Below are 57,671 nucleotides of genomic sequence, written 5' to 3'. Positions count from 1 at the left end.
GAAATTCGCAATTACATGCAAGAGCGTTACGGCGACTTTATCAGTTATAAGCCACCAGTACGTCCCTCTACTTGGATATTATGGTTTTTCCCACCGTTATTACTGATCTTGCTAATCGCTGGCTGGTTTTGGCAAACCAAACGCCGTCAGCTTACCGCACGTGGTCAGAGTGGGCCATCGGTAGATCATACTACTACACCATTAAATGCTACTGAAAAGGCTGAATTGGAGCGTTTATTATCACGTTCTGACAGCGCTAATGGCTTTGATCGTGACATTACTAGCACCGAGGACAAAAAATGACCCAATTCTCTACACTCGGCTTATTTATTGCTCTAAGCTTATTGATTACTTTAGTACTGTCGATCATCGTGGTAATGCCTTGGCTGCGTGCTAAGCGCGCACAAAACAAACCGGTAGATAATCAGTTATTAGATATCAATATCGCAGTATTCCGTGAGCGTTTGGCTGAGCTTAAGACTGATAAGGATACGGGCACTATCGATGATAGTCACTATCAAAATCAAAAGCTTGAGCTTGAAAGACAGCTATTAGATGCGCAGCGCCAAATAGAACCTATGATTGTTCCAGGCGTAAAGAGCCGTTTATTACTTATCATTTGGGTGCCAGCATTAACGGCATTGGCTTATCTATTAATCGGTGACCGCACGCCAGTATTTAACTTCTGGTCGGCTGAAGATAAAGTCGGTCAAGTCGCTGATGATCTATTAACTGGTAAGCTTGACCAGCCACCAGCGTGGGCGATCGAAGATGATGGTCGTCAGCTTATCACCGCTATGCAGAGCAATGTCCATCGCCATGCTGATGATCCTGATCGTTGGATGCGTTTGTCAGAATTGTTCTTATCACTTGAGTCTACTGACTCAGCCATAGAGTCACTATCACGGGCTTATCGCTTATCTCCTGATAATGAAGAAATCGCTACTACTTACGCCCAGATTAGCTTTTTTGCCAATCAAGGCCAGCTCGATACTAATACTCGCCGAGTATTGCAGGACGTACTAGCCAAAAATCCACAGCACGAAGGCGCGCAAATGCTAATGGCTATGGGTGAGGCTCGTGGTAGTAACTATCAGCAAGCTCAAGGTTGGATTAAGCGCTTACGCGATAATATCGCCGCTAAGCCGGGTGATCATAGCAAAGCTTTGGCAAGTTTGGACGAGCTGAGTGCTAATGTCTCTACGCAGGAAAAACAAGCGGCGCTAGGTATCGATGTGACCGTAACTATTAACGCCAGCTTATTGCCTTTGATAAAGGCTGATGATGTGTTGTTTGTGGCTATTCGTGATGTGAAAGGAGGGCCACCGTTTGCGGCTAAACGCCTACCTATTAGCATTATCAAGCAAGGCCAAGCCACTATCAGTTTGAGTGACCTCGACGCTATGATGCCTGAGCGTACTATTCAAATGGCACGTAGCGAAAAAACTAAATTGGTAGTCGTTGCTCGAGTCAGTCACACAGGTAATGCTATTGCTGAGTCTGGTGATCTATCGGGTAATCCAATAGTAATAGGCGCTGAACAAAACCAAGTCAAGGTTGAGATTAATCAACAAGTACCTTAAGTACTATCGCTTATAGTAGTGATAAATCTGCTCATAAATCTAGCACGTTTTAGCTGACGACTGTAGCGTGCAATCAATTTATATGAACAGTCAAGTCATAGCGAGCTATCACTCTTAGGTTAAAAATACTTGAGGTTTACAAAGCTGCAAGGTAAGGTAAGCCTTGCAATTTAACAATACCTAAATTTTATCTATAAATCCCACTCATTAAGGAGAGTCGTACAATGATGCGCATTATTTTGCTAGGACCGCCAGGCGCCGGTAAGGGCACCCAAGCTCAGTTTATCTCAAAAGAGTATGATATCCCGCAAATCTCAACTGGTGATATGCTCCGTGCTGCTATCAAAGAAGGCAGCGAGCTTGGCCAACAAGCTCAAGGCATTATGAATGCTGGCGGCTTAGTCTCTGACGATCTAATTATCAATTTAGTGAAAGAGCGCATTACCAAGCCTGACTGTGCTAATGGCTGTATTTTTGATGGCTTCCCACGTACTATCCCACAAGCGCAAGCCCTTGCAGAAGCAGATGTTGCGATCAATCATGTGATTGAAATCAGCGTTCCTGATGATGAGATCGTCAAGCGTTTATCAGGTCGTCGTCAACATGCTGGCTCAGGTCGTGTTTATCACATTGATCATAATCCTCCTAAGCAAGAAGGCATCGATGATGTCACTGGCGAAGCGTTGATTCAACGTGAAGATGACAAAGAATCTACTATCCGTGAGCGTTTAGCCACTTATCATCAGCAAACTTCTACTTTAGTAGGCTTTTACCAAGATCAAGCCAAGCAAGGTGCTAATGCTAACAGTGCTCCTGATTATGATAAGTTTGATGGTACCCAAGCTATTGATACTGTTAAACAGCAGATTTTGACGGCATTAAAAGGGTAAGGTTTACTGAGCTAATTTCGCTAAAATGATGTCGCTAAAATGATTTGGCTTCATTAGCTTTACTGAACTAGCTTCACTAAACTAACTTCACTAAACTAATAGTTAGCCAAAAAAACCTCAATGGTTCAAGTTGAGGTTTTTTTATGCTGGTAATCAGCAGCTAAAAAGCCGTCACCTTAGCTAAGATGACGGCTTTTTTAGCATAAAGCAGAGCTTAAAAACTTACGCTTTGCCTTCAGCATCTATTTGAGCATTAGCTGAATCGCCAGCTTGCTCTTGGCTTTGAGCATAAGCCTGATCGAAGTTAACAGGAGCTAATAGTAACTGCGGGAAACTACCACGGGTAACGATGTCGCTGATCACTTCACGAGCATAAGGGAACAAAACGTTAGGGCAATAAGCACCTAGGATTTGGCCTATTTGATCTTCAGGAATATTCTTCAATAAGAAGATACCTGCTTGATGAACTTCAGCGATAAAAGCCGGTTGCTCAGCATTCTTAGCAGTAACGCTCACGGTCAAGATAACTTGATAATGGTCGTCATCAAGCTTTTCGGCATTGCTAGAAAGATTAATGTCTAGCTCAGGGTTCCACTCTTTAGTAAAGACCTCTGCGCCTGGCACTTCTAATGACATATCTTTAACATAAATGCGTTCTAGGGCCAGTTGTGGTTGTGCTTGTTCGTCAGCCATGATGTTTCCTCAAAAATTAAAATTTTATGGTTATTTTAGGATTAGCTCACTTGAATAGTGAATTATTAGCCTGCTAATAATTCGTCAAGCTTGCCTTGTTGATTGAACTGATTAAGCTCATCAAAGCCACCAACAAAAGTATCGCCAATGAATATCTGGGGTACTGTGCGATAATTATTAGTTTTTTTCATCAGCTCGCGACGTTCTTCGCTGCTAATATCATGCATGCCAATTTCTTCATACTCAACCCCTTTGTTCTTTAATAATTGTTTGGCGTTTGAGCAGTATGGGCAGATAGGAGTAGTATATACTTTTACAGATACGGTCATGATAAATCCTTGATAGGTTTGTTGATTATATAGGGATAAGACAGTACCAAGCCAATAATATAATGATTACAGCCAATACTAAATTAATAGTTAGTAGGTATTTGTCTATCTTCAGTTATAAAGTGGGGCTGTGAGTCATTAATTCAAGCGCAACTAGCTATAATTGAGCAAATAGTCATAACTGAACTACAAATGAGACATAAAAAAGACACCATAAGATTATGATGTCTTTTTTGTTTTTCACTGCCATTGCCACTGCAACCAGCAGTAACGAAAGTTATTTATACAAGCTTGGCTTGGTTTTGCCTTTAGCCTTTGGCTGAGTGTCTTTTAAGCCCACTAGAGGCATACCGCCTGCTTGCCAGCCACCGATACCACCGTCTAAACGATAGACATTTTCTTTACCGATCATTTGTATCGCAGCGCCAGCAGTGGCCCCCATATCACAAATAATAACTATTGGGTCTTCGATAGCACGTACTTCTGCTAGTCGCTCTTTTAGCTCAGTGAAGGGAATGTTACGACTGCCTTGAATGTAGCCAGTAGTGAATTTCTTATTGGCGCGAATATCAATTAATTGCGCGTTTTGAGAATTCACCATCATACCAAGCGTATTGGGCGACACTTTTTTACCGCTGCGTTTGCTTTCAATGGCAAAAAACAATACGGCAAGTACTGCTAAAATACCAAATAAAAACGGGTGGTTACCCACAAATTCAAGCGCACGATCCAAAACATACCTCCAAAAAATAAGTGTTCTTTTAAGTTGTGGATACAACTTAACCTAGTGAACAAGGCGCTATTATACCGATTTGGTCAATCATAGTAAACGCAGGATAGCAAAGCGTTTGCTAATCTAAGCTTTGCCAACTAATTAATAGCTTATATCGACAAAGCAAAGCGCTAATAAGGCTTAGTGTCTGCTTCTTCCATTAAGGTCACTAAGTTTTCGACACGGCGTTGTAGCACCTGGCCATCAGCCACCGCTTGCCAAAGTGCGCAGCCTTTACTGTTATAAGTATGACGACAGTCGCGGAACTGACAATTACCTGCTAGAGGCGCTAGCTCAACGAAGCCGGAGATAATATCATTAGGGGTCAAATGCCAAATACCATATTCGCGGATACCTGGAGTATCGACGATGCCGCCTTCAGTCAAGTCATCAGGATTAAAAGGCAATAGACGACTAGTAGTAGTAGTGTGCTGGCCAAGTTTTGAGTTATCAGAGATGATGTTGACGCTTTGTGCTGAATCAGGCAGTAGCGCATTGATTAAGCTACTCTTACCAACCCCTGATTGACCAGCAAAAATCACTAATTTGTTATTAATATAACGTTGTAATTCACTCAGTCCTTGTTGATCGTTGCTAGCGGCGACATTTTCCGGGCAATCCACTGAGGTTAATACACTCTCATAACCTAACGCAGCATATTGGATCAGTAACTCATTAGTATTGGCATCATCATTGTCAGCCAGTAGATCGGCTTTGTTTAGCACTAATAGAGGCTTAACACCGGCATGGTGACAGACGACTAAATAACGATCTATCAAAGTCGGCGCAGCAGCAGGTAGCGGTGCAAACACGATCGCTAGAATATCAATATTAGCGGCGACTGGCTTGAGCTTATGGTAGCGATCAGGCCTTGAGACCATAGAAGTACGCGGCTTTACTGACTCGATACGGCCAAAGCCAGTATTAGAGTCTGCTCCCCAGCGCACTTGATCACCAGCAGCTAACATAGGCAGGTTAGTACGAACGTGACAGCGCCAAATATCGCCTAAGGCCAGTGCTTGCCAAAAAGGTTCAGGGTCATCAGGAGCTATCTCCGGCTGTACAGGGATGACGAGCGGTAAGCTGGTCACTTGCACTTCTAACTGCTTACCGTAATGCGCCATAACTACGCCATCCATTAAGCTCTCATCAATACTGTCTTGACTCTGCAGCTGTTGCTTATCAATACGACGAATCTGCTGTTTAGTTAGTTTGCGCTGCCGGATTAATGCCATGAGTAAGACCTATTATAAAAATATTGTTAAGTGTAACGTGAAAATTTGCTAACATACAGCCTAAAGTAATCGTCATAGACAGAGGTTTTGTAATGTTTTTTACAGACCTGATGATGAGTCAGCAACAGCTCATTTATTAAAACCCAATTTGCCCAAATTTAACTCATGAATGATTATGGCTTAAATGACTGATTTTAATGAAGCATCACTTACTAAAAGTTGCTGCAGAATTTATTGAACCTAGGATAACTTATGAGCACCACAGACCATCCCAACAAGATTAAAATTAAAAACCAAGGTAAAAAAGGGCTGGTATGGATAGATTTGGAAATGACCGGACTTGATACTTTAAACGATGAGATTATTGAGATTGCTACAGTAGTTACTGATCAAGATTTAAATGTTTTAGCTGAAGGTCCAGTATTTGCCATTAAAGTCTCTGATCAGATTCTAAACCGGATGGACGACTGGAATACTAAGCAACATGGTCAGTCAGGACTAGTTGATCGTATTCGTCGTAGCACTGTAACTTTGGCAGAAGCAGAAGCGGAAACCATTAAGTTTTTGAATAAGTGGGTCGATAGTGGCAAGTCACCAATGTGTGGCAACTCTATTTGTCAAGATCGTCGCTTTATGGCGCGCCAAATGCCAGAGCTTGAGCGGTTTTTCCACTATCGTAACTTGGATGTATCGTCAATCAAAGAGCTTTGCTTCCGCTGGCGTCCTGATATTCTCAGAAACTTTGAGAAAGGCGGCAGTCATCTAGCCTTGGATGATATTCGTGACTCTATTCGTGAACTAAAACATTACCGTCAGCATTTCTTTAACTTAATTGCTGAAGATTAAAGCATTGCCGCTTTAACTTAAGGCTTAAACAGAGCTTTGACTAGAATTTTAAGAAAAAATCTCATAAAAAGGGTCTATCGCTTATGCCATAGATCCTTTTTTATTGGCCAAGTTTTATAAATGGCTAGCTTATTGATTATCCTGCTTCCTCTACCTCACAAACCTTATGCGCTAAAGCAATAAATGCCTCAGTAGCGGCACTGCGATAAGCGCCTTTGCGTTGTAGCAATACGGCAGTACGCTTTAGTAAAGTCGGTGCCAGTTCAATAGCGATCAGCTCGTCGCGAACATGGGCAATATTGGAGGGTAGTAAAGTACTCAATTGAGTATGACGGACTATTTCGATAACCGCACTTAAAGAGTTAGCCTCCATCATTACTTTTGGTTGAATGTCATGCTGCCGACAGTAGCGCTCAATCTGTTCACGGGTGGCAAAGCTACTACTCAAAAGCACCATCGACTGTTTATTCAAGGTTTGCAAATCAATAGTAAGGTGCTGGGAGAGTGGGTGATTGTTATTGACTACTAATGCCAAGGTCTCGATAAGCAAGGTCTGCACTTCTATATCAGCAGAGTGCACCTCTGCAAAAGCAATACCGACATCGAATTCATCATCGAGTAACTGCTTTTCCATCTGCTCTTGTGACATCTCTTGCACGCTTAAGGTGATATTAGGATAACGAGTATGAAAGGCCTTGATCAATGGCCCTATCAAATAAGTAGTAAAAGTCGGGGTAATAGCAATTCGCAAAGAACCACGACTTAAAGTCTGTACATCGTGCAGCGCTCGGCGTCCTTCCTCCAAATCCTGCAAGGCTTTACGCGCATAGCGGGCATAGACTTCACCAGCATCAGTCAGCTTGACACTGCGACCTGAACGATCAAATAAACAGGCCCCTAAGGTTTGCTCTAATTGCTTGATCTGCTGCGACAAAGCAGGCTGCGAGACATATAAAGACTCTGCTGCCCGTGTGAAGCTTTGGTGCTTGGCCACTGCCAAAAAATAATTAATGTGTCTAAGTATCATAGTGTTTTTTTGATCTATCTATAAGTATTTATTATCGACATCATAACATACTAGTCTTTTACCTTATCACATTAACAGCGTAGAATTCATTTTATCGAAACAACACAGAGCGCCGAGATGAAAGATATTATTGAAGGATTTTTAAAATTCCATAGCGAGGCTTATCCTGAACGTGCTGACTTATTTAAAGGTTTGGCTACTCAGCAGAACCCACGCACCTTATTTATCTCTTGCTCAGATAGCCGTTTAGTTCCTGAGTTAGTCACTCAACATGAACCCGGTGGCCTGTTTGTGATTCGTAACGCTGGCAACATTGTACCTTCTTATGGCCCTGAGCCAGGCGGAGTATCAGCCTCAGTAGAGTATGCGGTAACCGCATTACAAGTTACCGATGTAGTCATTTGTGGTCACTCAGACTGCGGCGCTATGACGGCTATCGCCAATTGTACTTGCATGGATCACATGCCAGCGGTCGGTAGCTGGCTAAAATACGCTGATTCAGCACGAGTAGTTAATGAATCTATCGAGCATTTAAGCGATGGCGACCGTATCGAATCTATGGTACGAGAAAACGTCATTGCCCAGATTGAAAATATTAAAACCCACCCTTCAGTACGTTTGGCTATAAGAGAAGGCCGTTTGTCATTACATGGCTGGGTGTACGATATCGAAACCGGTAGTATTGATGCTTTAGATGGCGCTACTAACGACTTTGTTTCGCTAGCAGAGCATACCGAGGTTCGCGCTTATCCTATACAGCAGCTTCCTGTCGCCGTTTAAGCTTACTGTTTTTTAAAACAATACTAATTTTCACAACTAGTTTTTCATAACTGATTTTTACAGCTGATTATTATCAACCTAACTATCACTAACCATAAAAGGTATTACCATGATTCAGTCTCAAATTAGCAACAGCGCTCGTCAAGCCTTAACCGATACTATTATTGCTGCCAAAGCTGCAAAAAACTTATCATTCGAGCAAATAGCCGCCAATACTGGTTTAAGCGATGTCTATGTGACAGCAGCTCTACTAGGTCAGCATCCATTACCAAGCGCAGTGGCACAACAAGTTGGTGAGACTTTAGGTCTTGATGACGACGCTATCACCTTATTGCAAGCTATTCCACTACGTGGCAGTGTCGGCAGCGAAATGCCTACTGATCCAACTATCTACAGATTCTATGAGATGATGCAAGTCTATGGTACGACCCTTAAAGCTCTAGTTCATGAGCAGTTTGGCGACGGTATCATCAGTGCTATCAACTTCAAAATGGATATCAAAAAAGTTGCAGATCCAGAAGGTGGCGATCGCGCTGTTATTACTCTAGATGGTAAATTCCTACCTTTTAAACCTTTTTAAGCCTTAGTAAAAACTTCTAAGCTTATCAAAAAGGCTATCACGCCATAATTATTACTGAAATTATTACTGAAATTACTACTAAAATAGTTACCTAAAAATATAACCCACTAAAAGTCGGCGTTCAGCGTCGGCTTTTTATGGCTAAGCTTTTGGTAACAAGGGGCCTCTGTTTGCTGATGAACACTAAACGCATTTCTATCAATACTAAGCAGTCAGTAATCAGCTCATTATGGCCTATGGTGGTCATTGCTGGATTTGCACTGACTCTACGACCAACGATAACCTCCACGGGACCCTTGTTAGCCGAGATTCGCTTAAGCACGGGCATGGGCCTACAAGCGGCTTCATTACTAGTAGTATTGCCAATGCTATGTATGGGTGTCTTTCCTTTATTGCTGCCTTGGATCGGTCGCCGACTGAGCGAAAGTGCTTGGATAACTAGCGGCTTATTGGCTATTGCTTTAGCAGGCTTATGGCGTTTTTCCTTGCAATCAGGTTGGGCGTTAATAGCCAGCGCTTTAATAGGCGGTACGGGTATCGCTATTGTGCAAGCAATGGCACCTGGGGTGGTCAAACGCTGGTATCCCAAACGTGTACCGTTAGCGATGGGGTTTTATTCTGCCGCATTAATGGCTGGTGGTGGCATCGCCGCTATGCTAAGTCCGTTGGTGGCTCAACATTATGGCCGTTGGCAATCGGGGCTTGGGATTTGGCTAGTCATGCCAGTAATCGCTCTACTACTTTGGTGGCTAAGGCCTACTAAAGGCATGGCAACCATCACAAAAAGCGTGCCTATTAACTTCTTTAGCAATCGCCGTGCTTGGTTGTTGGCCAGCTATTTTGGCTTAGCTAATGCCGGTTACGCTTGTATGATTGCTTGGCTACCTACTTATGCACGCAGCTTAGGCTGGAGCGCCCAAAGTAGTGGTGAGCTGATCGGCATCATGACTATTTTTCAGGTGCTAGGGGCAATAGCTATTCCTGCACTAGCCTCTAATCGTCTAGATCGACGCCCTTGGTTATTGTTTGCCGTCAGCATTCAGATTCTTGGCTTTGCAGGGTTGATGATAATGCCAGCCTCTATGTTGATCGTTTGGGTATCGATGATCGGTTGTGGTCTTGGTGCCTGCTTTGCACTGACGCTGACCGTAGCGCTTGATCATTTATCTAATCATAGTATGGCGGGGGCCTTGACGGCCTTTGTACAAGGCATCGGCTTTGTCATCACAGCCATTATGCCTTATATAGCAGGGGTAATGCGGGAGTGGTCAGGTAGTTTTCAGATCGTCTGGCTGCTGCTTATTTGCACCCTTGTGGGTATGCTATTAGTCACTATAAGGCTTGCTCCTAAACAGTATGCTAAGGCTATGAATCTGGCTACTAGTTGATGATCATTACCTAAGCAAAAATTCAAACTCTACTAAATCGAACTCTGCACTGTCGTTATTGAAGTCTGAGTCTGTATCATTATTAACATCCGTACTATCTATATCAGTACTATCTATATCAGTACTATCGGCAACATCAGCAGTGATAACGCCAATCACCGCACTAACTTTAGGCTGGCGTGTGTCCACATCGAATAGTCGCCAATCGCCGAGCACATAGCGGCTGCGGCCTTCATTGCTATGATAAGTCTCTGGACGATGAGTATGCCCATGTAATAGAGCATCAAATTTAAAAAGTGCTTTGTCCACTGAGGCTTGGTTAACATCCATAATATAAGCCGCTTTCTTAGTATTATTGTGCTTACTTTTTTGCCGGATATTATCTGCGATGGCTAGTCTTTTTTCTAGTGACTTATTAAGTAAATACCATTTAGTAAATCTATGACGCATCACTTTACGAAACAACTGATATTTCATATCATCGGTACATAACGCATCGCCATGCTCTAAGCGGAATTTTTGCTCACCAACTTTTATCGCATAAGGCTCATAAATCAGCTGACCGTCGAATAGATCGCAGAATGTCTGAGCTAATAAAAAATCGCGATTACCATGCATCACCAAAATATCACAGCCAGCTAATCGCAACTGTTTAAGCTTAGTGATCATAGGCGTTAGCCAGTGGGTTTGCTGCTGCGATGGCGATAAGCTTAGATAAACATCATCGCCAAGCCAGACCTCAAACCAATCCCCTAAAATAAATAGACGCTTGAGGGCTGGCAGCACTAAGCAATCATCAAGTAAAGCCAAAAAAGCCTGCACTAAGGCAGGCTCTTCAGGTGATAAATGCAAATCGCTAATCAATACTTGCCGTAGCTGATGCGGGCGGGTCGTTATTAGATGATTAAATGTCTGCATTTATCTTAACCTTTGTGGCTTATTAAGTTTTTGCACAGCTGCCAAGGATTATTTATAAGCCTTGGTTGGCAAACTATTCAGAAATAATTTTTGCAGAGGTGATAGTAACTGGTGTTTTTGGCACATCAGCATGCATACCGAAACGACCGGTAGGTACGCCGCGCATTTTTTCGATAACGTCCATACCGCTAGTGACTTTACCAAAAACGGTGTAACCCCAGCCTTGAGCGTTCTTGCCAGTATGATTCAAGAAATCGTTATCTTTTACGTTAACGAAGAATTGGCTAGTCGCTGAATGTGGATCTTGAGTACGAGCCATAGCAATCGTGCCAGCGTTGTTTTTTAGGCCGTTATCGGCTTCATTTTCAACAGGCTTGTTAGTTGGCTTTTCATTCATTTCAGCGTCCATACCGCCGCCTTGAATCATAAAACCATCGATAATGCGATGAAAGATAGTACCTTCATACTGACCTGATTTTACATAGTTCAGAAAGTTGGCAACCGTTTTTGGTGCTTTTTCTTCGTTAAGTTCGATAACGATAGCGCCCATACTAGTGTCAAGTTGTACTACTGGTGGCATATCTACCATGTGATAATCCTTTTTATTAGCAGCACCTAAAGTGGCGCTGTGTTGAGTTGATAGTAAATTCATGGTTAGTCTAACGGCTTTTTTGTCGTCTGTCATGTATCTGGCTGTTAATGAGTTTGTAAAAGCTGATAGAATAACGCAACTTTATATCTTTGTTATAATTTTTCTAAAACCTTTTTTATTTACAAATTTTTATGAGGCGTGATGATGCGTCGCATAAATTGATAAATTGCCTAGGAGCAATGATTGATGAGTAAGCCCTCCAACAACACTGAGCCAAAAAAAGAGCCAAAAAACGATTTTATTCGTAATATCATTCGTGAGGATATCAAAGCGCAGAAGTATGCGCAGATTGTTACTCGTTTTCCGCCAGAGCCAAATGGTTACTTACATTTGGGTCATGTAAAGTCTATTTGCTTAAACTTTGGTATCGCCGAAGAGTTCGGTGGTATTTGTCATTTGCGTTATGACGATACTAACCCGACCGCTGAAAAACAAGATTATATCGATAATATTAAGACTGATGTGCAGTGGCTAGGTTTTGAGTGGGCAGGTGAAGCGTTACATGCCTCTAGCTACTTTGACCAGCTCTATAGTTGGGCGGTAAAACTGATCGAGCAAGGTGATGCTTATGTTGATCTACAGACACTCGAGCAAATCAGAGATAACCGTGGCTCGTTTAAAGAAGCTGGCACAGACTCACCGCAACGTGATACTAGCGTAGCAGACAACTTGCAGTTATTTGCAGATATGAAAGAGGGCAAATATGCTGATGGTAAAGCGGTGCTGCGGGCCAAAATTGATATGGCTGATGCCAATATGAACATGCGTGACCCTATTATCTATCGAGTGATGCATCAACAGCATCATCAGACTGGTGATAAATGGTGTATCTATCCGATGTATGATTTTGCCCATCCATTATCAGATGCTCATGAAGGTATTACTCATTCTATATGTACTTTAGAGTTTGAAGATCATCGTCCGTTTTATGATTGGGTGGTTGAGAAAGTAGGCTTTGAGCAGCCGCCACATCAGTATGAGTTTTCGCGCTTGAATGTCGATCATACTTTGACTAGTAAGCGTAAGCTCAAGCAATTGGTTGATGAAGGTATCGTTGATGGATGGGATGACCCCCGGATGCCAACGATTGCCGGTATGCGTCGCCGTGGTTACACTCCTGAAGGCCTACGTGATTTCTGTGATCGTGTTGGGGTTGCCAAAGCTGATGGCGTAGTCGATATGCGTCTACTAGAGTTTAGCATTCGTCAGTCGTTAGACGACACTACCGCTCGTGGTATGGCGGTACTAAACCCTCTAAAAGTGACTATTACTAACTTTGATGAGGCGATCAAAGAATGGGAGTCGTTAAAAGCGCAAGGCGTTACTGCGCGCTTTGATGATAATACGCAAACGCTTTGGTTAACTCAGCCTAAGCATCCTAACGTTGAAGATATGGGTGAGCGTGAGATTCCATTTACTAAAGATTTATACATAGATGCAGGCGATTACGAGCTTGAGCCACCGGCAGGTTATAAGCGCCTGTCGCCTGAGAAGCCTGAAATTCGTCTGCGCAATACTTACGTACTAGCGGTGACTGAGCATGTGCTTGATGAGAATGGCAAAGTAATTGAACTAAAAGCCACGATTGATCCAACAACTTTAGGCCAAAATCCTGAAGGTCGCAAAGTCAAAGGCGTTATCCATTGGGTATCAGCCAGCCAAGGTATTCCAGCTACGGTACGTCTGTACGAGCCGTTGTTTAGCGTTGAAGATCCGAGTAGTGTTAGTGACGTACACGCAGCATTGAATCCTAACTCTTTAACCCAGCTCAATGCGGTAGTCGAGCCATCATTAGTCAATGCTGACGCTGGCACACGTTTCCAGTTTGAACGTGAAGGCTACTTTATCTCTGATGCTATCGAGCATAACCATGAGCGACCAGTATTTAACCAAATCGTAAGCTTGCGTGATAGTTACAAGCCAGCTTAGATGGTTAGAAACTAGTTCAGTTCAAGCTGGTTTTTGTGAGCTAAATTAAACAATAGTAGTTTGCAACATCGCCTATTTCTAGTACGCTAGAGATAGGCTTTTTTGTGGGCAATGATAATGATGTTTTTCGCTAGTTATGATTATAAATAGTTAACACTTAACGGGAATTACTCTGATGCTCAATTTAATAACGGGTCAAAAAGCGAAATTTACTGACGCTGCCATTGCCCAGCAGTTCACTTTAGTAGTAGAGCTGACCACTAGCATGGTTACTGATGTGGCTTGCTTTGGCCTAAACACTGAGCAGCAGCTAGCAAATGATGATTATATGACCTTTTATAACCAGCCCAAAACCCCTTGTGGTGCTGTGAGCTGGCAAGCAGATAATCAGCAGCAGCGTTTCAATATCGACCTGACTAAACTGCCTAGCTCGATAGACTATTTAGTGCTAACAGCCACTATTGACGGTCAGGCCACTATGCGTGAACTTGGGGCAAGCACAGTCAAACTTGAGCAAGCAGGGCAAGTATTAGCCAGTTATACGTTCGATGGTAGCGGCTTTGATAATCAGCGTGCTGTTATGCTATTACAAGTTTATCGCAAGAGTGACACTTGGCGTATTAACGCTATTGGTCAAGGGTTCAACGGTGGTTTAAGCGCGTTAGTGACGCATTTCGGTGGTGAGGTAGCTGAGGATGATGGGCAAGCTAGCACTGTTATCGACAGCAATATCAATGCCGGTAATAACTCTCTAAGCAGTACAACCCCTACCAGCACTACAAACCTTGCTAGTTCAACGAGCAACGTTATCAGTAACTCGCCAGCGCTTAATCTAAAAAAAGTAACCCTCGACAAACCCGGTAGCGAGCATCGAATTACTCTTACTAAAGGGGATAATGAGCATTTAGTGGTAGAAGCGATCTGGATGGATAATGGTGATGCTAGTGCAGATAATGATGACTTAGATTTACGCGTTGGGATATTGGCTCACCACAGCAAAGACATGAGTTATATCCATGCTCCTGCGCAAATTGGTAGCTTAACGACTATGCCTTTTATCCAGCATCAAGGCGATATAAAAGTTGCTAGCATTAATGAGCCTGGCAAGGAGATAGTGTTAGTCAATCCAGCTATCGCTAAATACTATGGCGGCAAACTGGCCTTAGTATTCTCAGTCTACTCAGCGGTGTCAAACGGCATGGTCTCTATCGCCTCATTACAGCCAAAAATGCGCATGCAATATAAAGATCAAGTTGTCGAATGTGTATTTAATATAAAAGCTTCCCCAAAAGCCAAAAGTAATTTGGTTTACACTTATGTCATTGGTATAGCCATCATTGATGAGCAAGGCATTACTTTGCAGCACTCAGGTGAGGTTAGTAAGCGTATGAGTGAGGCGACGCCAAGATTGATGTGGAAAAAAGATAAAGTTGAGTTAAAAATTGACGGTGCACCGATGTTTAAGGCCAACTAGTATTCAATGGTTAACCAATAGTTAATCACCAGTTATTTTGCAATCGCTGGTTTTATGATGCTTTTTTAACACAACCTGCCTTATGATAGCTGACTAGTGAATGCATTAGTCATCGCTAAGCAGCAAAAGCGGGTAGATGAGTTGCTTATCCATAACTGGAATAAGCGCATTACAATCGGTCACAAGACATTCATAACCAATTTGTTAAGCTAGAGGAGGTTTTTGACTGAGGTGTTGCTAATAATGATTAGCCAGCTGCATGTCATTCTTCCTAATACAGTATCCCTATAAGTTTGAATATTAACGCTCATCTTTTAATAAACCAAATTTAATAAATCAATTTTAATAAATGAACCTCAATAAATAAGGAATTAGCAATGGCACATTTACGATTGGGCGATAGCGCTCCAAATTTTGATGCAAGTACTACTGATGGCGATATTAATTTTTATGATTGGGCCGGTGATAAATGGGTGGTGTTCTTCTCACATCCAGCCGATTTTACCCCAGTATGTACTACTGAGCTTGGCCGAGCTGCTGCCTTGAATGGCGAGTTTCAAAAGCGTAACGTTAAGCCAATTTGTATCTCAGTAGATGGCTTAGACGATCATCATGAGTGGGCAAAAGATATCGGTGAGACTCAAGGTACGGCATTGAACTTCCCAATCATCGCTGATCCTAATAAGGATGTAGCGAATTTATATGATATGTTGCACCCTAATGCCAGTACTACTGCTACTGTTAGAAGTGTGTTTATTATCGACCCAAATAAAAAGGTTCGCCTAATTTTGACTTACCCTGCTAGCTGTGGCCGTAACTTTGATGAGATTATCCGAGTTATCGATGCCCTGCAACTATCTGATAAATATAATGTCGCTACCCCAGTAGACTGGAAAGATGGCGATGACGTTATTATTCCGCCAAGCGTTAAAAATGAAGATATCGCTGCTAATTATCCAAAAGGCTATACTGAAATTAAGCCTTATTTACGTACTACGCCTGCGCCTAACAAATAAGCTGTTTATTAGTCTTAATAGTTAAACGCGAACTACAGTTAACCGTATTTTATCCATGTTAATCAGTATGATAAATACTATACAGAAGCCCCATAGCCTTAGGTTGTGGGGCTTTTGTGATTTTTCCCCAAGTGTCAGTAGGGTTTTGCTATGATAAGAGCAGTAGGGTTACTATTAATTTAATTTAATTTTAAAGACTACTACTTAATGTTTATCAGCAAAAACTATAATCACAGGCTGTCGCTCTCTGACATTACTTACTAGGAATATATCATGAAAAAATTATACGTTTCTCGCACTGCACCTAATCCACGTAAAGCCCTAATTTTATTAGCTTCCAAAGGTATCGATGTCGATGACATGGATGACTTAGATGTGGTAGATATTGATATTACTGCTAATGAGCATATGACTGAAGCTTTCACGACCATGAATCCTATGCAGACTGTACCAGTGATGACTTTGGATGATGGTACAGTGCTTAATGATTCACAGGCTATTTGTGAGTACTTAGATCGGGTCTATGGTGAACGTTCAGTGATGGGTAATGATGTAGTACAGCGTGCTCAGGTCTGTGCTATGCGCCGTATTGCCGAATTTGAAGTGTTATATAATTTTATGCTAGCCTTTCAGCACCGCCATCCATCCAAAGCAGCACGTGTTGATCAAGTGCCTGAGTTTGCAGAGAAGTCTATTGCTCGAGCAGTTGCCGCCCTACCTTATTTTGAGAATGTGCTCGAAGGGCGTGATTATCTTATTACCGATCACCTAACTTTTGCTGATATTGTCTTGTATATAGGTCTTGATTTTGGTAAAGCCCTCAAAGTAAATCCAACCAAACAAGGCGATAACTTGGCGCATTTTTATCACATGATGCATCAGCGTTTTAGTATTCAAAACATGGCAAAAGCTAAAGTTAGCACTGACGACCAATAAATAAGCAATACAATAGGTACCATTATGAAACCAATAACCAAATCAGAAAAATTAGTCTGGTTGCCAAGTCTACTAGCCGCAAGCTTAGCATTAAGCGCCTGTAACGACATCTCTCAAACTAATGATTCTGAGGTTGCAGCTACTAATACTATTAGTGATGTCGTGACTGGTAGCGCTGTGACGGCATCTGATACTACCAACGCTGTTTCTGCAACTGCTGAGCAAACCATGATCGATAATCTCCCTCGCTACCGTTGGACCTTAGCTACGGCTATGGATAATAATAACCAGCCTCTGAGCACACTTATGGCGATCAAAGATCAAGTGACTTTAAATTTTAATCAGCATCAAGGCCAGAACAGTATTAGCTATAGCGTTGGCTGTAATACTATGGGTGCGGCTTATCAGCTAGAAGATCAGAAGCTTAGCATCGATGAGAGCATGAGCACCAAAATGTCCTGTGGCGACTTAGATATAGTTGAAAACCGTTTGAATGAGCTGATGCAAGGCGACAGTGAGCTAAGCTTAGTGGTAGGAGAGGGTACAGAATTAACTCAAGTGACTAGCGATGGTGTTACTTTGGTATGGACTGGGAAAATGACCCCACAAGCTAAATATAAAGGTAAAGCTACGACTGTATTTTGGGCAGTAAGTGCCAATACTAAGCCTTGTGTAGATAATAACGGGCAGATGTGTTTGCAAGTAAAACCGGTCACTTATGATGAGCAAGGAAGAAAAGTCGACGAGGGAGAAGTAGTAGAGTTTGCGGGCACTATCGATGGTTATGAGCATGATAATACTCAGGATCAAGTATTACGTTTACAGCGTTTCAAAACTGAAGCTGATACAGTGCTGGTAGATAATATAGACTCAGAATATGCGTATGTTCTAGATACCGTTATAGAAACAAGCGCTATCAAATAGCTTTTTATCAGTCATTAAAGTAGCTATATAGGTAAGTAGCTAATAGGTAAGTAGCTATTTAAGTTAAAAGCTTGAGCTAAAAAACGCGTTCTGATAAACAGTGACGCGTTTTTTGTTTTTCCGTTAACAGCCTTATTACTGAACTTCTATGAGTAGCTAAGTGATGGGACTTGCTGACATAGGTTAGTAGTTATCTAAGGTTACCTAAATCCTCTTCCGTAAGGCGCCAACGACCCTTCTTCTTAGAAGCACCACGTCCGCGTAAGCCACTATTTAGTAATAGCTTATTCATAGAGTGACTTGAATGAGCATGACAGATGGCACAAGCTAAACCGTCTGCTGCATCTTGTTGCGGCACCACATCTAACAATAAGATACGACAAACCATCTCTTGAACTTGCTCTTTAGCGGCAGCGCCATAGCCACAGACGGCTTGTTTTATTTGACGAGCAGTATATTCTGATACTTCTAAGTCCAAAGCCACCATAGCCGCAATAGCTGCGCCACGCGCTTGTCCCAGCTTAAGTGCTGAGTCTGGATTCTCTGCCATAAATACTTGTTCAATAGCAGTATGAATAGGCTCGTTGGCATACTTGATATGGTGTTGAGTGATGCGTGTTAGACCGTTAAAGATACGTTTGAGACGTTCGGGCATCTCTTTAGTGTCGGTGCGTATAGTCCCTGCATCGATATAAGTTAGTTTGTCGCCCGTTTGTTGGATGATACCATAACCGGTCATACGTGAGCCGGGATCAATCCCAATGATAATTGCCATAGTTTTCCAGTTCAGGATTCCAATTAAGTAGTCTATACTGCTTAGGTTTTATTGTACGGCTTATTATTTATTCACTTAAAAATAAGCCATAAGTTTGATAGTATAACAAGCCATCCCCATATACATCATAAGTTAAGCCATTTAATTTGCTTAGTAGTTAATGTATTTGATGGTTAATATAGTTATTTATGCATTTTTAATTTTATAGGACGGTAGTTTATGGGTCAGATAGTGGGTATTGCCATCGTTTGGTTTATTATTGAGATGTTGATCTGGTATTTACTGGCTCAATTCATTAGTGGCTGGCTAGTATTTGGTTGGTTTATTATTGCCGCGGTTATCGGTATCTCTTTTATTCGTAAAGGTATGGCTTCCCTCAATCCTATGGCGCAGCAGATGAAAGCTGGTGGTATGATGAATGCTTCAATGCGCCCTGAAGAGTCGACTATGCTTAAGAGTGTAGCGATGGCGGTTGCCGGTATTCTGTTATTGATACCTGGGGTCATTAGTGATCTGTTGGCTCTGTTGGTAGTATTACCACCAGTACAAAAGCGCCTTAAAGATATGGCTAATAAGTACGTAATGAACAATCAGCAAAAAATGATGGCAATGATGGCTAAGCAAATGGGCGGCGCTGGGGGTATGGGTGGTCAAAATCCGTTTGGTGGTATGGGCGGTGGCCAAAATCCTTTCGGTGGCATGGGGGGTCAAAACCCGTTCGGCGATGCTGGTGGCCAAAATCCGTTTGATAAGCAACAGCAAAATTCATTTGGTAATGTGTTTAAGCAGCATACTACTATTGATGGTACTGCCAAGAATATCCCTAAAGATGTCAAAAAGATCACTCAGTCTGCCAATGACGAATAGCAGTATCTTTGATAAGTATATAGCTAACCGTGATGCTTATGAGGCGTTAGAGCGCTTTTCATAAGCAAACTGTTTGATAGGGATAAAAGTCTAAAACAGCATTAGCTTGTGGATTAGGCAAAAAAAGCCCCTGACGTTAATAACGTTAGGGGCTTTTTAGTGAGGGTCATCATTAGCTATTAAAGCAATAATCACCCTCGAATTGAACAACCGAAATGCCGCTGTGGGATGGTGACCCATGAACCGTGAAGTTCAGGGCGGATGCGTCATTGCCTCGGCAGGTTTCCTGATACACTGCAAGCAGTGCAGGCATACACAATGAAGCAATAGGTAGCGCACCCAGGTAAAGCATTATCGGCTCAGGGAAATAGCATCCACTCGCCAACACTTCAGAATAACCTAATATTACCCAATGAGATAAGAAATTGCAAGTTTGTTTTATAGCTATCGGTACAACCAGTATGAGGTATATAGGCGCTTATTTAATAAAATAAGGCAAAGACTAGCGCTGTTAACCCTTAGTAGATAAGGCTTCTAGTTTGATGGCTATTATTAAACGGTCGTTAGCATTCATAACCATAAGTCATAGATGTTAGTACTATGCCTGTTTTTATTTATACCGTTTGACAGCATCTTTTGTAAGCTGAGTTATAATATATTATTTCAATTTTGAGTTAAAAAAGGTTGAGTTTTCGGCTATTTTAAGATTTGTGTTAAGATAGACAGCTTTACATCTTGATCCTATTAATTTATGACCGACGTTCATCCACTTGAGGAGCGGTAATCTATGACTAATAAGCAACAATCAGAGTCTAATGACCAGAGTAGCGACCAGCAACATAAAAAAGTACCTCGTGTATTAATGATACTAGATGGTTTTGGCCATCGTGAGGACGAGAAAGACAACGCTATTGCTGCTGCTCGTACTCCTAATCTTGATAGAATTTATCAGCAGTATCCACATGGACTCATATCAGGCTCAGGTGAGGATGTAGGATTACCAGCTGGACAGTTTGGTAATTCAGAAGTTGGTCATATGAATCTGGGTGCGGGCCGAGTTCTTTATCAGGATTCAACCCGTATTTCAAGCGAGCTTGCTAGCCGCGAATTCTATAAAAACGAAGCGCTAGTTGGCGCGGTAAACGCTGCTAATGAATTAGGCGGTAATGTCCATATTATGGGCTTACTCTCTGATGGAGGCGTGCATGCCCATCAAGACCATATTGAAGGCATGTGCCATTCAGCTTTAGTCCATGGCGCCAAAAACGTCTTTGTACATTGTTTTTTAGATGGTCGAGATACGCCGCCTAAATCAGCTGATAAGTATATTAATCGCCTACGTGAATATATTAATAAGCTCAATGCTCATTATGAAGGGCGAGTACAGATTGCCAGTATTATTGGTCGTTACTATGCCATGGATCGAGACAATCGTTGGGATCGAGTACAAAAAGCTTATGAGCTGTTAACAGAAGGCAAAGCAGATCGCCTGTCAACTCGTGCTGATGGTGCTGTACAAGCCGCTTATAAAGCCCGCGAGACCGATGAGTTTGTCAGTCCGACTACTGTTATTGAACATGGTGAAACTCCTTTCACTGTTGAGGATAACGATGCGCTGATATTTATGAATTTCCGTGCAGACCGAGCGCGTGAATTGGCCCAAGCTTTTGTATTGCCGGATCATGAGTTTTCAGGGTTTGCACGTCATAAGCGTCCTAAACTTGCCGCTTTTGTAATGCTAACTAAGTACTCAGATATTCTAGCGGATAACAGTAAGACTAGTATCGCTTATTATCCCACCTCATTAAACAATACGTTAGGTGAATACTTACAAGATCAAGGCAAAACGCAGTTGCGTATCGCTGAGACCGAAAAGTATGCGCATGTGACTTTCTTCTTTAGTGGCGGTCAAGAGGCCGAGTTTACTGGTGAAGATCGCATATTGATACCATCGCCTGATGTGGCGACTTATGACTTACAACCGGAGATGAATGCCGCAGAAGTCACCGATAAGCTGATAGCGGCGATCGACTCTGGTAAGTACGATGTCCTGATTGTGAATTATGCCAATGGTGATATGGTCGGGCATACCGGTATTTTTGCTGCGACAGTACAAGCAGTAGAAGCGTTAGATGTCTGCGTAGGACGCGTTGAAAAAGCCATTCGTGCTGCCAATGGTGAGATGCTAATCACGGCCGATCATGGCAATTGTGAGCAGATGCAGGACTACGATAGTGGTCAAGTGCACACTCAGCACACTACTGAACATGTGCCTCTTATCTATATTGGTGCACAAAAATTGCAGGTACGTAACGGGGGTAGATTAAGTGATGTAGCACCTACTATCCTAGGCCTAATGGATTTAGCCCAACCTGCTGAGATGACTGGTGAGAACCTATTAGTTCCAGTACTTTAATATTGATGAACCGTTACTAGATTTTAGGGCCTTGTTAACACTGATAGCCCTTCTAGCTTCAACAGTTTTAATTACTTTTACAGCTACTAGGTTTTAGTTAGTGTTAACGGACAATAGCTATTAGGACGTATCAGTACGTCATGGATAAAAACAAAAAGCGGGGATAAGCATTATCTTCGCTTTTTGCTTTGCGTTTTTCTATCTTTGCTAGTGATAATCATTATGCTTGCAATAATGATATAGAGTAGGGGTTAAAGTTAATGTTATCTTATCTTTGTTTGACTAGTGTTTATTTTGTAGCATTCAGTAGTTGTTGATTATTGCGCTGGTAATTATTTTATGGGTTTTTATTATTTTAGATGAGTCAATTTATGGGTTTATATGCTTGTGAACAGTCAAAAATAGATACTGGCTCTAAGGCGGTACTACTAAGCTACTTATTTAGTGCCTGTTGTGCCTTGAGTTTAGTACAAACTGCAACAGCAGCACCATTAACTACGGTTAGAACTACTAACCCTACCGCCAGCTTGCAGCTTATAAACTTGCAAGGCGATGAAAACGAGGTGTCAGCAGATAATGGGATGGACACTTTAGAAGATGATGACAGTGAAGCAAATACTAGCTATAAAACTGCTGATTGGCTAGAAGGCGAACGCGCAGACAGTAACCCTCTAGTGGACAGTAGTGACTACAATGAATCGATAAATACGGATATCCCAGCTGAGGTCGATCAGGTTTCTTTGAATGCAATCTCACCTCAAACGCTGAAAACTTTTGTGGCTCTAGTGGATTTAATACGTCGTGACTATGTGGATCCAGTGAACGATGAAGAGCTGTTTGAGAATGCGATGAGCGGTATGTTGACTAAGCTCGATAGTCATGCTGAGTTTTTGGATGCTGAAGCTTATGAGAATCTACGAGCTTTTACCGAAGGTGATGTCGGTGATGTTGGGCTAAAGGTCAGTTATAAAGTGGAAGAAGGGTATTGGGTAGTCGTTGAGGTGGCTGATGATTCACCAGCAGATAAAAAAGGCGTTACAGTAGGCGATTACATTCATCAGATCGATGAGTTTAAGTTAGATGAAGACAAGCAAACTAACGATATCGTGCAGCTACTATCAGGTGTTGCGGGGACTCAAGTTGACATAGTAATATCAAAAGCAGGTCGTCGCAAACGCACTATCACCTTACAGCGTAATAACAATCATCCACAAACTATAGAGACGCGCTTAGTCGATGGTATTGCTATTATAAAGCTACCTACCTTCCAAAATAATAGTCGTGAAAAAGTCTTACAAAGCTTGACCCGTTTGGATGCACCAGTATCAGGTATCCTATTAGATCTACGCGACAATCCCGGTGGGGTTCTGACTTCAGCGGTGCAGATTGCCAGCCTATTTATGGATAACAGCGATATCGTGCAAATAAAAAGCCGCGAAAGCGCATTACGTACTTTATCTACTCGCGGTAGTGCTTTGTTTAAGCCTTTACCGGTAGTAGTGCTACAAAATCGTTATTCAGCTTCAGCAGCTGAAGTATTGGCCAGCAGTCTACAAAGCCAAAGGCGCGCTATGATCGTCGGCGAAGTTAGCTACGGTAAGGGTTCAGTACAGTCGGTAATACCGCTTAACAATGAACAAGCAGTAAAATTAACCGTCGCTCATTATTTGACAGCGACTGGTGAAAAAATAGATGGAATCGGCGTACAGCCTGAGGTTGCTTTATCGGGTAGTGAGAGCAGCTGGGAGCAACAAGCGCTGGATTTATTACGCCAACAAGTGAAGACTCCAGGTATTCGCTTTGTGCAGAAAAGCCCAGTTGATGACAGTGAGCTTAAGCCAAGTGTTGCAGAGTAAATTATCCTAATATCAACGGTTTAAAACCCGTTAAGATTAATAATGAATAATGCTTTACTAGTCATCATCAATCTCTAGTTTTTTCATCCGGTAACGTAAGGAGCGAAAGCTAGTGCCTAATAATTCAGCAGCTTGGGTTTTATTACCCTCGGTTTGTTTGAGGGCAGCGATGATTAGACGCTTTTCCTGCTCCTGCAGATAGGTTTCTAAGCCACTTGCAGGCAACTGTACAGTACCGCTAGCACTCTGTATTGACTGCATGGGCTGCGGGCTAGTTGCTGTACTGGATGATTGCCCAGAGCTTGCAAGCGCTTTAGTATTGTTAATAGCATCATCATTTTGCATAGCCGTGGCGTTGCTGACAAGAGTAGTAGTAGTACTTGACGAGCTAATAGCAGTAGGATAAGAGTGACTACTAACCCGATAAGGATGTAGATTAACGGTAGTAGGCCGAGCACTGTTATTTTTTACTGTATTTGCATTATTTGCATTATTTGCATTATTTGCATTAGGTTCTGAACCGTAGCTATCGTCAGTAAATTGAGTAACTGGCAGCGATTCAGTAGGGTCTATTAGTCCTAAGTGCGGAACATCGATAACATCAGTCTCTGATAAAGTAATCGCTCTTTCGAGGACATTACGCAGCTCACGTACGTTACCAACAAACGCATGCTGTTGTAGACGCTGATAAGCATTAGCGCTCAATTGTGGTGTGGATGACAGTTGCCATTCTTTAGCAATCAAATCCAAAAAATACTGAGCTAAAGCTGGTATATCATCACGACGCTCATTGAGTGTAGGTAGCGTTAGTTCAATCACATTGATACGATAGTATAAGTCTTGACGAAAATCGCTGTCCTCTACTAGTTGGCTCAAGTCTTTATGGGTGGCTGAGAGAATGCGGATATCTACTGGCACCTCCTTAATATCACCGATAGCTCGTACGGCCTTTTCTTGAATAGCACGTAATAGCTTGACTTGCATAGGTAGAGGTAAGTCAGCTACCTCATCTAAAAATAAAGTCCCACCATTGGCTTGTTGAAACAAACCTAACTTATCGGCTACCGCCCCAGTAAAGCTGCCTTTTTTATGGCCAAAAAACTCTGATTCCATGAGCTCCGAAGGTATTGCGCCACAGTTTACAGGGACAAAACTGCCATCACGGCGTGGGCTCAAGTCATGGATTAGCCTAGCTACTACTTCTTTCCCTGTGCCTGAGGCCCCTGATAAAAACACTGGGGCTTGTGAACGCGCTAGTTTTAGGATGGTTTTTTTGAGGGTTTGCATCACTACTGCATTACCAATCAATCGGCTGTCTAATAGTTGCTGTTCAGGACTTTGAGTGGTGGATGTTTGATCATCAGTGTCTTGACGTACTACTTTGAGAGCGTTTTCAACTAATTGACGCAGACGAGGGAGCTCGAGCGGCTTATTAACAAAATCGAAAGCTCCAAGCTTGAGTGCTTCGATGGCTAAATCCATACTACCAAAGGCAGTAATCACCGCTACTGGTGTAGTGGAGCTATTACTAATTTGTCTGACTAACTCTAGTCCTGAGCCATCGGGAAGTGTAAGATCGGTCAAGCAAAAGTCATACTGGTTTTTTCCCCAAAAGAGCTGAGCCTGCGCTAAAGTATAAGCAACATCGCATTCAATACCCATTTTAGTCAAAGTGATTTGCATCAATCGGCATAGGTCCACTTCATCGTCAACGACTAACGCATTTGCTGTCATATATAACCTCGTTTATTTATTCATAAGTACTAAAGACTGTTATAAGGATATTGATTTTTAATAGTTATGCTAGTCAGCAGTCAGCAGTCAGCAGTTTTCATTTAGCACTGGCCAGCAATATAGTTATTTTTTAGGGGGTGATGATTCCCATCAATAGTGCTTAAATGTTTAGGCTTTAAAGTTTTTAATAGGCTCGATAGAGGAAGCCACAGCAGGGATTACTAAGCGAAAGCAGGTTTTTGCGTGTTCCGGCACGTAGGAAAGCTGAGCGTGATTGGCCTCACTAAACGCTTGTGATAAATATAGCCCTAAACCAGTGCCTGTTTTATCAGTAGTAAAAAAGGGCTCGAATAAGTGCTCCAAATTCTCACTAGCAACCCCATCACCAGCATCTAAAATGTCAATTATAACATCGTTCTGTAGGCCGTAGATTTCCACTTCTACGTAAGCGTGAGAATGAGCGTAGCTGCTGTAACGCAAACCATTGTTAATCAAGTTAATCAATACTTGCTCCAACTGATGAGTATCAAACTGGATAATAAGCTGCGTGTGGATACGCAAAAAGACATCGTGACTGTAGAAATGGTTGTTTACAAATAGGGGCATCCAATTAGCAATTTCTATCAGTTGCTGATGAGGTTGTTGCTGGCGCGACAGTTTTAATACATCTTCAATAATACGATTAACCCGTTTAGTTTGCGCAAATATCATCTTATATAATTCATGATTGCCTTCTAGGTCAACAGCTGAGTGCGATGCTAACCACCGGTTATTGCTGTCGTTATCGATGTCGTTATTGATATCATCGTTAGTCATAGCCTGCTCATTAATTTCTTCCATTAGTAGCTGGCTGGCTTGAGAAATAGCCGCTAAAGGATTACGTATCTCATGAGCGATACTGGCGGTCAATTGACCTAGTGAGGCCAGCTTTAACTGTTGAGCACTAGTCTGCTCACGACGTAAATCTTCGAGTAGTACTAGCTGGCTGGCATCTTTTAGAGGAATAATTTGGATACGCAATTTGTTAATAGTCGAGCTTCCCACTATCTTAGGCAGTTCGTATATAAAAGTACGTGATTGATTAGTAGCTAAAGTCAGATAGCTTTCAATCAAAGAGCTATGCTGCTCAACTAGCTGTTTTTGAAAGGTAATCAATGGGTTAGGGAGGTTTTTATCACCACTTTTATTTAAGATCTCACTATTCTTTACGCTCTTTTGGCTGCGAGTAGCTTTATTTGTAGGGTCAGGATTAATAGAAGAGACTATTTCAGGTTCTATACCCAGTAGTTGATAAGCGGCGGAATTGGCCAAAACCACGTAGCGCTTATCTACTACTATCATACCGTTTATCATTTGACTGATAACTTCTTGATTAATAGTGTTAAGTCGCGCCACTTCGTGCGTTTGTCGTAATGCCATTCCTTCGACATGTACCAAGCGTTGAGAGACTGACCAACTCAAGAATCCTACGGCTAAAAAGCTGGCAGATATCAGTAAGGCATCGCCTAAATTGACTAAGCTCATACTGTTAGCTATGGCATAAAAAAACTGCTGGTAGATAACAAAAATAACAGCCAATAAGGTAACGATCAAGGCTTGGGTGCTATTAAGTAGCAAAAAGCTAGCAGCTACCACAACCATATATAGCATAGTTAATTGTAGATCTGCTGCGCCATTGGCATACAATAATAAGCTTAAAATAATGATGTCTAATATTAAGCCGAACAAAAGCTGTTGACGTGGCTGATGAGTCACTACTAAAAATAACCCAAATAAAATAAGGCTGAGCAGCACGTAAAAACTAAGGGCAGTTTGCTGTAATAGGCTAGGAAGCATTAGGCCATTATTTACTTTACTAGTAATATGAACCATCAGCATCAAAAATACACTAACAGCAAGTCGATAACTATTATAGATAATACCTAAGCGCCGCAGCGGTGCAGACGGTAGAGTCTCAGCTTGTTGAAAATAAGCATTAATGGCGGTCATGATGCTAGAGGAAAGTTTCATAAGAGTGCCAAAGTATTAGGGTCTATTGATCATTCACAAGTAAATACTGCTGTGGTCGACTATTTAAAAGACCCAAAAACAAGATTTAAAAAAATAGCACTTAAACCGTCTTATCTACCTATCTATTTATAGGCCTGCTTATAGGCTTTTGAGTTGTCGACTTCCTAGACCTTAATATAACTCATTAACCACTAACCATGAGCTGTGGCTCAATAAGCCGACGCAATAACCACATTGCACAACCGTCTATTGCCTGCTCTATGGTTTGATCAGCCCATGACGAATAGCCATATGAGTCAATTTAACATCGCTATCAACGCCTACTTTTTCGTAAATACGATAACGGTAAGTGTTAATAGTTTTAACGCTTACAAATAATTGATCGGCGATCTGCTGTGGGCTTTGACAGTTGACTACCATCATGGCTACTTGCTTCTCACGATCACTTAGTAAGTCAAACGGTGAAGCGGCATTATCTGATAACAACACTTCTGCCAACTGTTCTGCTACATCATGACTGAAGTAACGCCCCCCTTGATAGAGCTTTTTGATAGCACGTATCATCTCATCCAGTGGAGTGCCTTTGGTGATATAACCATTGACCCCAGCTTTGAGTAACATCGAAGGATAAGGCTGGGTGGCCATACTGCTCACTGCTAATATCTTAATACCCATATTTAACTGTACTAAGCGTTTGGTAGCTTCAACGCCGCCAATATTAGGCATATTGACATCCAGTAGCACTACATCAGGGCTGAGTTGTTTGGCCATTTTTATCGCCATGTCACCGCTGTCAGCTTCGCCGATTACCTCGATATCTATACTGTCAGATAGCATACGACTGATGCCCATACGTACTAAATCGTGGTCATCTACTACTAATACTCGAATCATAGTTATACTCTTTACTGTCTAAGAAAATGCACGGTTAGCAAATAAGCTTAGAGCTTGTTGAAAATAGCAAAAAATGTAAATCATTGACTATATTGAAATTTTTGCAACTAAAATAACTAATTATTGCTGAAATGTTAATAAATATTGCTGTTATCTAAAGAAAATGTAGTAGATTCTAACAAAATCCATAAAAAATCCATCAAGTTGCTTCATAGGATTAAACTTAAATGTAAAGCATGATACACTAAAAGTACAAAAGCTCTATATCAGCATACTCTATATCATTGTGAGTAACTATAAATGGATTTACCGTCTTTATCTATAGGTACGGACAATAGATAATAAGGTCTTTATAGTGACTACGCATCCTAATTACGCTGTGGTTTTATGACTAGAGTGTTACCCATACCCGGAGGAAGAATGACAAATTTACCATTAACCAAACAGCAGCTATTAGTTGCTATGATAACGTTGAGTTTGGGCAGTGCTGCACAAGCGGCATTAACCATTAATGGTTCTGAGTCTAGTGCACGTGTAAGTTGGGGTGGGGCTGATAGCTTGTCAGAAGCACGCAATATCATGTCTAACTCAAACAACAGTTCTGCCATCAAAAAAGTCGATAACGGCTATGGCACTACTAATCTAACTAACGCCAATAATAGCAATAGTACCTACAGTAGTAGCAGCAATAGTAATACTTATAACACCACTTATCGTGGCAGTTTTGGTAGTAGTGATATGTTGCCGATCAGTACTGATTCACGCAGCGTAGCAGTAATCGATGCCGAAACTGGTGAGTCTATTTATGAAAAAAATGCTAATACGGCTCATCCTATGGCCAGTATTACTAAAGTCATGACCGCTATGGTAGTGTTAGATGCCGGCCTAGATATGCGTGAGGAACTTACCCTTGACCCCGAAGATTTTATTGGGCCTAAGCGTGCCAGTTCTAACCTCAAATCAGGTGACCGTCTAAACCGTGCTGAAATGCTACTGATGGCCTTGATGAAATCAGAGAACCCAGCAGCTAAAAGCCTATCGCGTAATTATCCCGGTGGCTATAATGCTTTTATTCGGGCAATGAACCGTAAAGCACAAGACTTAGGCATGAATACAGCCTACTTTGGTGATCCAACCGGCCTAGATAAGCGTAATGTTGCCTCGTCAAACGACTTAGTAAAAATGGTTCGTGCTGCTGGTAATTATGATGTTATTCGCCGCTTTTCCACTACGAAAAGCTATGATTTCTACGTCTCAAATAATGGAAGTGGTAATCGTACTTATTCAGCCAATAATACTAGTAGTCTAGTACGCTCAGGTGATTATCCAATTGGCATCTCTAAAACAGGTTTTATCAATGAAGCAGGTCGCTGTGTAGTAATGGAGACCCGAGTGAATAACCGTCCGGCTATCATTGTGATCTTGGGCGCTAATAGCTCAGCTACACGCTGGGGCGATGCGAAAAACATTCTAAACAGCTTAGCCTCTCGCCGCACCGTATAACTGACAAATTACAACTGATGTGGTTTAAAAAGTAACGCTTTAAAATATACTATTTAAACAAGTACCTGTATTATCTAAAAAGGCGGTTATACTCTATAACGGCCTTTTTTTTGTTTTGAATTTGTCCGAACTTAGCACAATAACATGATTAGGATAGAAACATAGTGATGACCGTAATAAGCGATACAGCGTTAAAAAGTTCCCTAAAAACTACCCATAAAATAATACCCCCTCGATTATATCTACTGACCAATGATGATGCGATTGAGGTGCTGTTAACTAAGCTGGAAGCCGCTTTTGCGACAGGCTTGATCGGACTGATACAGATAAGACGCAAGCAAGTACTAGCCCAAGTAAATGGCAATGAGCAGCTGCATGATGAGGCATTACGAATTATTGCTTTGGCGCAGGCCTATAAAGTACCTGTAGTTATCAATGATGATTTAGACTTAGCGGTTAAGCTTGGAGTTGGCGTGCACTTAGGCCAAGGCGATGGTGATGTCCGTATAGCAAAACAACAATTAGCGCTCAATCAAATCATCGGTCGAACTTGTCATTACGACGGTGAGCTTATCAAAGAAGCGCAGCGTGATGGTGCAAGCTATGCGGCAATGGGAGCAATATTTGCTTCTAGTACCAAGCCCAAGGCCAATACTATAAGTCGTCAGCAGCTTGTGGCAGGCTGTCAGATAGGCGTAGATAAAGACATTGATATTTGTGTGATTGGTGGTTTAACAGCAGAAAATATTAAGCAGCTATTGGGTTTACCGATTACTTATATTGCGGTAGTAGGCGATATCATGGATTTGCCAGTAGAGCGAATTGCCGAGCGTTGTCAGCAGTGGCAGCAGGCACTTAACGATTGGCAAGCACCTACTTAATTTGAGCGAGTAATTATAGTCTTATTCAGCGTGATCCATACACAAAGTAGCATAAGGTACAGCAGCTAAGCGCTGGGGCTGGATCTCTTCACCACAAACATCGCATTCACCATAAGTACCATTATCTATATGACTTAAAGCGTCCTGAACATAAATAAGGTTTTGACGAGCTTCTGCTGCTAGCAGCTGGCGAGTATCGTTTTGACGAATAGCAATAGCTTGATCTTCCCAGTCTTTATTAAGATCGTCTTTGGGGTTTTGGATATCATCTTCTATTTTACTAATTCTTGTTATATATTCTTCTTTAAGCGCTAACAGCGTTTGTTTGGCAGTATCAAAGTTTTTGCTCATTTAAATCTCCTAAACAGGGTGGTTGTTATTATTGTCTACTGTTCTATCATAAGGCTGACTGTTGAGGAGTACCACCACTAAATGTTACTGCAAGTAGAATGGTTGAAACTATTGTAAAATCTAGTAAAAAATAATGCTGGATGTTACTTTCTAGCCACTACTAAAGTATAAGCGTGCTAGTTAAAACAAAATCTAGTCATGGGATTAAGGTTTTTGCTAGTAGAAGTTGACCTTGTAGGACACTCAGGCTTAAAATACAGCGCATTGTGGTAACCTCAAGCCACTATAAATAATCTAAGTTAGCTTAGAGCCATTATAAAAATGGCTATTTTTAACCTAGCCGTTTTTAACCTAGCTATTATGAAACCGTCTATTACAGAACTACCTAGTATAGTATGATCCATTACAAAACTAATTATTATTAAATTACTTCCTATAAAACTTAATGAACAGGAGCGGCAATGAGTTTTTTGCGCATGAGTGAGCTGAATCTTACTGACAAAGTAGTATTAATTCGTGAAGATTTGAATGTCCCTATTAAAGACGGTAAAGTTGCCAGTGCTGCTCGCTTGCAGGCGAGTTTACCTACTATAAGAATGGCTTTAGATAAAGGTGCAGCAGTTATTGTTTGTTCTCATTTAGGTCGTCCGATAGAAGGTAAGTTTGAGGCTGTTTATTCATTAGCCCCGGTTGCTGATTACTTAACAGAGCAATTGGGCAAACAAGTGACTCAACCAGTCACAGTTAATAGTGATTACTTAAAGCAAAAAGTAGCCGTTAAAGTTGGTGAAGTAGTGCTTTTAGAGAACGTACGCTTTAATGAAGGCGAGAAGAAAAATGATCCAGCACTGTCTCAGCTTTATGCTGGTCTTGCGGATGTATTTGTGATGGACGCTTTTGGTACAGCGCACCGTGCTCAAGCCTCAACAGAAGGCGTCACCCAAGCTATGCGTCAAGCAGGTAAGACGGTTTGCGCCGGTCCATTGCTAGCCGCCGAACTTGATGCTTTGAGCCAAGCTTTACAGACTCCGGATCAGCCAATGCTAGCTATAGTTGGGGGCTCGAAAGTCTCTACTAAGCTTGAAGTGCTGCACAGTTTGGCGACTCTATGTAGCCAAATTATCGTTGGCGGAGGTATTGCTAATACCTTTTTAGCAGCGCAAGGTCATAGCGTTGGCGCTTCTTTGTATGAGCCTGACTTACTAGATACAGCACGTGAAATCATGACGAAGACTGATATTTTATTACCTGAATATGTGGTAGTCGCCAATAAAAATGAGATCGATTTTGCCGACTTTATCGGCTCTCTACAAAAAGCCACTGCAACTATCAAAGCGGTCGATGCAGTGGATAGCGACGATATGATCTTAGATATTGCCCCACAGAGCGCTGAGAAGCTGGCGCATGCTATTAGTCAAGCTAAGACTATTTTATGGAATGGTCCTGTTGGGGTCTTTGAAGTAGATGCTTTTGGTGCTGGTACGCAGATATTAGCGCAAGCAGTAAAAGATAGTGCAGGATTTTCAATCGCTGGTGGCGGCGATACTTTAGCGGCGATAGATAAGTATCAAGTAGCCGACGGAGTAAGCTATATGTCGACAGGCGGCGGTGCTTTCTTAGAATTTGTAGAAGGCAAAGTATTACCAGCAGTGGCTGCATTGCAGCTTCAATCTTAGCATTGATTTGAATGCTGACAACCCCTCGCAGAGTTTGCTACTATGCATGCTCATGTTTTGCGATTTATGATTTAGCTTCTATTATTTAGGTGATCAAATTATGGCCAAGAATGCCTTGCAGGCGCAACTTTTAAAAGCGGGATTGGTTGATAGCAAAAAAGCCAAGCAAATAAGCAAGCAGTCTCAACATGCTAAGCGTACTGGCGACTCATCGAACCTAGAAGCTAAAAAGGCATTGGCAACTGCGCAAGCGGAGAAGATGGCCAAGGATCAAAAGCTCAATCAAGAAAAACAACAAGTCTTAGAGCAAAAAATGCTAAAAGCTAATATTGTACAAATGATTAAGCAGCATCAGATTGCCGACACTCGAGGTGAGGTTGCTTATCAATTTAGCGATCAGTCAAAAGTAAAAAAAATATATATCACTCAAAAGCTCTATGATCAAATAGTGGCAGGCCATGTGGTTATTGCAAGTTTAGAAGAAAACTATGCTTTGCTGCCTCGTCCTTTAGCCGATCGAATTAATATGAAAATGGAAGGTTTTATTGTAGTAGCTAATGACAGCTCACAGGTTGAACTAGAGACTGATGATCCTTATGCTGCTTATGTGATACCAGATGACTTGATGTGGTAATAATAATTTTGCCGCTATAAAAATAGTTTTAAAATTATTTATAGTGACTATTATTAAGCAGGTCTTATTTGTTCTTATATTGTTATTGACTTTGAGATTTTTATTGCAAGTGCTATTTGCTAGATATAGAATAGCGCAATTATAGATGCTGAAATGCATTATTTACTAGAGGTCTATTATGTTAAAACGTCATTTGTTACTTGCTAGCTTACTTGCTGGTACTTTTGCAGTTACCGCTTGTAGCCAACAAACTGAAGATCAAGCGGCAGTTACTGCTGATCAAGCTGCAGATACTGCTGCGTCTGCTGGTGATGATATTGCTGCTAATACTGAAGCTGCTACTGCTGAAGCTGAAGTTGCTGCTCAAAATACTGGTGCGAAAATTAATGATAGTGCAGAGAATGCTGGCGTCGCTGTTTCTAATGCGGCCGATAATGCAGGCGAGGCTATCACTGACGGTACTAATAAAGCCGTTGCCTCTACAGCAGCAGTAGTTGCTGATGGTGCAAGTTCAGTTGCTGAAGGCGCGTCTAATGTTGCTGCTGATGCAGAAGCTAAAGCACCTACTGATCAACAGTACTAATCTTTATAGACGCCCCTTAACAGCTAGTCGATTATGATCGGCTATTAGGGAGTCATAAAGATAAGCTGTAAATCATAAACACAAAAAAGCCTTAGTGAATTCTAAGGCTTTTTTGTGTTTATGATTCATGTTTTATCAACAAAAATTTATGAGCAGTAAGTGGTCATTATCGGTTAGTGCTTTAGAACCTAGCAGACTATAAAATAGCGCCATATCCACTACGAGTAGCGGTTAAATTTTGCTATAATCAACAGCGTTAACAGCTGCACTACTTATTATCGAAAGATAGTAGAAAACAGCAAGCAAAGATATTTACTAAAATTGCTTGTTAAAACAGTCGCTAAAATCCAATCAGAGAGTGTTCCATGGCCTTAATTTCCCTACGTCAACTTTTAGATCATGCCGCTGAGCACAGTTATGGTGTTCCTGCTTTTAATGTCAATAATCTAGAGCAAATGCGCGCTATTATGATGGCAGCAGACAGCTGCGACTCGCCTGTTATTGTACAAGCTAGTGCTGGAGCACGAGGCTATGCAGGTTCAGCGTTTTTACGCCATCTAATTACTGCCGCTATCGAAGAGTGGCCACATATTCCAGTAGTGATGCATCAAGATCACGGCATGTCGCCAGCAGTATGCCAGCGTTCAATTCAGCTCGGGTTTTCATCAGTGATGATGGATGGCTCACTCGGTGAAGACGGCAAAACACCAATGGATTATGACTACAATGCTAGCGTAACTCGTGAAGTGGTTAAATTAGCGCATGCTTGTGGCGTTTCAGTAGAAGGCGAAATCGGCTGTCTAGGAAGTCTAGAGACCGGCATGGCTGGTGAAGAAGACGGCTCTGGCGCTGAAGGTGTTTTGGATCAGGAGCAGTTGTTGACTAGTGCTGACGAAGCAGAACAGTTTGTCAAAGATACCAACGTCGATGCGTTAGCCATCGCTATTGGTACTAGTCATGGCGCTTATAAGTTCACTCGTCCACCGACTGGCGATATCTTATCGATCGAGCGAGTGAAAGAGATTCATGCGCGTATTCCTAATACTCATTTAGTGATGCATGGTTCGTCATCTGTACCGCAAGAGTGGCTAAAAGTTATCAATGAATACGGCGGTGACATTGGCGAGACTTATGGCGTCCCTGTTGAGCAAATCGTTGAAGCGATTAAACATGGGGTACGTAAGGTCAATATCGATACAGATTTGCGTCTAGCATCGACAGGGGCCATTCGTAAGTATCTAGCCCAAAATCCAAGCGATTTTGATCCTCGCAAATACTTTAAAGCCTCAATGGTAGCGATGTCTGATATCTGTACTAATCGCTTTGAAGCTTTTGGTTCAGCGGGACAAGCTCATAAAATCCGTGCGATAAGCCTAGAAGGTATGGTAGGTTTTTACCAATAGATAACTATTGCCATTTGGTTTAACTGCAGCTCATTGCATCACGTATAGCAGGTAGCAACTTATGATAGGACTGATCACTGGCCAAGTACAATATTTGCTAGCACCGACCGCTTGTGTAATGACAGCGTCTGGTGTTGGTTATGATATCGAACTGCCACTACCGTCATTTTGCCAGTTACAGTTGAATCAGCAAGCTAGTATCTGGACGCATTTTCATGTACGTGAAGATGCGCAGCTGCTGTATGGCTTTATCGATCGCAAAGAGCGTGATGTATTCCGTCAGTTGATCAAGATCAATGGGGTTGGGGCAAAAATGGCGCTAGCTATGCTCTCTGCTATGTCGGCAGCCGAGCTCAAGATGCATGTCGAACAAGATTCAGAAGTGGCTTTGACTCGTATTCCGGGTATTGGCAAAAAGACAGCGCAGCGTTTACTTATCGAGCTCAAAGACAAGCTGAAAAATATTGAGGTCGATAGTAGCTCGCTAGAATTTTCTATGCAGCCTGCTGCGGTGTCACATGAAGGCAGTATTATTGCCGAAGTGGAAGGTGCCTTGATAAGTCTAGGTTATAAAGAAAAAGAAGCTCAGCAAGCCATCAAAGCCGCTAAAAGTAACGGCGAGACTTTTGCCGATACTCAAGGGTTGTTAAAAGCAACGCTTAAGCAGCTGTCTGGATTCTAAGCCAGAGTGGATTCTAAGGCAGAGCGGTTTTAGCTTTTACAGCTGCTAGCAGCGTGTTATAGGCTAAAGCGGCGCGGCAACAGTATATTTAAGCGACACTAGTTGTCGCTTATTTTTTTGCTAACTATTAATGTATGAGGTTTTGCATGACTTCTTGATGGAGTTTGGTTATGCTATTTACTCTCCCTATATTCTCTAAACAATGATAAAACCTATGATGCAAGACCGTTTGATCAATCCACTAGAAGGAGCTGGCGACGCTCCGGATTCTAATATTCGCCCTGCATTATTGGCTGAGTATATCGGCCAGCCGGTAGTGCGTGAACAGATGGAAGTGTTCATTAGTGCGGCGCGTGCGCGTGATGAGGCCTTAGATCATACGCTTATTTTTGGTCCTCCAGGCTTAGGTAAGACCACCCTTGCTAATATTATCGCTCGTGAAATGGGGGGTAATTTACGTGCCACCTCAGGACCAGTGCTTGAGCGTGCTGGTGATTTAGCGGCGATGTTGACTAACTTAGAAGCTGGTGATGTATTGTTTATCGATGAGATCCATCGCCTTAGTCCCGTGATTGAAGAGATACTATATCCGGCCATGGAAGATTTTCAGCTGGATATTATGATTGGTGAGGGACCAGCTGCTCGGTCTATTAAGCTCGAATTACCTCCTTTTACCTTAGTTGCTGCCACCACCCGAGCAGGATTATTGACTTCGCCTCTACGAGATCGTTTCGGCATTGTACAACGCTTAGAGTTCTATAATATTGAGGATTTGACTACTATTGTCAGTCGTGCTGCTCGTCTTATGCGAGTTCCTATGAGCCCAGATGGTGCAGTAGAAATTGCTCGTCGTGCCCGTGGTACTCCTAGGATTGCTAACCGCTTGCTGCGCCGAGTACGTGATTATGCGGAGGTAAGAGGGGATGGCAGTATCAATGGCGCTATTGCTGGTAGCGCACTAGACATGCTAGCTGTGGATCGACGGGGTCTCGATCATTTGGATCGACGCTATATTGAGATCTTGCATGAGCGCTTTGATGGTGGTCCTGCTGGTGTTGAGGCTATAGCCGCAGCAATGGCTGAGGATAGGGGAACGCTTGAGGATGTGATTGAGCCGTACCTAATTCAACAAGGTTATGTATTACGTACCGCTCGTGGTCGAGTACTGACCCAAATGGCTATTGATCAGATGTTGTAGCTTAGATTAATAATAGTCTAGATTGAAGGCTTTGTCCCTAAAAAGCATTGCCCCTTAAAAGCATGGCCCTTTAGAAGTACTATAAGCGAAAAGCGCTTACTTTAAATCAATAAAGTAAGCGCTTTTTTAGGTTCACGGCCTTTCTCTCAAGTTCTCAACAGCTTTCCCTTATAAGTTTCGCCTAGATTAGCTTTATGACTATGCTATTACCTGACTATGCCATTATCTGACTATGCTACTACTTCTAGAGGCTGCGGCCATATCTTACCTGGGTTTAGAATGTTCTTAGGATCGAGTGCGGTTTTAATGGCTTGCATCATAGCGATAGCTTCACCGTGCTCTTGAGCCATATACTTCTGCTTACCTTGGCCAATCCCATGCTCACCAGTACAAGTACCCTCCATCTCAATAGCGCGAATAGCTAAACGACTGATAATGCCATCAGCGGTCTCGATTTCTAAAGGGTCATCAGTATTGACTAGTAGTAAAACATGGAAGTTTCCATCGCCAACATGGCCAACGATAGGACCAATCATGCCAGACGCTGCAATGTCTTTTGCAGTAGCGCTAACACATTCTGCTAGACGTGAAATAGGGACACAAGCATCAGTGGACAGCGCACTAGCTTCAGGCCGCAGCGCAGAACTGGCATAATAAGCATTGTGGCGAGCTTGCCACAGACGTTTGCGCTCAGCTTCATCCGTATCCCAAACAAAATCACTACCACCAAATTCTTCAATGATCTCGGTAAAGGTTTGCGCTTGTTCATGGACACTAGCTTCACTGCCATGGAACTCAACGAACAGCGTAGGAGTCTCAAGCAAATCCAGCTGGTCATACAGATTGCAGGCTTTTACTTGCAAGGCATCTAACAGTTCGATACGGGCAATAGGTAGACACATCTGAATAGTAAGCATCACCGCCTGACAAGCATCTTCGACAGTCTGAAAGTGACAAATACCACTGCCTATACATTCGCTTAATCCAAACAGCTTGAGAGTGACTTCGGTGACGATACCTAAGGTACCTTCAGAACCTATCATCAGCCGAGTTAAGTCATAACCTGCAGCCGACTTTTTAGCACGTGTCCCAGTGCGAATGATAGCACCAGTCGCTGTTACCACCTCAAGCGCTAGTACCACATCCTTCATAGTGCCATAACGTACCGCATTGGTACCTGAAGCACGAGTAGCGACCATACCACCGATGCTCGCATTAGCACCGGGATCTATCGGAAAAAACAAACCAGTATCACGCAAATAGTGATTAAGCTGCTCACGAGTGACGCCCGGCTGCACAGTAACCGTTAAGTCTTCACTATCAACTCGTAAGATAGCGTCCATAGCATGCATATCGATGCACAGTCCACCAAAAGGCGCATTCAGCTGACCTTCCAAGGAGGAGCCAATGCCAAAGGCAATGACTGGCATCTGATATTCACTACAAATCGCCACAGCAGTCGCTACATCTTGCTTATCATAAGCGGTGAGTACCGCATCCGGTGGCTGATTGGCAAGCCAAGTCATCGTATGACCATGTTGCTCACGTATAGTTTGATTAACGCTTAGCTGTCTACCAAATTGTGCCTGTAAAGCCGCAATAGCTGCGCTGTGATCTGTATGCGTAGTTTGACTATCAGGGTTAGTAATGACATCGACCATGGATCAAATACCTTATTAAAAAACATCTCAAAAATTCTATCAGTGCTTTTTTAAGCCACTATTAATACTCTAAGCAAGAGTCTAACAACAGCTTTATTTCGCAATGCTATACAGAGTCAACTGCTAAGATAAGATACGCCAAACCACAATTAGTAGCGCAAAAATATAAAAAATGGGCGCAAACCAACCGACTTGGGTAGCCGCGGCAATAGTTATACCAAAACCTGCCAATGCTAGCCAATCACGGCGGCGGTCATTGAGCATATCAGCACGTAGCTGTTGTATCTCACGCAGCTGACTGTCTTGTCTTGAGCCTTGTGAGGCTAAGCTCTGTAGACCTTGATCAAGTAACTTGGGAATGTCAGTAGCAGATAATAAAATCTCTGGCAGTTGCCCCCGTAGCTGTTGTAAGTTACGCAGCGGATCAAGCTGTTCTTTAATCCAGCTGCTCAGAATCGGCTTAGCCAATGACCAGATATCCAAATCAGGATACAAGTCGCGGCCGAGACCCTCAACATGGACCAAAGTCTTAAGTAGCAGCATAAGCTGTGGCGGAATACTCATATGATGACGGCGAGCGATATCTAATATCTGCATCAATACTCCAGCGAAATCTATCTCATTAATAGACTTGTTGAGCATAGGGCCGACAGTACGGCTCATATCGCGTATCAACGCATGCTTATCGGCACTAGGTGGTATCCAGCCAGCACGACTAACGATATCGACCATAGCGCTAAAGTTATTATTCATTACTGCTAATAACATCCGCGCTACTATCAACTGATCATCTTTAGATAGCGTACCCATAATGGCGCAATCAAGCCCGATATAGCGTGGGGCATGACCTAGATCAACGTTTGCCATATCCGCAGTGAGCATTTGCACTGGTGGGGTTTCTACGAATACGTTACCCGGATGCATATCAGCATGAAAAAAGTTATCACGAAAAACTTGGGTAAAAAAGATAGTTAAACCCATCTCTGCTAATGCGGCACGATCGTAACCTAGCTGATCAAAGACTTCAACTTGCGAAATAGGTACCCCTTGAATACGCTCCATGACCATAACGTTCTTGGCAGCATCATAGACTTCTGGCACATACATCAACGCCGAATCTAAGAAGTTATTGCGCATCTTAGTAGTATTGTCGGCCTCTAAGGTTAAGTCGAGCTCATTGAGCATCACTTGCCGATAGTCTTCTACTAAGTCAATAACATGCAACGCCCGTGCTGCTTCTATACGGGCAGATACCCAGCTGGCCAGCTCACGCAACAGCTCAAAATCAGTGATGATAGTCGTACGAATGTCAGGACGAACGACTTTTACTACTACTTCACGACCGTCATGTAAGGCCGCCGTATGTACTTGGGCGATAGAGGCAGCTGCCAAAGGCTTTATATCGAAGCGTGCAAATAGCGTGTCGATAGACTGACCTAGACCTTGCTTAGGATCTTGAATTTGAGCAATAGCGATTTCAGGAGCAAAGGATTTGACCTTATCTTGCAGCTGGATTAATTGGTCAATGATATTAGGAGGTACTAAGTCACGACGAGTAGAGAGCAGCTGACCTAACTTAAGAAACAGGGTGCCCATATCTTCGAGCGCATACTTAATACCATTAGGCTGATGCTTTTTGCCCCAAGCAGCAGGATGCAAGCGAATCAACCGTGCTAGTGGTTGTAGCGGCGCTGCGTCTTCAACAGGGAAGTGGGTATCAATGCGGTAGCTTGCGGCAATTCGCCACAATTCGAGTAAACGTTTTCTATGAGATAAAAGCATGGGACATTGTTACTCTAAGTAGATAGCGAAAGTCATTATAAAACCAGATAAGCAATAATATCATGGTCAAGATGCTTTAAGAAAGGCTGGCAGGTATAAAGTAGCAGCTAAGCTACCTATTGATTAGCTATCATAAGTTAGTTTTTAGTTTTTAGATATTGAGATTATAAGGATTTTTAGCAAGAATCTAGGCAGTGGGTATTCAATAGCGAATAGTCAGCAAACGGCTAAGCTCAAAAAAGGCTTTGGGGCAGTCCTACTAAAATATAAATAGGGTTATATTAAAAAAGCTGATGAAGGGGTTACCGCCTTTAGGGAGGGCCATGCCGATGATTTTCAGGACGGCTTGGCTACTGTGACTGCCGCTAAGCAACAATTTATTAGTAATAAAATAGGCAACCTAATACAGAAAGCTATAGATTAGGTTGCCAGTGCTTTAAAGGTCGATGTCGATAATTATGGAGTATTTCTAAGCCGTGCTTGCTCAGCTCTAATAGCCATAAGTTTGGCTTCTTCACGTTCAACGTCAGCGCGTAATCTAAGCAATTGCTGCTTTAAATCATTGGCTTCAGCCTTTTCAGTAGGGTCAGGCTCATTAGTGCCCGCTACCTCATTGGCCCAATCGCTAACATCATCAAAGGCACGCTTAGCGGTATAGCGCAGTCCGAATTTGAGCTGCGATATTAGCAACTGTAGCTGGCTAGCTAATGGTTTGCCAATGATAGGCTCAAGCTGCCCGGCGACATCAGGATCGAAACCTGCTATGAGCTGTTTTAGTTGCATCAGTACCGTGTAGTCGCCGGCGATAGGTAGATTACCCTCAGCACCACGGATCAGATTCAATAGCTGTGCAGGGTTATCAACAGTGATAGTACAGTCAGGACGGCTATGACCAATGCTTGCCATAGCCGCATCAGCCCGTGCCCGTTCATCGATAGAGTGCTGATTAGTACTATAATCAGTACTGTAAGAAGAACCACCGCGTGGCTCAAAGACGCTATCAGTAGTCACTGGCTCAAAACGCAAGCGCTCATGATTGAAGAGTATATCCAGATGAATCTCAGGTAAGGCCATCTCTAAGCGCAGTACTTTGCCAGCTAAAGGAGCTAGTCCTGCTTTGGTAATCTCATCACTTGCGATAGCGAGGTTAATGAGCTTTTCGGCACCGGCCAGTAGTAATACCGTAATCATAAGATTCCCACCTGTTGAATTAAATTTATCTGAACGACAATACTATCCTACCAGCCGCTGCATTTTTGAGCAGCGATTAAGCCTTAAAACCGCGATGCACGGCTACAATGCCCGCCGTTAAATTATGATAGTCACAGTTTTCGAAGCCTGCTTGTTGCATCATTTGCTTCAGCGTTTGCTGATCCGGATGCATACGAATCGATTCAGCTAAGTACTTGTAGCTCTCTGAATCATTGGCAACTATCTTACCCATGATAGGCAGAGCAGTGAATGAATATAAATCATACGCTTTAGATAATGGCTCAAAGATAGGCTTAGAGAACTCTAAGATCAACAGGCGACCGCCCGGCTTCAGTACACGGTACATCGAACGTAGAGCGGCATCTTTATCAGTCACATTACGCAGACCAAAGCTGATAGTGAGCAAATCAAAACTATTATCTTCAAACGGAGCAAGAGTCTCGGCATTAGCTAAGACAAAATCTACGTTATTGCAGCCAGCATTGATCAAGCGCTCACGACCAACTTCTAACATTGCCGCATTAATATCCGACAGTACCACATGACCATTACGGCCCACTTCGCGGCTAAAGACTTTAGCCAAGTCACCAGTACCACCGGCGATGTCTAGTACATGCTGACCTGCACGAACCCCAGACAAGCTAATGGCATAACGCTTCCACAGACGATGAATACCAAACGACATCAAGTCATTCATAATGTCGTACTTTTTGGCTACTGAAGTAAAAACATCAGCTACGCGTGCTTGTTTTTCAGCTTTATTAACGGTTTGGTAACCAAAATGGGTTTCTTCAGCACCATCCGTATCTGCAGTGTGAGGGTTGTTAATATCATCACGCTGATTAAAAGCGCCTTGCTTTTCTGTAGGTAGAGAGTAAGGCTGCACTGGTACGTTGTTAGCGCTATTATTATTGTTTGGCATAGTAGTCTGTTGACCTTGTGGCGTGCCTACTGGTAAGTCGGCTACTTGAGTAAATTCAGCAGCGTTAGGCACAGGGCTTTGACGAGCTTGTGCTAGTGCGCTGATATTCTGCTTATGAGCGATACTCTCTTTGATCAGTTTATCTTGAATATGGCTATGACTACTTGCCTGCATGCTTGGATCTGCAGAATGGTTTGGCTTACTAGGGGTATGGTCTGTCATAATATTCTCTCACTGCTTATTTTATGGCTATAACTATAGCTGTTTAGTTAGCATTGTCAGCTGACTTTAGAGTCATTAAATTATTAGCTTATGATACCTCAAATACTGAGGTGTCATCGCCATTATCCGCTTGGTGAACTCGGTCAATAATGGTCAGCTCAAGTTCACAGAAGGGGTCAATAAAACCACTAACACTTTTTAAGGGTTTCATAGCAGCAAAACCGGCATCAATGAAGTCATATAGCGGCTGATAGCCATGACGATAAGCGGTACCTTTGGCTAAGCCGAAGGCCTTGCGTAATACAAATGAATTCAAGTATTTATCCGTACGATAACAGACCTCCTTGAGATTGCTAATTTGGATACGACGCTCAGCAGCTTCATCAACCTCACGATAGGCTGCCAACATGTTATTTTCATTGACGGTTAACTCATTAGCAATTAACCATTGTGCTAAGTGCATGTCTAACTCAATAGCTAAGATAGCGGCTTGAATTGCCATACTACCAGTCTCTAAAGCGGACTCTTTGGCAAGGCGTTCAAGCTTTTTAGCTTTCGGTAGAATGCGCTCCAATTGTTTGGCTAAAAGCTTGAACTCATCACCACCGTAAAGCTGAGTAAGGAAGTAATCAGCCATTGGTTTATTCTTTGGCTGCTCGAATAAAGCGCTATGAGTGCGTTGGATACGCGCACGTTGCCAAGCTTGTACTTCATTAAGCTTAGTATTAAGCTCAGCGTCTTGGTGATAGGGCAGTGCCCAATAGTTGGTCAAATGGCGTTGCAGTTCTGATAGAGCAGACATAGTCTATAATCCTATTATAATCATTAAGTTTTACTAATTAATTTTGCTAAATATGGCGAGCCTATGATACAGAAAACCCAGTGTGCTTGTCGTCTTTATTATCGTGTATTTGGTCTATAATCATCAACTCACGTTGACAAAATGGATCAATAAAACTCTTAACACTATCAAGCGGCTTCATGGCTTCAAAACCAGCTGCCACGAAATCATATAACAGTTGATAGTTGAGATGATAAACTGTACTTTTAGCTAACTGAAAGGCTTTTTGTAATAAGAAGGAGTTTAGGTATTTGTCAGTGCGATAGCAGACTTCCTTTAAACCCTCTATTTGATTACGACGCTCGACAGATTCGTCGATAACACTATAAGCGATCATGATGTTTTTTTCAGTGACTGGCAAATCGCGAGCAACCAACCACTGCGCCAGATGTAAGTCCAATTCAATGGCCAAAACAGCCGCTCCGATGGACATGCTTCCTGTTTGCAACGCTGACTCTTTGATTAAGCTTTCGATCTTTTGGGCTTTGGGTAAAATACGGGCCAATTGTACTGCCAACATTTTAAACTCTTGACCACCGTAGAGTTGAGTGAGGAAGTATTTTGCCATTAGCTGGTTATTGGGCTGTTGGAACAGCTCATTATGAGTATGTTGAATACGAATACGCTGCCAAGCTTGTACTTGATTTAATACCGTATTAAGCTGAGGGTCATCATGATAAGGAAGTGCCCAATAGCGCGTCAAATGTTGTTGTAACTCTAAGAAAGCAGACATGACAGCTAATCCTGTGTAATTTTAAATCATTGTCTTGTTACCATTTTAAAATCAGCACCTAAAAATAGTCTCTGCCAAAAATGTATAAGTGTGGTGTTTGACGGTTCAACCTGCCCCAGTAGTATCTAAAGATAGTATAACGGCTACAGATAAAAGTTATTATTGCTGGTGTATATCACCATAAAATAAAACCGCCATTAATACAAATGTCAAACTGTTACTTAGCTCAGTTATCTTAGCGCCAAATGAGTACTGTGATTAACAGAATTTGCGCAAATCACTACCGCTAAATTACTACCACTATAGTGAGGCCAATTATGTCTAAAAATAGCAAGAGCGATAAGCAGAATGATTCTAAGAGGGTAGCGCGAGCAGCTAGCGATCACCTCGCTGCCCAAGTGGTAAGTGAGCGTTTGACTCCTAATCCACTGAGTGAGTTTTCATTGAATAAAGATGAATTGAGGCTAGCACTAGTCACTGCCCAATTTGCCCTGCGAGCGACGCGCCAGCAGACCCCCTCACCGACCAATAAGCCTACCGGTTTATTAGTGCTAGTGAACGGCATGGAACAAGCCGGTAAGGGCACCGCTGTTAAGCAATTACGGCAGTGGGTAGACCCGCGACTATTAAAAGTGGAGGCGACTATTGGTTATCCACCATTAGCCTATCAGCCTATATGGCAAGCACATACTAAAGCTATGCCGCGTCACGGTGATGTGATGGTGTATTTCGGTAACTGGTACGCCGACTTACTCTACAATGTCATGCGTATGGTAGGATTGGATGATCTTAGCGACACTGAAGCCACTAACAATAATAAAGGCAAAGAGAATAAAGATAAAGACAACTCATCTACTAGTGCCACTTCTAATGATACCACTTCCGATAAGCTACAAGCGCTACCGATTATTGAATGGCAACTCTATCTGCAACAACAACTAAAAGAGCTTGCCGCTTTTGAGCGTGACTTGGCAGACAATCATACTAAAGTATTAAAGTGCTGGTTCCATATAGACGTCGACACCCTAAAAGAGCGCCTAAATGATGATGAAGCTGATCCGCAGTTTTTGTATCAAGTTGACTGGAGTGCTGCTGAAATAGTTGCGCAGTTCAATCTGGTTGCTAGCGCTGTGTTGCGAGAGCAAGGGGATTGGGTAATTATCAATGGTAGTGACAAGTCGCAGGCAGCGATGAGCTTCTGTCACGAAGTACTACAAGCGATGCAAGGTGCATTAGTGAGTAGTCAAATGCCTGCCACAGATATCTCTACAAGTTTCGCGCAGCAATCCTGTCAAGCTGTGCCGTTTGCTGCTGTTGATATTCCTAAGCAACTGACTACCGTTAAAAAATCTGAGTTAGATAAATCAGATTATAGTGAGCAGTTGGCTGTCAAACAAGCCAAGCTTGCCAAGCTAATACGAGCCCGTAACGGCCGACATGTAGTTTTTGCTTTTGAGGGTATGGATGCTGCTGGTAAGGGCGGCTCTATCAAAAGAATGGTAGCACCATTCGATCCACGCGAGTACCAGATTTATAATATTGGCGCACCGATGCTATATGAGTTGCAGCATCCTTATTTATGGCGGTTTTGGACGCGATTACCTAATGAGCAAACGGATCGTATCAGCCGTATTGCTATCTTTGATCGTACTTGGTATGGCAGAGTATTAGTAGAGCGCGTTGAGGCATTATCAGATCCTACTGATTGGCAGCGTGCTTATGACGAAATCAACCGTTTTGAGGCTGATTTAGTAAATGCTGGGACGCTAGTGATCAAATACTGGTTAGCTATTGACCAAGAGGAACAGCTCGAGCGCTTTGAGGATAGACGTGATACTCCGCATAAACAGTTCAAACTGACTGATGATGATTGGCGCAACCGCGATAAATGGAAAGACTATGTACAAGCCGCTGCTGACATGCTGGCACGTACCGATACAGCAGCAGCACCTTGGTGCGTGGTAGCTACTAATGATAAACGCCAAGCGCGTTTGCAAGTATTAGATCATGCGATCGAGCAGCTTGAGGCACGACTACAGCTGTAAACTCTAAAACAGCCACTTAGTGCTCATTTAATGTCTAAATGAGAATATTACATACTAATATTGAGTACTAGCCTGCAATCAAGACTAAGAATTGGCTGTTCAGGGGGTACTAATAGTATACATAATTACTTTGACAATGGTTGCTGAATGCTCATAATGTAGCCAATGAGCACTTAGGCTGTTCAGTTATGAAGCTGACCTAATAGGTAAATAAGCAATAATTAGATAGCAAAAAGTGCTTTTAATTAAAAAAACACTATCAATAAGCTATAAATTAAACATTATTATTGTCATAAGCACTATAATGATGCCCGCAGTTTTGAATACAACCTATTTAAGTTCTTTTGAACTATAGGCTGATCTTATCAAAGATTTGTCTATAATTTACATCATCACTTTACGCTGCTATTTATGATATGAGATCAATAACTGATAACTTATAGTAAGTAACAGGGTGGCGTTATCAATCGCAAGCCTCTTTATTAAGTTTACGCAAGGCGTATTAACCTATGGGTATTAGTAGTAGTCCTACAGAGTCCAACAAACAAATTGGCTCTATGAAAGTTAATCTATTTTTTGGCATTCTACTGATTGCTATGACCAGCTACTTTTTGTGGTGGGGTCTAGATTACACTATGCATCAGCAGACGACGTTATTTATCGTCGCTACTGCTTTTGGTATCTTTATGGCATTCAACATTGGCGGCAATGATGTTGCCAATTCATTTGGTACTTCAGTAGGTGCAGGTACGCTAACTATCCCACAAGCACTTGGGGTGGCCGCTATATTTGAGGTGTCCGGTGCCGTATTGGCAGGTGGAGCAGTTACCGATACTATTCGTAAAGGTATCGTCGACTTAGATGGTATGACGGTCTCGCCCAACCAGTTCATCTATGTGATGCTGTCAGCTTTAATCGCAGCGGCGTTTTGGCTATTATTTGCCACTCGTAAAGGCTTACCAGTATCGACTACTCATGCCATCATTGGTGGGGTAATCGGTAGCTCTATCGTACTCGGTTATGATTTGGGTGGTACTGACACCGCTTTATCTACAGTAGATTGGAACACCATAGGCACGATAGCTATCTCTTGGGTAATCTCTCCGCTATTAGGTGGGGTAATTGCTTATCTACTTTATGGGCAAATCAAGAAAAATATCATTGATTATAATGATAGAACAGAAGCGCATATTGCGGTTCTTAAAGAAAGTAAAAAAGAACTAAAGAACCAGCATAAAGTCTTTTTGGATAATATGTCTGAGTCAGAGCAGCTAGCGTATACCTCTGCGATGCTTCGTGATCAAGAGATATATCGAGACGATGATTGTACTATTGATGATATAGAAACTGATTATTATAAAGATCTTTATAAAATTGAGCATGAGCGCAATGATCTTGATACGCTCAAAGCTCTAAAAAAATGGGTACCTATTATTGCCGCTGCAGGCGGGGCAGTCATGTCCTCGTTAGTAGTCTTCAAAGGTCTTAAAAACGTCAATAGTAATATGACTACCCTGCAAGGGTTTTTGATCATGGGTATGATAGCCGCCTTAGTTTGGTTGGCAACTTATATTTATACCAAAAGTATCCGTGGCAAGCATAAAGAGGACTTGACCAAAGCCACCTTCATTATGTTCAGCTGGATGCAAGTATTCACAGCTTCCGCCTTTGCCTTCAGTCATGGTTCCAACGATATCGCTAACGCAGTTGGACCTTTTGCCGCAATTATGGACGTTATTCGTACTAATAGCATAGCCTCGCAAGCGGTTGTGCCACCAGCAGTGATGCTAACCTTTGGTGTGGCGCTTATTGTGGGTCTTTGGTTCATTGGTAAAGAAGTGATTCAAACAGTTGGTACTAATTTGGCCAAAATGCACCCAGCTTCAGGTTTTTCAGCAGAGTTAGCCGCTGCCGCTGTGGTAATGGGCGCGTCAACTATGGGGCTACCAGTATCGAGTACTCATACTTTAGTGGGTGCAGTATTGGGTATCGGCATCGTCAACAGAGATACTAACTGGGCGTTGATGAAGCCTATTGGTTTGGCTTGGATTATTACCTTACCTGCCGCTGCTATTATGTCAGCGATAAGCTTTATTATACTTAAGCAGATTTTCTAGGGTTCTGCTCTGTTGCGTGAGCAGTAGATAGTCAGCTTTGAGACTTGCTGAAAGCTATTAGCCCATAAACAGGGTAAACAATAAAAAAACGCTTAGCGATTCAATATCGCTAAGCGTTTTTTTATTGCTTAAGGGTCTAACTATTTAATAGACTTAAATCGTTATTACCTTACAGCTTTTAGGCATTTAAAGTTTCAGGTTTTGCAGCTTTAGTGCTTTTATGGTCTTCGGCTTTAACTTCTACAGCGCGAGGATTTTGGGCTTGATCAGTACCATACTGCTTACGTTTCTTAGCGAAGAAGCGATCTAAGCGGTCCATAGCGTTCTCAAGCTCATCTAAGTTCGGCAAGAACACCACACGGAAGTGATCAGGTGCGTCCCAGTTAAAGCCAGTACCTTGAACCATTAGTACTTTTTCTTCAATCAACAAGTCCATCATGAATTCCATGTCATTTTCGACAGGGTAAATAGCAGGATCCATTTTAGGGAAGCAGTAAAAGGCACCTTGAGGCATAGTACAAGAAATGCCTGGAATCGCATTAAGACGAGAAATAGTTAGTTCGCGTTGCTTAAACAGACGTCCTTTAGTAGAGGTTAGCTCTTTCATGCTCTGATAGCCGCCCATAGCTGTTTGAATAGCATATTGGCCTGGTACGTTAGAGCACAAGCGCATAGAAGCTAGCATGTCTAGACCTTCGATGAAGTCAGTAGCATGTTGCTTTTTGCCAGAAACCATCATCCAACCAGCACGGAAACCAGCAATACGATGTGATTTTGATAAGCCACTATACGACAAAATTAATACTTGATCGGTCAAAGTGCTCATTGGGGTATGAACCATGTCGTCATAAAGCACTCGGTCATAGATTTCATCAGCCATAATTACTAAATCATGTTCTATAGCTACTTCAATGATCTGCTCTAATAGCTCATTAGTATATAGTGCACCCGTTGGGTTGTTCGGGTTAATGATAACGATACCTTTAGTTTTGCTGGTAATTTTAGACTTGATATCTTCGATATCAGGATGCCAGTTATCTTCTTCATTACAACGATAATGCACAGCAGTACCACCAGCAAGGTTAGCTGCTGCGGTCCATAATGGGTAATCAGGCATAGGAATCAGCACCTCATCGCCATCACTCATCAGTGCTTGCATAGTCATAACAATTAGCTCAGAGACGCCGTTACCTAGATAGACATCACGTACATCTACTGCTGACAGCAAACCTTTGGCTTGATAGTAGTGCAATACCGCTTTGCGTGCAGAAAATATACCTTGCGAGTCTGAATAACCGATAGCATCAGGCAGATTCATGGCTACGTCACGCAGGATTTCAGGTGGGGCATCAAAACCGAAAGGCGCTGGATTGCCTACGTTTAATTTAAGAATACGTTGACCTTCTGACTCCATTTTATTAGCCGCTTTTAGTAACGGGCCACGGATATCATAACAAACGTTTTGTAACTTATCGGATTTTTTTAATGGGCTCATAGTTTTACTATCCTTAGCTGGTTTATCTTGCAAATTTCTATATTTAACAGGAGCCGCTGAAGAGTCGCTTTCAGATTTCGCTGAGTCAGTAGTACTGGTAGAGCGAAGCTGATTATCGATAGGAACGGCTAGAGTTACGTTTTGGGTTGAAATACTTTTCTGACTAACCATGACGGGTGTTGCTTGTTGTTTTAATTTGGAACTACTGTGCTTACTACTCTCGCTTATACTTATCTCGGTTTGGATGTCGCCACGTAATAAGTAACCTTCGCTACAGCCTAGTATGCTTGCTAGAGTAGGGAGCTTAGAGGAGACAATACCGTTAGTACCGCGCTCCCAGTTAGAAATAGCGCCACGGCTAACTTTTGCGCCAGCTTCGGTCATAGCCTGTGCTAACTGAGCGGCAGTTAGTCCTTTGTTGCGACGTAATGCTACTAAACGTTGAGCTTGGGCTAACTTATCTTGATTATCATTCATTATCATCTGTCCCTTTTTTATAGAGAGTACTAAAGACTTATGGGGTAAGCCATATGAATTACTCTATAGTTGACGGTTTGCAATTACTGTTAATCAGAATAACGACGATAAAGGTCAACTACTAAAAGTCATTGATAATAAGTCATCAGGATACTGATTAGGTTACATAGAATTATAAACGGATCTTATAAGGGTATTTAAGTATTACAGTGGGTGCTTAGCGCTTAACTTCTTAGAATAAGCAGACTTTGTTCAGTGCTTAATGCAAGATATTATTGCATTTGCTTTAAGGTTGCAAGCACTTTATAACATTATTAATGCAAGATATGCTTGCATTAATAAGCTTTCTAAAACGTTTGGAGTTAACCGCTGATAGATATTAAGCTGCACCCTGCATCATAGGAGCGCTAGGCACTATGCTGCATGATTTCCCGCTATAATTTGTAGTTACAAAAACTTGTTAAAGCTTAGCTTAGTAGACAGTTAAGGGTAATAGACGGCTACAGATTAGGAGTTACCTTATCGAGTGTAAGTTTAGTAAAAACCACCTATCAACCCTTGCAACAGCCAGTAAAACACCCATATATTAGGCAGCTAGCAATTATTGAATTTTGCAGTCAGTTTGTTGGTTACCGTTAACTAAAAACAGTAAGGAATACGTTATGCAAGACAATCAACTTAGCAAAGAAGAAATCACCCAATTGACAGAAGCTGATTGGAAAGAGCGCTTGAGTGCTGAAGAGTATCATGTGATGCGTGAGAAGGGTACAGAGCGTCCATTTACTGGCGTTTATAACGATACTGAGGACGAAGGTGTCTATCGCTGTAAGGGTTGTGGCGCTAACTTGTTCGATTCAACTAGCAAGTTTGATGCAGGTTGTGGCTGGCCAAGCTTTGACCAAGGTATCGACAATGCTGCTATTGATGAGCATGTCGATGACTCATTAGGTATGCGCCGTACAGAAGTGACTTGTAGTAATTGCGGGGCTCACTTAGGTCATGTATTCCCTGACGGTCCACGTGAGACGACTGGTATGCGCTATTGCATCAACTCGGCCTCTATAGACTTGGATAAAGCTGAAGACTAATTAGCTTACATTCCTAGCTCCTGATTGCTAGCGCTTTAATATCTAGTAAGGAAGCTTTTAGTGGTTTCCTTACTTTTTTATTGATCATTAGCTTTAAAGTTTAAGTATTTTCAAATAGGGCAACCATAACCAACAATTAAACTAAGGAAGAGTAATGAGTAGTATCTATGATTTTACCGCTGAATGTATGGATGGCACAGCACAGCCTTTCACTGATTACCAAGGACAAGTACTACTAGTAGTTAATACCGCCAGTAAATGTGGCTTTACTCCGCAATTTGAAGGTCTAGAGGCACTCAATGAGCAGTATAAAGACCAAGGTCTAACGGTCATTGGTTTTCCTTGTAACCAATTCGGTAGCCAAGATCCAGGCAGTAATGACGAGATTGGTGCGTTTTGTCAAAAGAACTATGGCGTAAGCTTTCCTATGATGGCCAAAGTCGATGTCAATGGTGAAGACGCTCATCCTATCTTTAACTGGCTAAAGGAACAAAAAGGTGGTTTATTAACTGACGGTATCAAATGGAACTTTACTAAGTTTCTAATCGGACGTGATGGTCAGGTCATTGATCGCTATGCATCAGTGACTAAGCCGGAAGCTATCAAGGCCGATATCGAAAAGGCATTAGCAGTTATTAAATAGCAACTGGCTACTAGTGGCTAGCCAATAACGGATTAAGATGCTTTTTAGCATAGATATAAAGCCATTAAAAACAACTGCTTGCTATTATTATCGGCTAATAGTTAAAAAATAAGCAATAAACCTTTAAATAATATTTGACAGGGCATGGGATTTGTATATAATACACACCCACAGCAAGGGGCTTTAATTAGTTGTTAGCTGCTGGAGGTTTTGAGAGGTTAGAGGGTGACAACTTTAGCTGTTAAAACTTCTAAGAGGTCCTTATTACAGGATTTCGAATAGAGTGGAAAAAGCAGCAATGTTTTGGAAATTCTAGAAAATCCTATTGAAAGGATTTTCCTTGCGAACCTAAAATTGCAGTGCAATTTTTTAACGCAAAAAACTAGAAAATTCCCTTTAAGGTATTTTCTCTTGTAGTAGAAGTTATACCTTATTTTAGGTATTAGACTTTTGAAAATCCTATTTAAAGGATTTTCCTTGCGAACCTAAAATTGCGATGCAATTTTTTAACGGTTCTCAGGGTGATTAGCTCAGTTGGTAGAGCGTCTGCCTTACACGCAGAATGTCGGCGGTTCGAATCCGTCATCACCCACCACTATTTAGTATAGTGTTACTCTTAAGTAGTACACTGAGTGGTTAAATAAACTAAAACGACCTTAGCAGCGGTAGTTCAGTTGGTTAGAATACCGGCCTGTCACGCCGGGGGTCGCGGGTTCGAGTCCCGTCCGCTGCGCCATATTTAAAACTTAGTTAGCTTTTTAAGTTTAAGCAAAGTTTCAACCTCAAGTATTCATTTACTTGGGGTTTTTTTGTGTCTGAAACTCTCTTAAAATTAGGTCAGCATAAATAAATATATAGATGGGACTGCTTACCAAAATACACTAAACGATTGTATAGAGATGATACTAGAATGACATCATCTTAACTCTACATTATCAGTGAAGCAGATATGAACAATAACCAGTATTGTTATCCTAAAAAATTATACGGTAATCGTGTCATGGGTGCATTGGCAGTCAGCAGCCTATTATTCGTAGTCAGTGGCTGTGACAGCACAATGAAGGGCGCTAAGGCCACTGACAACGTAGCCAATACCACATCAAATCTAGACAAATCATCCTTACCAGATAAAGATAAAAGCAACGCTGACCCTCAAGCAGATAGTCCGGTTGATTTTATTGCTGCTGATGATTCTGCTTCAACAACAGACGGCGTCACGCAAGTCACTACCGCCAACAATCAGTTTGCCATTGATATGTATCAGCAGATAAACGGTCAGAATCAGCAAGCAGATGACAACGTATTTTTTTCACCGTATAGCCTGTCTACTGCGATGGCAATGCTGTATGCCGCAGCAGAAGGGGAAACGAAAGCACAAATTCAAAAGACGTTTTATTATCCTTCAATGGATATTCTCAACCCCAATAGCGCCGCGCTCTATAATCAATTCAATAAACCCAATCCTGATTATAAGCTTGCCACGGTCAATGATTTATGGATGCAGCAAGGGCTAATGCCTACTAAATCCTATGTGGACAGCGTACAACGCTATTATGGCGGTCAAGTGACCACCCTTGATTTTGAAGGCAATCCCGATCCTTCGCGCCTCGTCATTAATAAAAAAATTGCTCAGCATACTAATCAATTGATTCCTGAGTTACTACCCGAGGGCAGTATCAAGCCCATCACGGTTGCCGTATTAACCAACGCCATTTACTTTAAGGGCGATTGGGAGATGCCTTTCGAGGTTCAGAGCACCAGTGAGCAGCCTTTTTATAACTATGTGGGTACAAGCTCTAATATCAAAATGATGCAACTACAGGAAGATTTTGGTTATAGCGAGGATAAGCAAGTGCAGATCGTGCAATTGCCTTACGAGGGTGAGGGTTTATCCATGCTAGTGATATTACCAAAATCAAAAGACAAAGCTGCGATGCAGCAGCTGATACAGGATTTGAGCGCTGATAAGATTAAAGAGTGGAATAAAAGTTTAGTCACTCAAGAAGTGAACGTTCATCTGCCAAAGTTCAAGCTTGAAGCAAGCTACCAGATGAAAAATCTACTCACGAATATGGGCATGCCAAGAGCCTTTCAAAAAGGTGCTGGGTTTAACTTCTTTGATAACAGCCTGCCGATAAAAATTGACGATGTCTATCATAAAGCAGTGGTAATCGTGGATGAGAAAGGCACCGAAGCGGCAGCAGCGACCGGTATTGTTGCCGATGCCACTGCTGCGTCTGCTCCGCCAGTTATGTTCAAAGCCGATCATCCGTTAATTTTTATGATCAAAGATAACAAAACCGATGCGATATTATTTTTAGGGCAAGTGAATAAACCTTAAAACAGCAAATGACGAGATATTATGAACAGAATGCTTAAATTATTATCGTGTTCACTGTTAGTGATTTTAGCTGCCAGTGGATGTAATACTAAGATCAGTGAAGCGGATTTGTTTCAATACAAAAATGCCTATGTTGGTGACAATAGTGCAGTCATCAATATTGTAAACCACTCTATGCAATCAGAAAGATTCAGGGGGCTTGAGCTTAAAACCAAAGAGATGCCCTATGGAATCATTTTGAATTATGACGGGTCAGAGTCAAAAAGGAATGATAAAAGAACCGTGATATATAACGCTACGTATTTATTTGCGTTGATTCAAAATGTAGAGTGGATAACGTTTAATTTTGATAATCAACAATATAAGATAACGAGAGAGGCTCTGATAAAGTGGTACGGAAAAGATTTCAGCACATTACCAAGTGAAGAGGAGCTAAAAAAGTTAATACAAAACAACTGGGATGATGAATACAAAGTTAATCAGTTATTTTAAAACCGTCAATTATATATATCTTTGCGGATCCCTATACAGCAGCCGAAAGAGTACCATTCTTTTAATTATAATTTATTATTGAGCTCGATATGAAAAATGACTCACTTCGCTACTTTAGATATGCAGCCCATAATCGTGTCATCAGTGCCTTAGCTGTTACCAGCCTATTATTCGTGGTCAGTGGCTGTGACAATACCATAAGAAATAAGAGCACTGGTGCTGTTACAGATACCATTCCTCATGATCAGCCAACTATTAATAACCAAGCACTTACGATTGAGATAGAGGCTTTGATCTCGATACCAGAAGGTATAGCTGAAGTCGTCACTGCCAATAACCAATTTGCCATTGCTATGTATAAGCAGATAGAAGGTAAGTCTGAACAAGCAGATGACAACGTGTTTTTCTCACCGTATAGCCTGTCCACGGCTATGGCCATGCTCTATGCCGCAGCGGAAGGGGAAACCAAGCAGCAAATTCAAAAGACTTTTCATTATCCCTCAATGGATATTCTCAACCCTAATAGTGCAGCGCTCTATAACCAATTTAATAAACCCAATCCCGGTTATAAGCTTGCTACGGTCAATGACTTATGGATGCAACAAGGGTTAACGCCCACTAAATCTTACATAGACACCGTGCAACGTTATTACAGCGGCCAAGTGACCGCTGTTGATTTTGAAGGCAGTCCTGATCCTGCGCGTCAGAGCATTAATAAAAGAATTGCTGAGAAAACCAATCAATTGATCCCTGAATTACTACCTAGGGGTAGTATTAAGTCTGATACTGCTGTGGTGCTAACCAACGCCATCTATTTTAAGGGCGATTGGACCCTGCCTTTTACCGCCGAAAGGACCAGTGCCCAGCCTTTTTATAATGATATCGGCAGAGCCTCTAGCGTCCAGATGATGCGGCAGCAGTCTTATTTTGACTATTATGAGGACAAACATATACAGGTCGTGCAATTACCTTATAAAGGCGATGACCTATCTATGCTCGTAGTATTACCCAAATTCAATCATAAACTTGCTATGCAGCAATTAGATAAGAGTTTAAGTGCAACTAAGGTTAAGCAATGGAGTTCAGGCTTAGTAAGACAAGAGGTGAACCTTCATCTACCAAAGTTTAAGTTAGATGCGCGCTATCAGATGAAAACGTTGCTCGCCAATATGGGTATGCCAAAAGCGTTTCAGAACAACGCTGAATTTAACTTATATGCTGATGGCCCACCAATAAAGCTCGATGAGGTTTATCATCAAGCAGTAGTCACCGTCGATGAAAAAGGCACAGAAGCGGCAGCAGCAGCGGGTGCTGTAGGTATGTACGTTGGTATGTCTTATCCTGTTGAATTTAAAGCCGATCATCCATTTATGTTTATCATAAAAGATAACAAAACCGATGCGATATTATTCTTAGGGCAAGTGAATAAGCCTTAATTGAAGGCAATAGAAATAGATAGGGAGTTAAGTAGCTAACTATAAGGATAACCATGCTTAAGTTTCTAAAACATAAAAGAGATGATACCTGTGTTGATAAGGCAATAATAACAGCGATACGTTTTATGATTGCAGGCTTTACCATGGTATCAGGCTACTTATTAGCTTTTGCTGCCACCATGGGACCACCTATTGCACCCTATATTTGGAATGGCAATCTGGATTTCGGTATTAGAATAAGCATGATTATTATTGGCTTTGGTTTGTGTGCTGCGATATTGATTTGGTTTGTTTGGACACTATGTGCTGATATTTATCGATTTATTAGTCGCACCTAATAAACTTCAAGTGGCTGATTTTTGAAAAAAGGATTATAAAATACGTTTTTTATATCGCCTACCTATTTTAATCATACTATTTTTGTCCATGCAAACGGTATGGGCTTGTATGCCGCATTCACCAAATGATGTGTTTATTGCTCGTTTGCAGTCATCACAACCCGCACCAATAGATAATCAGCAGAAAATTTTTGATTTGCAATTTAGTAATCCACGCTTCGTTTTTCGCACGCTTAAAATGTGGTTTTTCTATACTACCCCTGAGCACTGGCAAAGTGATTTTGAATTCAAAGATATCGAGCCAAATGAGTTGATTATTGGCTTAGCATATGTGGCCAGTGGTAATGAGCCTGCAAACTATAAGGTGGTATCATTAGCGACCTTGAGCTGT

At 42.1% G+C, this 57,671-nt stretch carries 50 protein-coding genes, 2 tRNA genes, 1 other RNA gene and 2 pseudogenes (2 of these 55 running past the window's edge); 34 read left to right on the top strand and 21 right to left on the bottom strand.

Annotation, left to right across the window (positions count from 1 at the left end):
• The 3 genes from KPY62_RS04805 to adk all read left to right on the top strand — a co-directional run.
• Positions 1–303: the 3' portion of a cytochrome c-type biogenesis protein gene (locus KPY62_RS04805; protein WP_228730729.1), read on the top strand. Its footprint begins 198 nt before the window's first position; 303 of the gene's 501 nt are visible here — the last part of the coding sequence; the start codon falls outside the window, past its left edge; it ends in the stop codon at positions 301–303.
• A complete protein-coding gene (ccmI, locus tag KPY62_RS04800; protein ID WP_216581052.1) occupies positions 300–1,583 on the top strand; it encodes a c-type cytochrome biogenesis protein CcmI in 1,284 nt (427 codons plus the stop codon). The genes KPY62_RS04805 and ccmI overlap by 4 nt, the downstream gene beginning before the upstream one ends.
• 224 nt (positions 1,584–1,807) lie before the next feature.
• The gene (adk, locus tag KPY62_RS04795; RefSeq protein ID WP_216581051.1) at positions 1,808–2,473 is read left to right on the top strand and encodes an adenylate kinase; all 666 of its coding nucleotides are present in this window, start codon (positions 1,808–1,810) and stop codon (positions 2,471–2,473) included.
• 222 nt (positions 2,474–2,695) lie between these two features.
• Here adk and secB read toward each other — a convergent pair whose 3' ends face one another.
• The 4 genes from secB to rsgA form a co-directional block, all read right to left on the bottom strand.
• Entirely contained in the window at positions 2,696–3,169 is a 474-nt protein-coding gene (gene secB / locus KPY62_RS04790; protein ID WP_201623674.1) for a protein-export chaperone SecB, read from the bottom strand.
• 62 nt (positions 3,170–3,231) lie between these two features.
• Entirely contained in the window at positions 3,232–3,495 is a 264-nt protein-coding gene (gene grxC, locus KPY62_RS04785; protein ID WP_216581050.1) for a glutaredoxin 3, read from the bottom strand.
• A 277-nt stretch (positions 3,496–3,772) separates the two neighbouring features.
• Entirely contained in the window at positions 3,773–4,228 is a 456-nt protein-coding gene (locus KPY62_RS04780; RefSeq protein ID WP_216581049.1) for a rhodanese-like domain-containing protein, read from the bottom strand.
• Positions 4,229–4,398: 170 nt separating this feature from the next.
• Complete coding sequence (gene rsgA, locus KPY62_RS04775; protein WP_216581048.1) at positions 4,399–5,502, bottom strand: ribosome small subunit-dependent GTPase A; 1,104 nt, start codon at positions 5,500–5,502, stop codon at positions 4,399–4,401.
• 252 nt (positions 5,503–5,754) lie between these two features.
• On the opposite strand from rsgA, the gene orn reads away from it, so the two are divergent.
• Positions 5,755–6,348 (top strand): oligoribonuclease, encoded by a 594-nt coding sequence (orn, locus tag KPY62_RS04770; protein ID WP_201623633.1) that lies wholly within the window; start codon positions 5,755–5,757, stop codon positions 6,346–6,348.
• A gap of 136 nt (positions 6,349–6,484) precedes the next feature.
• On the opposite strand, the gene cynR is transcribed toward orn, so the two are convergent.
• Positions 6,485–7,375, bottom strand: a complete 891-nt coding sequence (gene cynR / locus KPY62_RS04765) for a transcriptional regulator CynR (RefSeq protein ID WP_216581047.1) — start codon at positions 7,373–7,375, stop codon at positions 6,485–6,487.
• 117 nt (positions 7,376–7,492) lie between these two features.
• Here cynR and KPY62_RS04760 point away from each other — a divergent pair, with 117 nt between their 5' ends.
• The 3 genes from KPY62_RS04760 (at position 7,493) to KPY62_RS04750 (ending at position 10,123) form a co-directional block, all read left to right on the top strand.
• Positions 7,493–8,155 carry a carbonic anhydrase gene (locus tag KPY62_RS04760; RefSeq protein WP_216581046.1) on the top strand — a complete coding sequence of 221 codons (663 nt, stop codon included), beginning with the start codon at positions 7,493–7,495 and terminating at the stop codon, positions 8,153–8,155.
• Between the two features lie 109 nt (positions 8,156–8,264).
• Positions 8,265–8,735: a cyanase gene (gene cynS / locus KPY62_RS04755; protein ID WP_216581045.1), complete on the top strand. Its 471-nt coding sequence runs from the start codon at positions 8,265–8,267 to the stop codon at positions 8,733–8,735.
• A 176-nt stretch (positions 8,736–8,911) separates the two neighbouring features.
• Positions 8,912–10,123 carry a CynX/NimT family MFS transporter gene (locus tag KPY62_RS04750; RefSeq protein ID WP_216581044.1) on the top strand — a complete coding sequence of 404 codons (1,212 nt, stop codon included), beginning with the start codon at positions 8,912–8,914 and terminating at the stop codon, positions 10,121–10,123.
• Positions 10,124–10,129: 6 nt separating this feature from the next.
• Here KPY62_RS04750 and KPY62_RS04745 read toward each other — a convergent pair whose 3' ends face one another.
• Both KPY62_RS04745 and KPY62_RS04740 read right to left on the bottom strand, forming a co-directional pair.
• Positions 10,130–11,041: a UDP-2,3-diacylglucosamine diphosphatase gene (locus KPY62_RS04745; RefSeq protein WP_216581043.1), complete on the bottom strand. Its 912-nt coding sequence runs from the start codon at positions 11,039–11,041 to the stop codon at positions 10,130–10,132.
• Between the two features lie 73 nt (positions 11,042–11,114).
• Positions 11,115–11,630 (bottom strand): peptidylprolyl isomerase, encoded by a 516-nt coding sequence (locus KPY62_RS04740; RefSeq protein WP_216583134.1) that lies wholly within the window; start codon positions 11,628–11,630, stop codon positions 11,115–11,117.
• 249 nt (positions 11,631–11,879) lie between these two features.
• Here KPY62_RS04740 and KPY62_RS04735 point away from each other — a divergent pair, with 249 nt between their 5' ends.
• The 5 genes from KPY62_RS04735 to KPY62_RS04715 all read left to right on the top strand — a co-directional run bounded on the left by KPY62_RS04735 (position 11,880) and on the right by KPY62_RS04715 (position 17,972).
• Positions 11,880–13,622, top strand: coding sequence for a glutamine--tRNA ligase/YqeY domain fusion protein (locus KPY62_RS04735; protein ID WP_216581042.1), 1,743 nt, complete (start codon positions 11,880–11,882; stop codon positions 13,620–13,622).
• Between the two features lie 175 nt (positions 13,623–13,797).
• On the top strand, positions 13,798–15,096 hold the full coding sequence (locus KPY62_RS04730) for a TerD family protein (protein ID WP_216581041.1): 1,299 nt from the start codon (positions 13,798–13,800) through the stop codon (positions 15,094–15,096).
• Between the two features lie 377 nt (positions 15,097–15,473).
• Entirely contained in the window at positions 15,474–16,112 is a 639-nt protein-coding gene (locus KPY62_RS04725) for a peroxiredoxin (protein ID WP_216581040.1), read from the top strand.
• A 273-nt stretch (positions 16,113–16,385) separates the two neighbouring features.
• A complete protein-coding gene (locus KPY62_RS04720) occupies positions 16,386–17,048 on the top strand; it encodes a glutathione S-transferase family protein (protein WP_216581039.1) in 663 nt (220 codons plus the stop codon).
• A gap of 24 nt (positions 17,049–17,072) precedes the next feature.
• A complete protein-coding gene (locus KPY62_RS04715; RefSeq protein ID WP_216581038.1) occupies positions 17,073–17,972 on the top strand; it encodes an META domain-containing protein in 900 nt (299 codons plus the stop codon).
• A 190-nt stretch (positions 17,973–18,162) separates the two neighbouring features.
• On the opposite strand, the gene ruvC is transcribed toward KPY62_RS04715, so the two are convergent.
• Positions 18,163–18,747, bottom strand: coding sequence for a crossover junction endodeoxyribonuclease RuvC (gene ruvC / locus KPY62_RS04710; RefSeq protein WP_216581037.1), 585 nt, complete (start codon positions 18,745–18,747; stop codon positions 18,163–18,165).
• A 219-nt stretch (positions 18,748–18,966) separates the two neighbouring features.
• Between ruvC and KPY62_RS04705 the strand changes: the two genes are divergently transcribed.
• On the top strand, positions 18,967–19,614 hold the full coding sequence (locus tag KPY62_RS04705; protein ID WP_216581036.1) for an FxsA family protein: 648 nt from the start codon (positions 18,967–18,969) through the stop codon (positions 19,612–19,614).
• Positions 19,615–19,817: 203 nt separating this feature from the next.
• Here the strand turns inward: KPY62_RS04705 and ssrS are convergent.
• Positions 19,818–20,013: non-coding RNA, 6S RNA (gene ssrS, locus KPY62_RS04700), on the bottom strand.
• Positions 20,014–20,401: 388 nt separating this feature from the next.
• On the opposite strand from ssrS, the gene gpmI reads away from it, so the two are divergent.
• Complete coding sequence (gene gpmI, locus KPY62_RS04695; RefSeq protein ID WP_216581035.1) at positions 20,402–22,030, top strand: 2,3-bisphosphoglycerate-independent phosphoglycerate mutase; 1,629 nt, start codon at positions 20,402–20,404, stop codon at positions 22,028–22,030.
• A gap of 371 nt (positions 22,031–22,401) precedes the next feature.
• Positions 22,402–23,886, top strand: a complete 1,485-nt coding sequence (locus KPY62_RS04690) for a S41 family peptidase (RefSeq protein ID WP_228730573.1) — start codon at positions 22,402–22,404, stop codon at positions 23,884–23,886.
• Between the two features lie 57 nt (positions 23,887–23,943).
• Here the strand turns inward: KPY62_RS04690 and KPY62_RS04685 are convergent, their stop codons facing one another.
• The 3 genes from KPY62_RS04685 to KPY62_RS04675 all read right to left on the bottom strand — a co-directional run bounded on the left by KPY62_RS04685 (position 23,944) and on the right by KPY62_RS04675 (position 28,524).
• A complete protein-coding gene (locus KPY62_RS04685; protein WP_216581033.1) occupies positions 23,944–25,620 on the bottom strand; it encodes a sigma-54-dependent transcriptional regulator in 1,677 nt (558 codons plus the stop codon).
• 168 nt (positions 25,621–25,788) lie between these two features.
• The gene (locus KPY62_RS04680; RefSeq protein WP_216581032.1) at positions 25,789–27,630 is read right to left on the bottom strand and encodes a sensor histidine kinase; all 1,842 of its coding nucleotides are present in this window, start codon (positions 27,628–27,630) and stop codon (positions 25,789–25,791) included.
• A 258-nt stretch (positions 27,631–27,888) separates the two neighbouring features.
• On the bottom strand, positions 27,889–28,524 hold the full coding sequence (locus KPY62_RS04675) for a response regulator (protein WP_201623650.1): 636 nt from the start codon (positions 28,522–28,524) through the stop codon (positions 27,889–27,891).
• Positions 28,525–28,944: 420 nt separating this feature from the next.
• Between KPY62_RS04675 and KPY62_RS04670 the strand changes: the two genes are divergently transcribed.
• Positions 28,945–30,027, top strand: coding sequence for a serine hydrolase (locus tag KPY62_RS04670; RefSeq protein WP_216581031.1), 1,083 nt, complete (start codon positions 28,945–28,947; stop codon positions 30,025–30,027).
• Positions 30,028–30,194: 167 nt separating this feature from the next.
• On the top strand, positions 30,195–30,908 hold the full coding sequence (locus KPY62_RS04665; RefSeq protein ID WP_216581030.1) for a thiamine phosphate synthase: 714 nt from the start codon (positions 30,195–30,197) through the stop codon (positions 30,906–30,908).
• A 21-nt stretch (positions 30,909–30,929) separates the two neighbouring features.
• Here the strand turns inward: KPY62_RS04665 and KPY62_RS04660 are convergent, their stop codons facing one another.
• On the bottom strand, positions 30,930–31,259 hold the full coding sequence (locus tag KPY62_RS04660) for a TraR/DksA family transcriptional regulator (protein WP_216581029.1): 330 nt from the start codon (positions 31,257–31,259) through the stop codon (positions 30,930–30,932).
• 461 nt (positions 31,260–31,720) lie between these two features.
• Between KPY62_RS04660 and KPY62_RS04655 the strand changes: the two genes are divergently transcribed.
• From KPY62_RS04655 to ruvB, 6 genes are all read left to right on the top strand, one after another.
• Positions 31,721–32,935, top strand: coding sequence for a phosphoglycerate kinase (locus KPY62_RS04655; RefSeq protein ID WP_216581028.1), 1,215 nt, complete (start codon positions 31,721–31,723; stop codon positions 32,933–32,935).
• Between the two features lie 100 nt (positions 32,936–33,035).
• On the top strand, positions 33,036–33,569 hold the full coding sequence (locus KPY62_RS04650; RefSeq protein WP_216581027.1) for a DUF2058 domain-containing protein: 534 nt from the start codon (positions 33,036–33,038) through the stop codon (positions 33,567–33,569).
• A 178-nt stretch (positions 33,570–33,747) separates the two neighbouring features.
• Complete coding sequence (locus KPY62_RS04645; RefSeq protein ID WP_216581026.1) at positions 33,748–34,152, top strand: hypothetical protein; 405 nt, start codon at positions 33,748–33,750, stop codon at positions 34,150–34,152.
• A 365-nt stretch (positions 34,153–34,517) separates the two neighbouring features.
• Complete coding sequence (gene fba / locus KPY62_RS04640; RefSeq protein WP_216581025.1) at positions 34,518–35,555, top strand: class II fructose-bisphosphate aldolase; 1,038 nt, start codon at positions 34,518–34,520, stop codon at positions 35,553–35,555.
• A gap of 61 nt (positions 35,556–35,616) precedes the next feature.
• Positions 35,617–36,237 carry a Holliday junction branch migration protein RuvA gene (gene ruvA, locus KPY62_RS04635; protein ID WP_201623657.1) on the top strand — a complete coding sequence of 207 codons (621 nt, stop codon included), beginning with the start codon at positions 35,617–35,619 and terminating at the stop codon, positions 36,235–36,237.
• Between the two features lie 217 nt (positions 36,238–36,454).
• On the top strand, positions 36,455–37,435 hold the full coding sequence (gene ruvB, locus KPY62_RS04630; protein ID WP_216583132.1) for a Holliday junction branch migration DNA helicase RuvB: 981 nt from the start codon (positions 36,455–36,457) through the stop codon (positions 37,433–37,435).
• A gap of 230 nt (positions 37,436–37,665) precedes the next feature.
• Here ruvB and KPY62_RS04625 read toward each other — a convergent pair whose 3' ends face one another.
• From KPY62_RS04625 to KPY62_RS04600, 6 genes are all read right to left on the bottom strand, one after another.
• The gene (locus KPY62_RS04625; RefSeq protein ID WP_216581024.1) at positions 37,666–39,096 is read right to left on the bottom strand and encodes an FAD-binding oxidoreductase; all 1,431 of its coding nucleotides are present in this window, start codon (positions 39,094–39,096) and stop codon (positions 37,666–37,668) included.
• Between the two features lie 123 nt (positions 39,097–39,219).
• Entirely contained in the window at positions 39,220–40,878 is a 1,659-nt protein-coding gene (locus KPY62_RS04620; protein WP_216581023.1) for an ABC1 kinase family protein, read from the bottom strand.
• Between the two features lie 456 nt (positions 40,879–41,334).
• Positions 41,335–42,069, bottom strand: a complete 735-nt coding sequence (locus KPY62_RS04615) for a ubiquinone biosynthesis accessory factor UbiJ (RefSeq protein WP_201623660.1) — start codon at positions 42,067–42,069, stop codon at positions 41,335–41,337.
• Between the two features lie 76 nt (positions 42,070–42,145).
• The gene (gene ubiE, locus KPY62_RS04610) at positions 42,146–43,234 is read right to left on the bottom strand and encodes a bifunctional demethylmenaquinone methyltransferase/2-methoxy-6-polyprenyl-1,4-benzoquinol methylase UbiE (RefSeq protein WP_416384025.1); all 1,089 of its coding nucleotides are present in this window, start codon (positions 43,232–43,234) and stop codon (positions 42,146–42,148) included.
• Between the two features lie 88 nt (positions 43,235–43,322).
• Positions 43,323–44,036: an FFLEELY motif protein gene (locus KPY62_RS04605; RefSeq protein WP_216581022.1), complete on the bottom strand. Its 714-nt coding sequence runs from the start codon at positions 44,034–44,036 to the stop codon at positions 43,323–43,325.
• 61 nt (positions 44,037–44,097) lie between these two features.
• On the bottom strand, positions 44,098–44,808 hold the full coding sequence (locus KPY62_RS04600) for an FFLEELY motif protein (protein WP_216581021.1): 711 nt from the start codon (positions 44,806–44,808) through the stop codon (positions 44,098–44,100).
• Between the two features lie 317 nt (positions 44,809–45,125).
• Between KPY62_RS04600 and KPY62_RS04595 the strand changes: the two genes are divergently transcribed.
• Together KPY62_RS04595 and KPY62_RS04590 are read left to right on the top strand one after the other, a co-directional pair.
• Positions 45,126–46,853, top strand: a complete 1,728-nt coding sequence (locus KPY62_RS04595; RefSeq protein WP_216581020.1) for an ATPase — start codon at positions 45,126–45,128, stop codon at positions 46,851–46,853.
• Positions 46,854–47,362: 509 nt separating this feature from the next.
• Positions 47,363–48,970, top strand: a complete 1,608-nt coding sequence (locus KPY62_RS04590; protein WP_216581019.1) for an inorganic phosphate transporter — start codon at positions 47,363–47,365, stop codon at positions 48,968–48,970.
• 283 nt (positions 48,971–49,253) lie between these two features.
• Here the strand turns inward: KPY62_RS04590 and KPY62_RS04585 are convergent.
• Both KPY62_RS04585 and KPY62_RS14015 read right to left on the bottom strand, forming a co-directional pair.
• Positions 49,254–50,636, bottom strand: a pseudogene (locus tag KPY62_RS04585) (aminotransferase class I/II-fold pyridoxal phosphate-dependent enzyme); the annotation flags it as partial.
• A 147-nt stretch (positions 50,637–50,783) separates the two neighbouring features.
• Positions 50,784–50,849 (bottom strand): annotated as a pseudogene (locus KPY62_RS14015) (hypothetical protein); the annotation flags it as partial.
• Between the two features lie 755 nt (positions 50,850–51,604).
• Between KPY62_RS14015 and msrB the strand changes: the two are divergent.
• The 9 genes from msrB to KPY62_RS04540 form a co-directional block, all read left to right on the top strand.
• Entirely contained in the window at positions 51,605–52,030 is a 426-nt protein-coding gene (msrB, locus tag KPY62_RS04580; RefSeq protein ID WP_216581018.1) for a peptide-methionine (R)-S-oxide reductase MsrB, read from the top strand.
• Positions 52,031–52,184: 154 nt separating this feature from the next.
• Positions 52,185–52,673 carry a glutathione peroxidase gene (locus KPY62_RS04575; RefSeq protein ID WP_216581017.1) on the top strand — a complete coding sequence of 163 codons (489 nt, stop codon included), beginning with the start codon at positions 52,185–52,187 and terminating at the stop codon, positions 52,671–52,673.
• Positions 52,674–53,192: 519 nt separating this feature from the next.
• Positions 53,193–53,268: transfer RNA gene (locus KPY62_RS04570), tRNA-Val, on the top strand.
• 64 nt (positions 53,269–53,332) lie between these two features.
• Positions 53,333–53,409: transfer RNA gene (locus KPY62_RS04565), tRNA-Asp, on the top strand.
• Positions 53,410–53,622: 213 nt separating this feature from the next.
• Positions 53,623–55,014 (top strand): serpin family protein, encoded by a 1,392-nt coding sequence (locus KPY62_RS04560; RefSeq protein ID WP_216581016.1) that lies wholly within the window; start codon positions 53,623–53,625, stop codon positions 55,012–55,014.
• 21 nt (positions 55,015–55,035) lie between these two features.
• The gene (locus tag KPY62_RS04555; RefSeq protein ID WP_216581015.1) at positions 55,036–55,506 is read left to right on the top strand and encodes a DUF4825 domain-containing protein; all 471 of its coding nucleotides are present in this window, start codon (positions 55,036–55,038) and stop codon (positions 55,504–55,506) included.
• 89 nt (positions 55,507–55,595) lie between these two features.
• Positions 55,596–56,942 carry a serpin family protein gene (locus tag KPY62_RS04550; protein WP_216581014.1) on the top strand — a complete coding sequence of 449 codons (1,347 nt, stop codon included), beginning with the start codon at positions 55,596–55,598 and terminating at the stop codon, positions 56,940–56,942.
• Positions 56,943–56,995: 53 nt separating this feature from the next.
• Entirely contained in the window at positions 56,996–57,280 is a 285-nt protein-coding gene (locus KPY62_RS04545; RefSeq protein WP_216581013.1) for a hypothetical protein, read from the top strand.
• Between the two features lie 109 nt (positions 57,281–57,389).
• A protein-coding gene (locus KPY62_RS04540) for a hypothetical protein (protein WP_216581012.1) crosses the window boundary here: on the top strand, positions 57,390–57,671 show its start. Its footprint extends 291 nt past the window's final position; only the first 282 of its 573 coding nucleotides appear in the window; the start codon lies at positions 57,390–57,392; its stop codon lies beyond the right edge, outside the window.

The sequence above is a fragment of the Psychrobacter sp. TAE2020 genome, assembly GCF_018919485.1.
GTDB lineage: Bacteria > Pseudomonadota > Gammaproteobacteria > Pseudomonadales > Moraxellaceae > Psychrobacter.
The sequence above is the reverse complement of the archived record's forward strand: the minus strand, read 5'-3'. Positions and strand labels throughout refer to the sequence as shown.

What these genes read in the sequence shown, in the direction of transcription:
- KPY62_RS04655 (WP_216581028.1), top strand. Translation starts at nt 31,721, where the DNA reads ATGAGTTTTTTGCGCATGAGTGAGCTGAATCTTACTGACAAAGTAGTA.
- KPY62_RS04600 (WP_216581021.1), bottom strand. Translation starts at nt 44,808, where the DNA reads ATGTCTGCTTTCTTAGAGTTACAACAACATTTGACGCGCTATTGGGCA.
- ccmI (WP_216581052.1), top strand. Translation starts at nt 300, where the DNA reads ATGACCCAATTCTCTACACTCGGCTTATTTATTGCTCTAAGCTTATTG.
- KPY62_RS04560 (WP_216581016.1), top strand. Translation starts at nt 53,623, where the DNA reads ATGAACAATAACCAGTATTGTTATCCTAAAAAATTATACGGTAATCGT.
- ruvA (WP_201623657.1), top strand. Translation starts at nt 35,617, where the DNA reads ATGATAGGACTGATCACTGGCCAAGTACAATATTTGCTAGCACCGACC.
- KPY62_RS04730 (WP_216581041.1), top strand. Translation starts at nt 13,798, where the DNA reads ATGCTCAATTTAATAACGGGTCAAAAAGCGAAATTTACTGACGCTGCC.
- KPY62_RS04545 (WP_216581013.1), top strand. Translation starts at nt 56,996, where the DNA reads ATGCTTAAGTTTCTAAAACATAAAAGAGATGATACCTGTGTTGATAAG.
- cynR (WP_216581047.1), bottom strand. Translation starts at nt 7,375, where the DNA reads ATGATACTTAGACACATTAATTATTTTTTGGCAGTGGCCAAGCACCAA.
- KPY62_RS04595 (WP_216581020.1), top strand. Translation starts at nt 45,126, where the DNA reads ATGTCTAAAAATAGCAAGAGCGATAAGCAGAATGATTCTAAGAGGGTA.
- KPY62_RS04660 (WP_216581029.1), bottom strand. Translation starts at nt 31,259, where the DNA reads ATGAGCAAAAACTTTGATACTGCCAAACAAACGCTGTTAGCGCTTAAA.
- msrB (WP_216581018.1), top strand. Translation starts at nt 51,605, where the DNA reads ATGCAAGACAATCAACTTAGCAAAGAAGAAATCACCCAATTGACAGAA.
- KPY62_RS04760 (WP_216581046.1), top strand. Translation starts at nt 7,493, where the DNA reads ATGAAAGATATTATTGAAGGATTTTTAAAATTCCATAGCGAGGCTTAT.
- rsgA (WP_216581048.1), bottom strand. Translation starts at nt 5,502, where the DNA reads ATGGCATTAATCCGGCAGCGCAAACTAACTAAACAGCAGATTCGTCGT.
- KPY62_RS04670 (WP_216581031.1), top strand. Translation starts at nt 28,945, where the DNA reads ATGACAAATTTACCATTAACCAAACAGCAGCTATTAGTTGCTATGATA.
- KPY62_RS04720 (WP_216581039.1), top strand. Translation starts at nt 16,386, where the DNA reads ATGAAAAAATTATACGTTTCTCGCACTGCACCTAATCCACGTAAAGCC.
- KPY62_RS04555 (WP_216581015.1), top strand. Translation starts at nt 55,036, where the DNA reads ATGAACAGAATGCTTAAATTATTATCGTGTTCACTGTTAGTGATTTTA.
- KPY62_RS04550 (WP_216581014.1), top strand. Translation starts at nt 55,596, where the DNA reads ATGAAAAATGACTCACTTCGCTACTTTAGATATGCAGCCCATAATCGT.
- KPY62_RS04750 (WP_216581044.1), top strand. Translation starts at nt 8,912, where the DNA reads ATGAACACTAAACGCATTTCTATCAATACTAAGCAGTCAGTAATCAGC.
- gpmI (WP_216581035.1), top strand. Translation starts at nt 20,402, where the DNA reads ATGACTAATAAGCAACAATCAGAGTCTAATGACCAGAGTAGCGACCAG.
- KPY62_RS04735 (WP_216581042.1), top strand. Translation starts at nt 11,880, where the DNA reads ATGAGTAAGCCCTCCAACAACACTGAGCCAAAAAAAGAGCCAAAAAAC.
- adk (WP_216581051.1), top strand. Translation starts at nt 1,808, where the DNA reads ATGATGCGCATTATTTTGCTAGGACCGCCAGGCGCCGGTAAGGGCACC.
- KPY62_RS04680 (WP_216581032.1), bottom strand. Translation starts at nt 27,630, where the DNA reads ATGAAACTTTCCTCTAGCATCATGACCGCCATTAATGCTTATTTTCAA.
- orn (WP_201623633.1), top strand. Translation starts at nt 5,755, where the DNA reads ATGAGCACCACAGACCATCCCAACAAGATTAAAATTAAAAACCAAGGT.
- KPY62_RS04740 (WP_216583134.1), bottom strand. Translation starts at nt 11,630, where the DNA reads ATGGTAGATATGCCACCAGTAGTACAACTTGACACTAGTATGGGCGCT.
- KPY62_RS04665 (WP_216581030.1), top strand. Translation starts at nt 30,195, where the DNA reads ATGACCGTAATAAGCGATACAGCGTTAAAAAGTTCCCTAAAAACTACC.
- cynS (WP_216581045.1), top strand. Translation starts at nt 8,265, where the DNA reads ATGATTCAGTCTCAAATTAGCAACAGCGCTCGTCAAGCCTTAACCGAT.
- grxC (WP_216581050.1), bottom strand. Translation starts at nt 3,495, where the DNA reads ATGACCGTATCTGTAAAAGTATATACTACTCCTATCTGCCCATACTGC.
- KPY62_RS04745 (WP_216581043.1), bottom strand. Translation starts at nt 11,041, where the DNA reads ATGCAGACATTTAATCATCTAATAACGACCCGCCCGCATCAGCTACGG.
- KPY62_RS04605 (WP_216581022.1), bottom strand. Translation starts at nt 44,036, where the DNA reads ATGTCTGCTCTATCAGAACTGCAACGCCATTTGACCAACTATTGGGCA.
- KPY62_RS04615 (WP_201623660.1), bottom strand. Translation starts at nt 42,069, where the DNA reads ATGATTACGGTATTACTACTGGCCGGTGCCGAAAAGCTCATTAACCTC.
- KPY62_RS04645 (WP_216581026.1), top strand. Translation starts at nt 33,748, where the DNA reads ATGTTAAAACGTCATTTGTTACTTGCTAGCTTACTTGCTGGTACTTTT.
- KPY62_RS04620 (WP_216581023.1), bottom strand. Translation starts at nt 40,878, where the DNA reads ATGCTTTTATCTCATAGAAAACGTTTACTCGAATTGTGGCGAATTGCC.
- KPY62_RS04690 (WP_228730573.1), top strand. Translation starts at nt 22,402, where the DNA reads ATGGGTTTATATGCTTGTGAACAGTCAAAAATAGATACTGGCTCTAAG.
- KPY62_RS04575 (WP_216581017.1), top strand. Translation starts at nt 52,185, where the DNA reads ATGAGTAGTATCTATGATTTTACCGCTGAATGTATGGATGGCACAGCA.
- ruvC (WP_216581037.1), bottom strand. Translation starts at nt 18,747, where the DNA reads ATGGCAATTATCATTGGGATTGATCCCGGCTCACGTATGACCGGTTAT.
- KPY62_RS04685 (WP_216581033.1), bottom strand. Translation starts at nt 25,620, where the DNA reads ATGACAGCAAATGCGTTAGTCGTTGACGATGAAGTGGACCTATGCCGA.
- KPY62_RS04590 (WP_216581019.1), top strand. Translation starts at nt 47,363, where the DNA reads ATGGGTATTAGTAGTAGTCCTACAGAGTCCAACAAACAAATTGGCTCT.
- KPY62_RS04715 (WP_216581038.1), top strand. Translation starts at nt 17,073, where the DNA reads ATGAAACCAATAACCAAATCAGAAAAATTAGTCTGGTTGCCAAGTCTA.
- KPY62_RS04625 (WP_216581024.1), bottom strand. Translation starts at nt 39,096, where the DNA reads ATGGTCGATGTCATTACTAACCCTGATAGTCAAACTACGCATACAGAT.
- KPY62_RS04675 (WP_201623650.1), bottom strand. Translation starts at nt 28,524, where the DNA reads ATGATTCGAGTATTAGTAGTAGATGACCACGATTTAGTACGTATGGGC.
- ruvB (WP_216583132.1), top strand. Translation starts at nt 36,455, where the DNA reads ATGCAAGACCGTTTGATCAATCCACTAGAAGGAGCTGGCGACGCTCCG.
- KPY62_RS04725 (WP_216581040.1), top strand. Translation starts at nt 15,474, where the DNA reads ATGGCACATTTACGATTGGGCGATAGCGCTCCAAATTTTGATGCAAGT.
- fba (WP_216581025.1), top strand. Translation starts at nt 34,518, where the DNA reads ATGGCCTTAATTTCCCTACGTCAACTTTTAGATCATGCCGCTGAGCAC.
- KPY62_RS04650 (WP_216581027.1), top strand. Translation starts at nt 33,036, where the DNA reads ATGGCCAAGAATGCCTTGCAGGCGCAACTTTTAAAAGCGGGATTGGTT.
- KPY62_RS04705 (WP_216581036.1), top strand. Translation starts at nt 18,967, where the DNA reads ATGGGTCAGATAGTGGGTATTGCCATCGTTTGGTTTATTATTGAGATG.
- ubiE (WP_416384025.1), bottom strand. Translation starts at nt 43,234, where the DNA reads ATGACAGACCATACCCCTAGTAAGCCAAACCATTCTGCAGATCCAAGC.